Origin of the sequence: Leclercia sp. UBA1284, assembly GCF_002308415.1 — a bacterium.
In the GTDB taxonomy this organism is placed as follows: Bacteria; Pseudomonadota; Gammaproteobacteria; order Enterobacterales; family Enterobacteriaceae; genus Enterobacter; species Enterobacter pneumoniae.
This window is the reverse complement of the sequence record NZ_DBUS01000009.1, coordinates 114,220-170,305: the sequence shown is the minus strand read 5'-3', so window position 1 is coordinate 170,305 and position 56,086 is coordinate 114,220. Positions and strand designations below refer to the sequence as shown.

Annotated in this window: 58 protein-coding genes and 1 other RNA gene (2 of these 59 running past the window's edge); 29 read left to right on the top strand and 30 right to left on the bottom strand. The window is 56.3% G+C overall.

Features of this window, described 5'->3' with window-relative positions:
• The 6 genes in view from lsrG to lsrA are tightly spaced (at most 11 nt apart) and all read right to left on the bottom strand, a layout consistent with a single transcriptional unit that may run on beyond the window.
• On the bottom strand, positions 1-125 hold the start of the coding sequence (gene lsrG, locus B3511_RS19385; RefSeq protein WP_022649458.1) for a (4S)-4-hydroxy-5-phosphonooxypentane-2,3-dione isomerase. It extends 169 nt beyond the left edge of the window; the window shows 125 of its 294 coding nt (coding positions 1-125); it begins with the start codon at positions 123-125; its stop codon lies beyond the left edge, outside the window.
• Positions 122-1,009 (bottom strand): 3-hydroxy-5-phosphonooxypentane-2,4-dione thiolase, encoded by an 888-nt coding sequence (gene lsrF / locus B3511_RS19380; protein ID WP_286790086.1) that lies wholly within the window; start codon positions 1,007-1,009, stop codon positions 122-124. The genes lsrG and lsrF overlap by 4 nt, the downstream gene beginning before the upstream one ends.
• Before the next feature lie 11 nt (positions 1,010-1,020).
• Complete coding sequence (gene lsrB / locus B3511_RS19375) at positions 1,021-2,022, bottom strand: autoinducer 2 ABC transporter substrate-binding protein LsrB (RefSeq protein WP_040073947.1); 1,002 nt, start codon at positions 2,020-2,022, stop codon at positions 1,021-1,023.
• Positions 2,019-3,002 (bottom strand): autoinducer 2 ABC transporter permease LsrD, encoded by a 984-nt coding sequence (lsrD, locus tag B3511_RS19370; RefSeq protein WP_286790085.1) that lies wholly within the window; start codon positions 3,000-3,002, stop codon positions 2,019-2,021. Before lsrD ends, lsrB begins: the two co-directional genes overlap by 4 nt.
• Positions 3,003-4,034 (bottom strand): autoinducer 2 ABC transporter permease LsrC, encoded by a 1,032-nt coding sequence (gene lsrC / locus B3511_RS19365; RefSeq protein WP_286790084.1) that lies wholly within the window; start codon positions 4,032-4,034, stop codon positions 3,003-3,005. It lies immediately after the preceding gene.
• Positions 4,031-5,518 carry an autoinducer 2 ABC transporter ATP-binding protein LsrA gene (gene lsrA / locus B3511_RS19360; RefSeq protein ID WP_286790083.1) on the bottom strand — a complete coding sequence of 496 codons (1,488 nt, stop codon included), beginning with the start codon at positions 5,516-5,518 and terminating at the stop codon, positions 4,031-4,033. The genes lsrC and lsrA overlap by 4 nt, the downstream gene beginning before the upstream one ends.
• A gap of 215 nt (positions 5,519-5,733) precedes the next feature.
• On the opposite strand from lsrA, the gene lsrR reads away from it, so the two are divergent.
• The 3 genes from lsrR (at position 5,734) to B3511_RS19345 (ending at position 10,555) form a co-directional block, all read left to right on the top strand.
• On the top strand, positions 5,734-6,705 hold the full coding sequence (lsrR, locus tag B3511_RS19355) for a transcriptional regulator LsrR (protein WP_286790082.1): 972 nt from the start codon (positions 5,734-5,736) through the stop codon (positions 6,703-6,705).
• Positions 6,706-6,738: 33 nt separating this feature from the next.
• Positions 6,739-8,334 (top strand): autoinducer-2 kinase, encoded by a 1,596-nt coding sequence (gene lsrK / locus B3511_RS19350; RefSeq protein WP_286790081.1) that lies wholly within the window; start codon positions 6,739-6,741, stop codon positions 8,332-8,334.
• A gap of 199 nt (positions 8,335-8,533) precedes the next feature.
• Complete coding sequence (locus tag B3511_RS19345) at positions 8,534-10,555, top strand: NADPH-dependent 2,4-dienoyl-CoA reductase (RefSeq protein WP_286790080.1); 2,022 nt, start codon at positions 8,534-8,536, stop codon at positions 10,553-10,555.
• 84 nt (positions 10,556-10,639) lie between these two features.
• Here B3511_RS19345 and rlmG read toward each other — a convergent pair whose 3' ends face one another.
• Positions 10,640-11,776 (bottom strand): 23S rRNA (guanine(1835)-N(2))-methyltransferase RlmG, encoded by a 1,137-nt coding sequence (rlmG, locus tag B3511_RS19340; protein WP_286790079.1) that lies wholly within the window; start codon positions 11,774-11,776, stop codon positions 10,640-10,642.
• Between the two features lie 83 nt (positions 11,777-11,859).
• On the opposite strand from rlmG, the gene B3511_RS19335 reads away from it, so the two are divergent.
• The 4 genes from B3511_RS19335 (at position 11,860) to sstT (ending at position 16,157) form a co-directional block, all read left to right on the top strand.
• Entirely contained in the window at positions 11,860-12,363 is a 504-nt protein-coding gene (locus tag B3511_RS19335) for a YgjP-like metallopeptidase domain-containing protein (protein WP_046885815.1), read from the top strand.
• A 70-nt stretch (positions 12,364-12,433) separates the two neighbouring features.
• Complete coding sequence (locus tag B3511_RS19330; RefSeq protein WP_233800521.1) at positions 12,434-13,432, top strand: Gfo/Idh/MocA family protein; 999 nt, start codon at positions 12,434-12,436, stop codon at positions 13,430-13,432.
• 252 nt (positions 13,433-13,684) lie between these two features.
• Positions 13,685-14,653 carry a TerC family protein gene (locus B3511_RS19325; RefSeq protein ID WP_207292442.1) on the top strand — a complete coding sequence of 323 codons (969 nt, stop codon included), beginning with the start codon at positions 13,685-13,687 and terminating at the stop codon, positions 14,651-14,653.
• Positions 14,654-14,915: 262 nt separating this feature from the next.
• Positions 14,916-16,157: a serine/threonine transporter SstT gene (gene sstT, locus B3511_RS19320; protein ID WP_286790078.1), complete on the top strand. Its 1,242-nt coding sequence runs from the start codon at positions 14,916-14,918 to the stop codon at positions 16,155-16,157.
• Between the two features lie 16 nt (positions 16,158-16,173).
• Here sstT and B3511_RS19315 read toward each other — a convergent pair whose 3' ends face one another.
• The 3 genes from B3511_RS19315 to uxaC all read right to left on the bottom strand — a co-directional run bounded on the left by B3511_RS19315 (position 16,174) and on the right by uxaC (position 19,720).
• Positions 16,174-16,728: a YgjV family protein gene (locus tag B3511_RS19315; RefSeq protein ID WP_233800519.1), complete on the bottom strand. Its 555-nt coding sequence runs from the start codon at positions 16,726-16,728 to the stop codon at positions 16,174-16,176.
• Positions 16,729-16,802: 74 nt separating this feature from the next.
• Positions 16,803-18,290 carry a UxaA family hydrolase gene (locus B3511_RS19310; RefSeq protein WP_046885810.1) on the bottom strand — a complete coding sequence of 496 codons (1,488 nt, stop codon included), beginning with the start codon at positions 18,288-18,290 and terminating at the stop codon, positions 16,803-16,805.
• A gap of 17 nt (positions 18,291-18,307) precedes the next feature.
• Complete coding sequence (gene uxaC / locus B3511_RS19305) at positions 18,308-19,720, bottom strand: glucuronate isomerase (RefSeq protein WP_212476726.1); 1,413 nt, start codon at positions 19,718-19,720, stop codon at positions 18,308-18,310.
• A gap of 475 nt (positions 19,721-20,195) precedes the next feature.
• Between uxaC and B3511_RS19300 the strand changes: the two genes are divergently transcribed.
• The 11 genes from B3511_RS19300 to B3511_RS19250 all read left to right on the top strand — a co-directional run bounded on the left by B3511_RS19300 (position 20,196) and on the right by B3511_RS19250 (position 27,463).
• Entirely contained in the window at positions 20,196-21,494 is a 1,299-nt protein-coding gene (locus tag B3511_RS19300) for an MFS transporter (protein WP_046885808.1), read from the top strand.
• 120 nt (positions 21,495-21,614) lie between these two features.
• Positions 21,615-22,391 carry a transcriptional regulator ExuR gene (exuR, locus tag B3511_RS19295; protein ID WP_046885807.1) on the top strand — a complete coding sequence of 259 codons (777 nt, stop codon included), beginning with the start codon at positions 21,615-21,617 and terminating at the stop codon, positions 22,389-22,391.
• A gap of 348 nt (positions 22,392-22,739) precedes the next feature.
• Positions 22,740-23,402 carry a DedA family general envelope maintenance protein YqjA gene (gene yqjA, locus B3511_RS19290; protein ID WP_040073932.1) on the top strand — a complete coding sequence of 221 codons (663 nt, stop codon included), beginning with the start codon at positions 22,740-22,742 and terminating at the stop codon, positions 23,400-23,402.
• On the top strand, positions 23,386-23,778 hold the full coding sequence (gene mzrA, locus B3511_RS19285; RefSeq protein ID WP_040073931.1) for an EnvZ/OmpR regulon moderator MzrA: 393 nt from the start codon (positions 23,386-23,388) through the stop codon (positions 23,776-23,778). The genes yqjA and mzrA overlap by 17 nt, the downstream gene beginning before the upstream one ends.
• A gap of 154 nt (positions 23,779-23,932) precedes the next feature.
• Positions 23,933-24,301 carry a DUF1090 domain-containing protein gene (locus B3511_RS19280; protein ID WP_040073930.1) on the top strand — a complete coding sequence of 123 codons (369 nt, stop codon included), beginning with the start codon at positions 23,933-23,935 and terminating at the stop codon, positions 24,299-24,301.
• A gap of 29 nt (positions 24,302-24,330) precedes the next feature.
• Positions 24,331-24,636, top strand: a complete 306-nt coding sequence (locus B3511_RS19275) for a DUF883 family protein (protein ID WP_040073929.1) — start codon at positions 24,331-24,333, stop codon at positions 24,634-24,636.
• A gap of 2 nt (positions 24,637-24,638) precedes the next feature.
• Entirely contained in the window at positions 24,639-25,037 is a 399-nt protein-coding gene (locus B3511_RS19270; RefSeq protein WP_040073928.1) for a phage holin family protein, read from the top strand.
• Entirely contained in the window at positions 25,034-25,333 is a 300-nt protein-coding gene (locus B3511_RS19265; protein ID WP_046885805.1) for a YqjK-like family protein, read from the top strand. Before B3511_RS19270 ends, B3511_RS19265 begins: the two co-directional genes overlap by 4 nt.
• A gap of 210 nt (positions 25,334-25,543) precedes the next feature.
• A complete protein-coding gene (locus tag B3511_RS19260; RefSeq protein WP_040073926.1) occupies positions 25,544-25,936 on the top strand; it encodes a DoxX family protein in 393 nt (130 codons plus the stop codon).
• Positions 25,937-26,004: 68 nt separating this feature from the next.
• On the top strand, positions 26,005-26,991 hold the full coding sequence (locus tag B3511_RS19255; protein WP_233800515.1) for a glutathione S-transferase family protein: 987 nt from the start codon (positions 26,005-26,007) through the stop codon (positions 26,989-26,991).
• A gap of 106 nt (positions 26,992-27,097) precedes the next feature.
• Positions 27,098-27,463, top strand: a complete 366-nt coding sequence (locus B3511_RS19250) for a DUF805 domain-containing protein (RefSeq protein WP_046885802.1) — start codon at positions 27,098-27,100, stop codon at positions 27,461-27,463.
• Positions 27,464-27,500: 37 nt separating this feature from the next.
• On the opposite strand, the gene B3511_RS19245 is transcribed toward B3511_RS19250, so the two are convergent.
• Complete coding sequence (locus B3511_RS19245) at positions 27,501-28,397, bottom strand: LysR family transcriptional regulator (protein ID WP_040073923.1); 897 nt, start codon at positions 28,395-28,397, stop codon at positions 27,501-27,503.
• 105 nt (positions 28,398-28,502) lie between these two features.
• Between B3511_RS19245 and B3511_RS19240 the strand changes: the two genes are divergently transcribed.
• A complete protein-coding gene (locus B3511_RS19240; RefSeq protein ID WP_286790077.1) occupies positions 28,503-29,204 on the top strand; it encodes a pirin family protein in 702 nt (233 codons plus the stop codon).
• Between the two features lie 49 nt (positions 29,205-29,253).
• Here the strand turns inward: B3511_RS19240 and B3511_RS19235 are convergent, their stop codons facing one another.
• The 8 genes from B3511_RS19235 to garP form a co-directional block, all read right to left on the bottom strand.
• Positions 29,254-30,555 carry a serine dehydratase subunit alpha family protein gene (locus B3511_RS19235; protein ID WP_286790076.1) on the bottom strand — a complete coding sequence of 434 codons (1,302 nt, stop codon included), beginning with the start codon at positions 30,553-30,555 and terminating at the stop codon, positions 29,254-29,256.
• 20 nt (positions 30,556-30,575) lie between these two features.
• Positions 30,576-31,907: a hypothetical protein gene (locus B3511_RS19230; RefSeq protein WP_207292452.1), complete on the bottom strand. Its 1,332-nt coding sequence runs from the start codon at positions 31,905-31,907 to the stop codon at positions 30,576-30,578.
• A 143-nt stretch (positions 31,908-32,050) separates the two neighbouring features.
• A complete protein-coding gene (locus B3511_RS19225) occupies positions 32,051-32,299 on the bottom strand; it encodes a hypothetical protein (RefSeq protein WP_286790075.1) in 249 nt (82 codons plus the stop codon).
• A 49-nt stretch (positions 32,300-32,348) separates the two neighbouring features.
• An RNA gene (gene rnpB / locus B3511_RS19220) (RNase P RNA component class A) lies at positions 32,349-32,726 on the bottom strand.
• Between the two features lie 32 nt (positions 32,727-32,758).
• Positions 32,759-33,904, bottom strand: a complete 1,146-nt coding sequence (garK, locus tag B3511_RS19215) for a glycerate 2-kinase (RefSeq protein ID WP_212476736.1) — start codon at positions 33,902-33,904, stop codon at positions 32,759-32,761.
• A 60-nt stretch (positions 33,905-33,964) separates the two neighbouring features.
• Positions 33,965-34,855, bottom strand: coding sequence for a 2-hydroxy-3-oxopropionate reductase (garR, locus tag B3511_RS19210; protein WP_046885798.1), 891 nt, complete (start codon positions 34,853-34,855; stop codon positions 33,965-33,967).
• Positions 34,856-34,886: 31 nt separating this feature from the next.
• Positions 34,887-35,657: a 2-dehydro-3-deoxyglucarate aldolase gene (gene garL, locus B3511_RS19205; RefSeq protein ID WP_046885797.1), complete on the bottom strand. Its 771-nt coding sequence runs from the start codon at positions 35,655-35,657 to the stop codon at positions 34,887-34,889.
• A gap of 15 nt (positions 35,658-35,672) precedes the next feature.
• Complete coding sequence (gene garP / locus B3511_RS19200; protein ID WP_040073917.1) at positions 35,673-37,007, bottom strand: galactarate/glucarate/glycerate transporter GarP; 1,335 nt, start codon at positions 37,005-37,007, stop codon at positions 35,673-35,675.
• Positions 37,008-37,417: 410 nt separating this feature from the next.
• Between garP and garD the strand changes: the two genes are divergently transcribed.
• On the top strand, positions 37,418-38,989 hold the full coding sequence (gene garD, locus B3511_RS19195; protein ID WP_040073916.1) for a galactarate dehydratase: 1,572 nt from the start codon (positions 37,418-37,420) through the stop codon (positions 38,987-38,989).
• A gap of 143 nt (positions 38,990-39,132) precedes the next feature.
• Here garD and rsmI read toward each other — a convergent pair whose 3' ends face one another.
• Positions 39,133-39,996: a 16S rRNA (cytidine(1402)-2'-O)-methyltransferase gene (gene rsmI / locus B3511_RS19190; RefSeq protein WP_046885796.1), complete on the bottom strand. Its 864-nt coding sequence runs from the start codon at positions 39,994-39,996 to the stop codon at positions 39,133-39,135.
• A gap of 62 nt (positions 39,997-40,058) precedes the next feature.
• Between rsmI and B3511_RS19185 the strand changes: the two genes are divergently transcribed.
• The 4 genes from B3511_RS19185 to dolP are packed head-to-tail and all read left to right on the top strand — an operon-like array spanning position 40,059 to position 43,774.
• Complete coding sequence (locus B3511_RS19185) at positions 40,059-42,224, top strand: penicillin-binding protein activator (protein ID WP_286790074.1); 2,166 nt, start codon at positions 40,059-40,061, stop codon at positions 42,222-42,224.
• Positions 42,182-42,577 carry a YraN family protein gene (locus B3511_RS19180; protein WP_040073913.1) on the top strand — a complete coding sequence of 132 codons (396 nt, stop codon included), beginning with the start codon at positions 42,182-42,184 and terminating at the stop codon, positions 42,575-42,577. Before B3511_RS19185 ends, B3511_RS19180 begins: the two co-directional genes overlap by 43 nt.
• A 21-nt stretch (positions 42,578-42,598) precedes the next feature.
• A complete protein-coding gene (gene diaA / locus B3511_RS19175) occupies positions 42,599-43,189 on the top strand; it encodes a DnaA initiator-associating protein DiaA (protein ID WP_006178740.1) in 591 nt (196 codons plus the stop codon).
• 9 nt (positions 43,190-43,198) lie between these two features.
• Positions 43,199-43,774 (top strand): division/outer membrane stress-associated lipid-binding lipoprotein, encoded by a 576-nt coding sequence (dolP, locus tag B3511_RS19170; RefSeq protein WP_040073912.1) that lies wholly within the window; start codon positions 43,199-43,201, stop codon positions 43,772-43,774.
• A 62-nt stretch (positions 43,775-43,836) separates the two neighbouring features.
• On the opposite strand, the gene B3511_RS19165 is transcribed toward dolP, so the two are convergent.
• Together B3511_RS19165 and B3511_RS19160 are read right to left on the bottom strand one after the other, a co-directional pair.
• Entirely contained in the window at positions 43,837-44,874 is a 1,038-nt protein-coding gene (locus B3511_RS19165; RefSeq protein WP_286790073.1) for a permease, read from the bottom strand.
• A gap of 40 nt (positions 44,875-44,914) precedes the next feature.
• Positions 44,915-45,559 carry an NAD(P)H-binding protein gene (locus tag B3511_RS19160; protein ID WP_046885793.1) on the bottom strand — a complete coding sequence of 215 codons (645 nt, stop codon included), beginning with the start codon at positions 45,557-45,559 and terminating at the stop codon, positions 44,915-44,917.
• 127 nt (positions 45,560-45,686) lie between these two features.
• Here B3511_RS19160 and B3511_RS19155 point away from each other — a divergent pair, with 127 nt between their 5' ends.
• On the top strand, positions 45,687-46,205 hold the full coding sequence (locus B3511_RS19155; protein WP_040073909.1) for a type 1 glutamine amidotransferase domain-containing protein: 519 nt from the start codon (positions 45,687-45,689) through the stop codon (positions 46,203-46,205).
• Here B3511_RS19155 and B3511_RS19150 read toward each other — a convergent pair.
• On the bottom strand, positions 46,185-46,619 hold the full coding sequence (locus B3511_RS19150) for a YhbP family protein (protein ID WP_286790072.1): 435 nt from the start codon (positions 46,617-46,619) through the stop codon (positions 46,185-46,187). The two genes, B3511_RS19155 and B3511_RS19150, sit on opposite strands and share 21 nt — an antisense overlap.
• A gap of 53 nt (positions 46,620-46,672) precedes the next feature.
• Here B3511_RS19150 and B3511_RS19145 point away from each other — a divergent pair, with 53 nt between their 5' ends.
• Positions 46,673-46,957, top strand: coding sequence for a GIY-YIG nuclease family protein (locus B3511_RS19145; RefSeq protein WP_040073907.1), 285 nt, complete (start codon positions 46,673-46,675; stop codon positions 46,955-46,957).
• Between the two features lies 1 nt (position 46,958).
• Here the strand turns inward: B3511_RS19145 and B3511_RS19140 are convergent, their stop codons facing one another.
• Complete coding sequence (locus B3511_RS19140; protein WP_046885792.1) at positions 46,959-47,462, bottom strand: GNAT family N-acetyltransferase; 504 nt, start codon at positions 47,460-47,462, stop codon at positions 46,959-46,961.
• Entirely contained in the window at positions 47,456-47,980 is a 525-nt protein-coding gene (ubiT, locus tag B3511_RS19135; protein ID WP_046885791.1) for a ubiquinone anaerobic biosynthesis accessory factor UbiT, read from the bottom strand. Before ubiT ends, B3511_RS19140 begins: the two co-directional genes overlap by 7 nt.
• 219 nt (positions 47,981-48,199) lie before the next feature.
• Here ubiT and ubiU point away from each other — a divergent pair, with 219 nt between their 5' ends.
• From ubiU to B3511_RS19120, 3 genes are all read left to right on the top strand, one after another.
• The gene (ubiU, locus tag B3511_RS19130) at positions 48,200-49,195 is read left to right on the top strand and encodes a ubiquinone anaerobic biosynthesis protein UbiU (RefSeq protein WP_046885790.1); all 996 of its coding nucleotides are present in this window, start codon (positions 48,200-48,202) and stop codon (positions 49,193-49,195) included.
• Positions 49,196-49,202: 7 nt separating this feature from the next.
• The gene (locus tag B3511_RS19125) at positions 49,203-50,081 is read left to right on the top strand and encodes a U32 family peptidase (RefSeq protein ID WP_040073903.1); all 879 of its coding nucleotides are present in this window, start codon (positions 49,203-49,205) and stop codon (positions 50,079-50,081) included.
• 80 nt (positions 50,082-50,161) lie between these two features.
• Positions 50,162-51,169 carry a luciferase-like monooxygenase gene (locus B3511_RS19120; RefSeq protein WP_040073902.1) on the top strand — a complete coding sequence of 336 codons (1,008 nt, stop codon included), beginning with the start codon at positions 50,162-50,164 and terminating at the stop codon, positions 51,167-51,169.
• 46 nt (positions 51,170-51,215) lie between these two features.
• Here the strand turns inward: B3511_RS19120 and mtr are convergent, their stop codons facing one another.
• The 5 genes from mtr to pnp all read right to left on the bottom strand — a co-directional run.
• On the bottom strand, positions 51,216-52,460 hold the full coding sequence (mtr, locus tag B3511_RS19115) for a tryptophan permease (protein WP_286790071.1): 1,245 nt from the start codon (positions 52,458-52,460) through the stop codon (positions 51,216-51,218).
• A 143-nt stretch (positions 52,461-52,603) separates the two neighbouring features.
• Complete coding sequence (locus B3511_RS19110; protein WP_040073900.1) at positions 52,604-54,532, bottom strand: DEAD/DEAH family ATP-dependent RNA helicase; 1,929 nt, start codon at positions 54,530-54,532, stop codon at positions 52,604-52,606.
• Entirely contained in the window at positions 54,525-54,605 is an 81-nt protein-coding gene (gene yrbN / locus B3511_RS19105) for a protein YrbN (protein WP_097397692.1), read from the bottom strand. Before yrbN ends, B3511_RS19110 begins: the two co-directional genes overlap by 8 nt.
• Positions 54,606-54,712: 107 nt before the next feature.
• Positions 54,713-55,597 carry a lipoprotein NlpI gene (nlpI, locus tag B3511_RS19100; protein ID WP_040073899.1) on the bottom strand — a complete coding sequence of 295 codons (885 nt, stop codon included), beginning with the start codon at positions 55,595-55,597 and terminating at the stop codon, positions 54,713-54,715.
• A 110-nt stretch (positions 55,598-55,707) separates the two neighbouring features.
• Positions 55,708-56,086, bottom strand: the 3' end of a protein-coding gene (gene pnp / locus B3511_RS19095; RefSeq protein WP_040073898.1) for a polyribonucleotide nucleotidyltransferase. 1,757 nt of this gene lie beyond the right edge of the window; 379 of the gene's 2,136 nt are visible here — the last part of the coding sequence; the start codon falls outside the window, past its right edge; its stop codon occupies positions 55,708-55,710.

Here is a 56,086-nt window from a genome sequence, read left to right as displayed (position 1 = left end):
TGCAGTACATCAAAGCGCAGATTGCCCGGCTCCTGAATCGCCCCTTCATGATTGGCGCGAAACACCTCCAGAAACTCATCTACCCGTTCGGGTTTGATATTGATCTCTACCAGCGTCACATTCATTTTGCTTCTCCCTGTTTCTCTTCCTGCCAGAACTGGAACGCGTCCCGCGCGCGCATGTTCTCGTGGACCACTTTTTTCACCGCCTTCAGCATGGCGAGCGGCGCACTGGACTGGAAGATATTGCGCCCCATGTCCACGCCGGATGCCCCCTGGTCGATGGCGCGCCAGCACATCTCCAGCGCCTCGTTTTCCGGTAGCTTCTTGCCCCCGGCGATGACAATCGGCACCGGGCAACTGGCGGTCACTTTCTCAAAGCCCTCGTCGACATAATAGGTCTTAACGAACTGCGCCCCCATCTCGGCGGCGATGCGGCTGGCGAGCGAGAAATAGCGGGCGTCGCGCGTCATCTCTTTGCCCACCCCCGTTACCGCCAGCGTCGGCATGCCATAGCGCGCGCCCGCGTCCACCAGCTTGATGATGTTGTTGATGGACTGGTGCTCAAATTCACTGCCGATATAGACCTGCGCCGCTACCGCGCAGACGTTCAGGCGCAGCGCGTCCTCCATCGCGACCGCCACGCACTCGTTGGAAAGCTCGCCCAGAATCGAATTTCCCCCGGAGGCGCGCAGCACCACCGGTTTGTTGGTAGCCGCGGGCACCTGGCTTCGCAAAATGCCGCGAGTGCACATCAGCACGTCGGTCTCGCCAAACAGCGGGGCAATGGAGAGATCGATACGTTCAAGGCAGGTGGTTGGCCCCTGGAAGTAGCCGTGGTCAAAAGCCAGCATTACCGTGCGGTTGCTTTGCGGGTTGAAGATGCGTGAAAGCCGGGACTGCATGCCCCAGTCCAGCGAACCGCAGCCCTTCAGGGTGTAAGGTACGTTGACCTGCGGCGTACCGATACCAAAATCCTTGCCGTCTTTGATGTCGTCTAAATCAGCCATGTTCTCCCCCGTCAGAAGTCGTACTTATCAATGTTCTCTTTGGTGAACACCACCCGCTCCGGCAGCAGCACGATGCCATTGCCCTTCGCCTCATACTGGTAGCCCTGCACGCTGTTCGGCTCAACCTTCAGCGTCCCAATGTCTTTAATCTCTACGCTGTCGCCAACGTTAACATCGCCCTTTTTCAACATATGATCGGCGACGTTGACCGCAATTTTGCCCTGCTGCACCACATCCCACAGGCCAAAGGCTTTTACCGTGCCGCGCTCAACGTAGGGGCGCATTACGTTCGGCGTACTGAACCCGACGATCGCGACCCCTTCCCGCTTCAGGTTTTCTGCCGCCTGCGCTGCCGCCGGCAGGGCGTTAGCGTCCGGAGCGATGATCGCATCCAGATCCGGATAGGCTTTTAAAATCCCTTCGGCGGTTTGCAGGGATTTGGTGGCATCGTTATAGCCAAACTGGGTGGTGACGACCTGCCACTGGGGATGATCTTTCTCGATTTTGGCTTTCGCCTCTTTGACCCACTGGTTCTGGTCGGTGACGGTCGGGCTGGAGTAGAAGAAGGCGACTTTGGCATTCGGTTTGGTGACCTGCTTGCCGGCCATTTCTACCAGCAGGCCGCCCAGCTGTTCCGGTGTGCCCTGGTTGATGTAAATGCTGCGGCACTCCGGCTTGGTGTCGGAATCCCAGGTCAGCACCTTCACGCCGCGCTGCATCGCGCGCTTCAGCGCCGGGCAGAGACCGTCCGGCGACACGGCAGAGACGATAATGGCGTTGTAGCCCTGGTTGACGAAGTTGTTGATCAACTGCACCTGGCCGGAGACGCTCGGTTCGGTCGGGCCGTCGTAGGTCACATCTACGCCGAGATCTTTACCCGCCTCTTTCGCGCCGTTGCCGCCGCTGGTAAAGAAGCCGACACCCACCAGTTTCGGGATAAAGGCGATGCGGTCTGCCGCCTGCGCCGAGGCGAAGCTGAGGGCCATCGCCAGCACTATCAGTTTTGTTTTCATCGTACGCTCCGGGTAGTTTTCAGGAAGATATTGCGCACCCATTCACGGTGCAGACTCAGCGAACGTCCCATCACCACCACAACCAGTAGCGCCCCTGATAGCGCGCTCGACACCTGGTTGGGGATGCCGACCATCTGTAACCCCTGTTGCAGGTAGCCCACCAGCAACGCCGCCAGCGCCGTACCCACAATCGAACCTGACCCGCCGTAGATATTCGCCCCGCCGAGCACGGCGGCGGTGAGGGCCGGCATCAGTAAATCGCGCCCGAGATCCGAACGCGCCGAACCGAAATAAGAGACCATCACCAGGGCGGCAATCGCCGCAGCCACGCCCACCAGGCCATACAGCGCGTAAGGCATGCCGTTTACCGACAGCGCCGCATAGCGTGCCGCACGGGGGTTCTGGCCGATCAGGAACAGATGCCGGCCAAAGCGTCCGCGATGGGTAATCAGCCAGAAGAAAAGAGTTACGACGGCGAAGAGCACCAGCGGGATCGGCAGGCCGAAGAGCGTCAGGTTAGCGAAGGCGGTAAAGCTCTCCGGGAAGCCGCCAATCCCCTCATAGCCGGTCGCCCCCGCCATGCCAGAGAGCAGCAGCGCCCCGCCGCCGTAGAGGTAGAGCGTGCCGAGGGTAATGACCAGCGGGCTGATACCGGTGTAGTGAATCAGCGCGGCGTTGAGCAATCCGCACAGCAGACCGAGCAGCAGCGTCAACGGAATGGCCACGGCCATCGGCCACCCCGCCTGCGTCATCACCCCCAGCGCAATGGCGCACAGACCGATGGTCGACCCCAGCGAAATATCAATCCCACCGCTGATGATCACCAGCGTCAGCGGCAGCGCCACAATGCCGATGCAGATAAAGTCGCTGGTGCTGAACAGCAGCATGTTGATATCGAGCATCCGCGGGTTAATGGCGCCAAAGAGCAGGATCTCCAGCACCAGCAAGATCAGCAGCGCGCTTTCCCAGTTAAGCTTCATTTACGCCACCTCTTTTTTGCGTTTTGAAAAGGGGGTGACGTGTTTTCCCCCTTTGTTGCCCGGCTGGAAACGGCTGTATTTCAGCGCCCGCTGATGTCGTGCCAGCGCCTGACGCAAGCGCCCGTCGAGCACCAGCACCCCCAGCAGCACCAGCCCGGCGATAAAGTCGTTCCACCAGGCCGGGAGCCTGAACAGCACCAGCACGGTGTCGATTTGGGTCAGGAAGAAGGCGCCGAGCAGCGCACCAATCAGCGTGCCCGTCCCGCCCAGCAGCGAAATTCCGCCAAGTACGCAGGCGGCGATCGCTTTCATCTCCAGTCCGCTGCCGGTCTGGTTTGGCACAAAGCCGATCTGCGCGGCAAAGATAATGCCCGCACAGGCCGCCAGCATGCCGTTCAGAGTAAAAGCGAGCATGCGGGTGCGGTTTACCGCCACGCCCAGCTGGCGTGCGGCGGCGAGGTTGTCGCCCACCGCATAAAAATCACGCCCGAAAGCGGTGCGCGACAGGATCCACGCCCCCACGGCGGCGATAAACAGCACCACAAAGCCCAACGGTGAAATCCCGAGGGCGACCGGCGCTGAGAGGCCTTTCAGGGCTGGTGGCAGCCCTTCTATCCACTTTCCACCGGTCCAGAGCAGCATGCCACCGCGATAGAGCCCCAGCGTGCCGAGGGTGGCCACAATCGCCGGGATACGCAGTCCCACCACCAGCAGGCCATTAAACGCACCGGCCAGCGCGCCTATCATCAGTGCAAAGAGCATAGAGACCGGCAGGCTATAGCCGTTATTAAGCGCCACGCCTACGGCAATGGCGCAGAGGCCGACGGTCGATCCCACTGAAACATCAATATTACGGGTCAGCATCACCAGCGCCGCGCCGATCGCCAGCAGGATCAGGATCTGCGCGCTGGCGAAGATCATTCCCAGCGTCTGTAGGCTCAAATAGCCTGGATTCAGCGCCACCAGCACGGCAAACAGAGCGAGGATCGCCAGTAAAGCGCTCAGCTCACGGTTCTTTAATAAGGTCTTCATGCCTGGCCTCCGAACGCCAATGCCATCATGCGATCGAGGCTGACCGCCTGGCGGGGCAACTCGCCGCTGAGCCTCCCCTGGTGCATCACCAGCACGCGATCCGCCAGACCGGGAAATTCATCAAGATCGCTTGAGATCATTAGCACCGCCACGTTTTGCGCCGCCACGCTCTTAAGCAGCTGATAGATATCGGCGCGCGCCGAGACGTCCACACCGCGCGTCGGTTCATCGACGATCAACAGCAGTGGGTTGGCCTCCAGACAGCGTGCCAGCAGGACCTTCTGTTGATTACCGCCGGAGAGGGTGCGCACGGTTTGATCCGCATGGTTGAGTTTGATCCCCAGCGCCCGGTGATAACGCTCCACCACCGCAGATTCCCGCTTGCGCTGTTGCCAGACAGAGGGCTCGTTCAGCGCCACGGTGTTCCAGCGGATCGGCGCATCCAGGAACAGACCCGATACCTGCCTGTCTTCCGGCAGGTAGACCAGCCCCTTCCCGAGGCGGGCCGAAACGGTATCGTGGCCGATCTCCTGATTCTCCAGCCAGACGCGCCCTCCGCGTGCCGGACGCAGGCCATAGAGGGTTTCCGCAAACTCCGTGCGCCCGGATCCCACCAGCCCGGCGAGGCCGACAATCTCGCCGGCGTAAATTTCCAGGCTGAGATCGATAAACCCCTCCCCGGTGAGATCGTCCACCCGCAGGACCGGGAAATCCTGCGCCTGGGTACGGCGGTTTCCCGGCAGGGCCAGCCACAGTTTTTGTGTATCGCTTAAGCTGCGATCCCGGCTGACCGGGGTCATGGCAGCGATCAGCGCATTGTCATCCAGCTGCGCGGTTTCGCCGCTGAGTACCACCGCGCCGTCACGCATCACCGACACGTGGCTGGCGAGCGCGCGGATCTCCGGCAGTTTATGAGAGATAAAAACAATGCCGACCCCCAGCGCCTGGAGCGCGCGGATCTGGCGGAACAGGCGCTCGGTTTCTCCGGGCGTGAGCGATGCGGTAGGTTCATCAAGGATCAGGATCTGCGCCTCGCGCATTAACCCGCGCAGGATCTCCACCATCTGCTGATCTGCCACTTCCAAAGTGCTGGCGGCCGCGTCGAGATTTAGCTGGCACTGCAACTGCTGGAGCTTATCGGTCAGGCGCGTATTAAGGTTGTTGCCGCGCGGCAGGCGGAAAAGAATGTTTTCGCGCACCGTGAGATTGGGAAACAGCATCGGCTCCTGCGGCACCAGATAGATGCCAAGCCCGTGCGCCTGGCCAGGCTTAAGGCGCGCAAATGCGTGACCGGCCACAGAGAGTTCACCGCGATCGGGCGTCTCAACCCCGGCAATGATCTTCATTAGCGTCGATTTTCCCGCGCCATTACCGCCCATTAACGCATGCACCTGGCCTGACAGCAGTGTGAAATCAATGCCTTTCAACACCGGAACGCCAGAGAACTGCTTATGGATATCGCGTGCCTCTAAGAGTGTTTTCATCTTCACGCCGCCATTGAACAAAAGATTTTTAGATTTAATAATGTTCAAAAGCGTAGACCCTGAACTATATTTACAACCGTGCAGGGATCACAGTTTTATGGTTTGAGATCCAGAGATTACCCAAACACATTAAAAGATCCGTTTTGTCGCGTGGCTCACATTTTCGCGGCGCAACATCACGAACATATGATCTAAATTTTTATAAGAGTTCATCTATGAGCGAGAAACGCATTGTCGAAGAGAGCCGGTTTGCCGGACTGGCGCTGTCAGAGGAAGAGCTGGTGGCTCGCGTGGCCTGGTGTTACTACCACGACGGCCTGACCCAGAACGACATAGGCGAACGGTTAGGCCTGCCGCGCCTGAAGATCTCCCGCCTGCTGGAGAAGGGGCGTCAGTCGGGGGTGATCCGCGTACAGATTAACTCGCGCTACGAGGGGTGCCTGGCTCTGGAAACCGAGCTGCAACAGCGTTTTGGCCTGAAGCTGGCCCGCGTGTTACCGGCCCTGAATACCCCAGCGATGAGCATACGCCTGGGCATTGGTGCCGCCCAGTCGTTAATGGGCGTACTGGAACCCGGGCAGCTGCTGGCAGTGGGATTTGGTGAAACCACCATGAGCTGCATCCAGCACTTAAGCGGTTTTATTGGTTCACAGCAGGTGCGGCTGGTGACCCTTTCGGGCGGCGTCGGGCCCTATATGACCGGTATTAGCCAGCTGGATGCGGCCTGTAGCGTAAGTATGATCCCCGCCCCGCTGCGCGTGTCGTCAGCATCCGTTGCCGGGATCTTAAAGCGTGAAGCCAGCGTAAGGGATGTGATCCTCGCCGCCACGGCCGCCGATGCAGCCGTAGTCGGTATCGGATCGGTGAACCAGCGTCGCGATGCCACGATTTTACGCTCCGGCTACATCAGCGAGGGAGAACAGTTGATGTTCGCCCGTAAGGGCGCCGTGGGGGACATTCTCGGTTACTTCCTTAACGCCGGCGGCGAGCGGGTTGAGGATCTGGAGATTCATCAGGAGTTACTCGGCGTGACCCTCGAAGAGCTGGCGCAACTGCCCACTATCGTTGGTGTGGCCGGTGGCGAAGAGAAAGCCGATGCGATTTATGCCGCACTGAAAGGTCGCCGTATCAATGGCCTGGTGACGGAAGAGACCACAGCCCGCGCGGTGCTGGCCCTGGCAAAATAAGGGCGTAGCTCGTGCAAACCACGAGGCATGCTCATGAGTTACCTTTTAGCGTTAGATGCAGGGACAGGCAGCGTTCGCGCCGTGATTTTCGATCTACAAGGCAACCAGATTGCCGTCGGCCAGGCCGAGTGGAAACACCTGAGCGTGGAGAATGTGCCTGGGTCGATGGAGTTTGACCTCGATACCAACTGGCGGCTGGCCTGCCAGTGCATTCAGCAGGCGCTGACGCGCGCGCACCTGAACGCGGCGGATATTCAGTCCGTCGCCTGCTGCTCGATGCGCGAAGGGATTGTGCTGTATGACCGCAACGGCGAGGCCATCTGGGCCTGTGCCAACGTCGATGCCCGCGCCAGCCGCGAGGTAGCCGAACTCAAAGAGATCCACGATTACCGTTTCGAATCCGAGGTGTATGACGTTTCCGGCCAGACCCTGGCCCTCAGCGCCATGCCGCGCCTGCTGTGGCTGGCGCACCATCGCCCGGATATCTATCGCAAAGCCGCCACCATCACCATGATCAGCGACTGGCTGGCGGCAAAACTCTCCGGCGAGCTGGCGGTCGATCCGTCCAACGCGGGGACCACGGGCATGTTAGATCTCTTCTCCCGCGACTGGCGTCCGGCGCTGCTCGACATGGCCGGGCTGCGCGCCGATATTCTCTCTCCGGTGAAAGAGACGGGGACCGTGCTGGGGGCCATCACCCGCGAAGCCGCGCAACAGAGCGGCCTGCGCGAAGGCACGCCGGTAGTGATGGGCGGCGGCGACGTACAGCTGGGTTGCCTGGGATTAGGGGTGGTGCGCGCCGGGCAAACGGCGGTATTAGGCGGCACCTTCTGGCAGCAGGTGGTAAACCTGCCGCAAGTGCGAACCGATCCTGATATGAATATTCGCGTTAACCCGCACGTCATCCCCAGTATGGCCCAGGCGGAGTCGATCAGCTTCTTTACCGGGCTGACCATGCGCTGGTTCCGCGATGCCTTTTGCGCGGAAGAGAAGCTCATTGCCGAGCGGATGGGGGTAGATACCTACAGCCTGCTGGAAGAGATGGCGAGCCGCGTGCCGGCGGGATCCCACGGTGTGATGCCGATATTTTCTGATGCGATGCACTTTAAGCAGTGGTATCACGCAGCACCGTCGTTTATCAATCTCTCCATCGACCCGGAAAAGTGCAACAAAGCCACGCTATTCCGCGCGCTGGAAGAGAACGCGGCGATTGTCTCCGCCTGCAACCTGACGCAAATTTCGCACTTTTCCGGGGTGACGTTTGAGAGCCTGGTCTTTGCGGGCGGCGGGGCGAAAGGCGCCTTATGGAGCCAGATTTTAAGTGACGTCACTGGCCTGCCGGTGCGCGTGCCCGAGGTAAAAGAGGCGACGGCGCTCGGCTGTGCAATTGCGGCGGGTACTGGTGCCGGGCTGTTTGCGGATATGGCCTCAACGGGGGAGCGGCTGGTGAAATGGAGCCGCGAATTTACGCCGAACCCGGAACACCGGGAGCTGTACGACGGCATGATGCAGAAATGGCAGGCGGTGTACGCCGATCAGCTTGGGCTGGTGGATAGCGGGTTGACCACGTCAATGTGGCAGGCGCCTGGGCTGGTGCGGGTATCCCCCTCACCCCGGCCCTCTCCCTGAGGGAGAGGGAGTAAAAGTCCCCCGCACTGGGTGTGTAAGTCCCCTCTCCCCGTGGGAGAGGGTTAGGGTGAGGGCATCAGGCCGCACAATATTTGAATCCCATCACAATCACCGCATTCCCCTTTTCCCTTTTACTCTCCGCTGGCTAAATTAGTAACTCATCCGACCACATAACAATAAATTAACACTGGAAGAGAGTATGAGCCGCTACCCGTCGTTATTCGCCCCGCTCGACCTGGGGTTCACCACCCTCAAAAACCGTGTACTGATGGGATCGATGCACACCGGTCTGGAGGAGCGTCCGGACGGCGCTGAGCGCCTGGCGGCTTTCTACGCCGAGCGCGCCCGCCATGGCGTGGCGCTGATTGTGACCGGCGGCGTGGCCCCCGCCCTTTCTGGCGTTACGATGGAGGGCGGCGCGGTACTGAATGACGCCAGCCAGCTTCCCCATCACCGCCTCGTGACCGACGCCGTCCATCGTGAGGGGGGCAAAATCGCGCTGCAGATCCTGCATACCGGCCGTTACAGCTATCAGCCGCATCTGGTGGCGCCCTCTGCCATTCAGGCACCGATTAACCGCTTCAAACCGCAGGCGCTCAGCCACGACCAGATCCTGGCGCTAATTGACGACTTCGCCCGTTGCGCCGCACTGGCGCGGGAAGCAGGATATGATGGCGTAGAGGTCATGGGGTCGGAAGGCTACCTGATTAACGAGTTTCTCGCCGCCCGCACCAACCAGCGCGACGACGAATGGGGCGGCGATTATGCCCGCCGCATGCGTTTTGCCGTCGAGGTGGTGCGCGCCGTACGGGAACGGGCGGGTGCGGATTTTATCATCGTCTACCGTCTCTCGATGCTCGACCTGGTGGAGGGCGGCGGCACCTTCGACGAAACCGTCCAACTGGCCCAGGCAATAGAAGCCGCCGGAGCCACGATCATCAACACCGGCATCGGCTGGCACGAGGCGCGCATCCCGACCATCGCTACCCCGGTACCGCGCGCCGCGTTCAGTTGGGTGACGCGTAAGCTGAAAGGCAAAGTCTCTATTCCGCTGGTGACCACCAACCGTATTAACGATCCGCAGGTGGCGGACGATGTGCTTTCACGCGATGATGCCGATATGGTCTCCATGGCGCGCCCGTTCCTCGCCGATGCGGAGATCCTTTCTAAAGCGCAGAGCGGGCGCGCAGATGAGATCAACACCTGCATCGGCTGTAACCAGGCCTGTCTGGATCAGATCTTTGTCGGCAAAGTCACCTCCTGCCTGGTCAACCCACGCGCCTGCCACGAAACCAAACTGCCGGTGATCCCAGCGATCGTTAAAAAGCGTCTCGCCGTGGTCGGTGCAGGCCCGGCAGGGTTAGCATTTGCGGTAAATGCCGCCGCTCGAGGGCACAGCGTCACGCTGTTTGACGCGGCTGCCGAGATTGGCGGGCAGTTTAATATCGCCAAACAGATCCCCGGCAAAGAGGAGTTTTACGAGACGCTGCGCTACTACCGCCGGATGATCGAGGTCACGGGCGTCGATCTGCAGCTCAACCAGAGAGTGAATGCGCCCGATCTGATCGGTTTCGACGAGGTGATCCTCGCCAGCGGGATTGCCCCGCGTACCCCGGCGATCGCGGGTATCGATCATCCGAAGGTGCTGAGCTATCTCGACGTGCTACGCGATAAAGTGCCGGTGGGCGAAAAGGTGGCGATTATCGGCTGCGGCGGAATCGGCTTTGATACCGCCATGTACCTGAGCCAGCCAGGAGAGGCCACCAGCCAGAACATTGCCGAATTTTGTGTGGAATGGGGAATCGATACCAGCCTGAACCAGTCCGGTGGGTTACGCCCCGAAGGGCCGCAACTGCCGGCCAGCCCGCGCCAGATTGTGATGCTGCAGCGTAAAGCCAGCAAACCGGGCGAAGGGCTGGGTAAAACCACGGGCTGGATCCACCGCGCCACCCTGCTCTCACGGGGGGTGAAGATGATCCCGGCGGTGAGCTACCAGAAGATCGACGACGACGGTCTGCATGTGACGATCGGCGGAGAGTCGCAGCTGCTGGCGGTGGATCAGGTGATTTTATGTGCCGGGCAGGAGCCGAAACGCGATCTGGCAGATCCGCTGCGCGATGCCGGCAAAACGGTGCATCTGATTGGTGGGTGTGATGTGGCGATGGAGCTGGATGCCCGACGGGCGATTGCGCAGGGGACGATGCTGGCATTAAGCATTTAATTTTTCCCCTCACCCCGGCCCTCTCCCCACAGGGGCGAGGTTGTATTCGTCCCCTCTCCCCCGTGGGGGGAGGGGGTAATCCTCTTACCGACGACGTCCCAGCTTAACCGCTTTCAGCACCACAAACTTATTGTTCGTCGCGATGGTGACGCAGTTACCGAAAATCTTCTTCAGCTTGTGGAAGTAGTCCAGGTGGCGGTTCGCCACGATGTACAGCTCGCCGTTAATTTTCAGGCAGCGGCGGGCATGGTGGAACATCTCCCATGCAACGTTATCCGTCAGGGCGTGCTTCTGGTGGAACGGCGGGTTACAGAAGACGGCGTTGAAGCGGAAAGGCTCCACGCCCGACAGCGCGTTGTTGATCATAAACTCGCAGCGATCCAGCGCGTCCGGCATGTTGGTTTCGACGTTCAGACGGCTTGATGCCACCGCCATTGGCGACTCATCGCTAAACACCACGCTGGCGTCCGGGTTCTTCGCCAACAGCTTCAGGCCAATCACGCCGTTACCACAGCCCAGGTCTACAATCTCCCCTTCGAGGTTCTCCGGCAGATGCTCCATAAAGAAACGCGCCCCAATATCCAGCCCGGTGCGGGAGAAGACGTTCGCATGGTTGTGGATGGTCCAGTCGGTACCCTCCAGCTTCCAGCTCAGGGTTTCGGGTGCGTCAGCCAGTTCCGGTGCGCTGAAGGTACAGTTGATCAGGCGCGCTTTTTTCCAGGCCAGCGTGGTGGTGGTGGGGCCGAGCACTTTCTCGAACAGTTCCAGCGTCGAGGTGTGGATATCGCGCGCCTTGGCACCGGCGATGATACGCGTTTGCGGGGTAACCACCTTACGCAGCGCGCGCAGTTGCTGCTCCAGCAGCGCCATGGTTTTTGGCACTTTAATCAGCACCACGCCCGGCGCCTGCGGGTAGTCCGCGGTGCTGTCGAGGAACTTCACGCTGCCTTCATCGATATCGTTATGGCGCAGGTTCTCACGCGTTGCCAGCTCGCTCAGGTAAGAGTCGCCGATGCTGTAGGGCGTGTGCTCTGCCAGCGCGCAGGCCAGCGCGCCAAAGGCGTCATTCAGGATCAGAACCGGGCCGCTGATTTCAGTGTCATCCAACTGCTGCAGCAGATAGTCATCCGCCGCTTCCCACGCCTGAAGCGGGTTAACGTCATCCGTTTCCGGGAAACGTTTAAGGTTGAGTGAACGGAAACCGTTGTCTAAGTGGCTCATCGGCCCTCCTGAATGGTAAAATTTGGCGTATCCCTGAAAAGGGTGCGTGAGTATACCCGTTTTATTGTCGATTTGGGGCGTTGATGAACCAACTTACTTATCTCCAGGGCTACCCGGAGAACTTACTGACTCAGGTTCGCAGCCTGATTGCCGAGCAAAAGCTGGGCGCGGTGCTGGAAAAACGCTACCCCGGCACGCACGATTTCGCGACCGATAAGGCGCTCTGGCAGTATACGCAGGATCTGAAAAACCGGTATCTGAAGAGCGCGCCGCCGATCAATAAGGTGATGTACGACAACAAGATCCACGTACTGAAAAATGCTCTCGGCCTGCATACCGCCATCTCCCGCGTGCAGGGCGGCAAGCTAAAAGCCAAAGCCGAGATCCGCGTAGCGACGGTGTTTCGCAACGCCCCCGAGGCGTTTTTGCGAATGATCGTGGTGCATGAGCTGGCGCACCTGAAAGAGAAAGAGCACGACAAAGCGTTCTACTCCCTGTGCTGCCATATGGAACCGCAATACCACCAGCTGGAGTTTGATACCCGGTTATGGCTTACGCATTTATCGTTAAAAGGTAATGCGGAATAGCGCACTCATTTTGTCACGCGGCCGTGCTACAGTGGCTAAAGGTTCCCAGCTACGGAGTACGTAAACGTTTATGATACGTTTCGCAGTCATTGGAACGAACTGGATCACCCGCCAGTTCGTTGACGCCGCCCACGAGACCGGCAAATTCAAACTCACCGCAGTCTTTTCCCGTAGCCTTGAACAGGCCCAGACTTTTGCCGGTGATTATCTCGTCGAAAACCTGTTTACCTCTCTGGAAGAGATGGCTCAAAGCGATGCCATTGATGCTGTCTATATCGCCAGCCCAAACTCTCTGCACTTTACGCAAACTGCACTGTTCCTCAGCCATAAAAAACATGTGATTTGCGAAAAGCCGCTGGCCTCAAATATTCAGGAAGTAGAAGCCGCCATTGCGCTTGCCCGCGAAAACCAGGTGGTGCTGTTCGAAGCCTTCAAAACCGCCAGCCTGCCAAACTTCCTGCTGTTGCAGCAGTCCCTGCCGAAAATTGGCAAGGTGCGTAAAGCCTTTATCAACTACTGCCAGTATTCGTCGCGCTATCAGCGCTATCTTGACGGCGAAAACCCAAACACCTTTAATCCGGCTTTCTCTAACGGCTCGATTATGGATATTGGGTTCTACTGCCTCGCCAGTGCCGTGGCGCTATGGGGCGAACCGCACGGTGTAACCGCCACCGCCAGTCTGCTGGAGAGCGGCGTGGATGCCCACGGGCTAGTAGTACTGGATTACGGTGATTTCAGCGTCACGCTGCAACACTCCAAAGTGAGTGATTCGGTGCTGCCAAGCGAAATTCAGGGCGAAAACGGCTCGCTGGTGATTGAAAAAATCTCTGAGTGCCAGAAACTGAGCTTCGTGCCGCGCGGCGGCAAAGCGCAGGAGCTGACGCAGCCTCAGCATATTAACACTATGCTTTATGAGGCAGAGGTATTCGCGCGACTGGTTGAAGACAACGAAGTGAATCACCCGGGCCTCGCGGTCAGCCGCACCACGGCGAAACTGCAGACGGAAATCCGCCGTCAGACCGGTGTGGTCTTCCCCGCTGACGGTCTGAGCGCTGAAGTCACCGCGTAAAGCTATGTAATAAAGTCTGGCAGGAGATTGACGAAATCATTGACCTGACATATTTTGTTACGTGCAAAGGGGAGTAACTTCCTTGCCGGTGGATCGTCATTACGATGTGTGTAAAACCGCATCCGGTCGCCGGGCAACCTTCATGGTTGTAAGTGAGACCTTGCCGAAAGGCGAGGTCTATGCATAAAAAGCTAACGGCTATCGTCTTTCGACCATAGCCGTTTTTGTTTTTTATGTGCGAGGAAAAAAATTATGCACTCTGTCGGCACTCCAATGTTGTGGGGCGGATTCGCGGTTGTCGTGCTCATCATGCTGGCGATAGACCTCTTTTTGCAGGGTCGTCGCGGCGAACACGGCATGACCATGAAGCAAGCCGCCGCCTGGTCCCTGGTGTGGGTCACCCTCTCTCTGCTCTTCTGCGCCGCTTTCTGGTGGTACCTGGCGACGACCCAGGGCCGCGCTGTCGCCGATCCGCAGGCGCTCGCCTTCCTCACCGGCTATCTGATTGAAAAAGCGCTGGCGGTGGATAACGTCTTCGTCTGGCTGATGCTGTTCAGTTACTTCGCGGTACCGGCGGCGTTGCAGCGCCGGGTGCTGGTTTATGGGGTACTGGGTGCCATTGTCCTGCGTACCATCATGATCTTCGCCGGTAGCTGGCTGATTACGCAGTTCGAATGGCTGCTGTATGTCTTTGGCGCGTTCCTGCTCTTCACCGGGGTCAAAATGGCGCTGGCGAAAGAGGACGAAACCGGCATCGGCGAAAAGCCGATGGTCAAGTGGCTTCGCGGCCATCTGCGCATGACCGATACCATCGAGAGCGAGCACTTCTTTGTGCGCAAAAATGGCCTGCTGTTTGCCACGCCGCTGCTTCTGGTGCTGATTCTGGTTGAGCTAAGTGATGTGATCTTCGCGGTGGACAGCATTCCGGCGATCTTCGCGGTGACCACCGACCCGTTCATCGTCCTGACCTCAAACCTGTTTGCGATTCTGGGCCTGCGTGCCATGTACTTCCTGCTGGCGGGCGTCGCGGAGCGCTTCTCAATGCTGAAGTATGGCCTGTCGGTTATCCTGGTCTTTATCGGTATTAAGATGCTGATTGTCGACTTCTATCATATTCCGATCGCCATCTCGCTGGGCATAGTATTTGGCATTCTGGCGCTGACCTTAATTATCAACGCCTGGGTGAACCATCAGAACGATAAAAAGCAGCAGACGCAGTAAGGTCGGATATCACCTCCTGACGCGTTAAATTCCACTGAAAACGGTAACCTCCGAGTTGCCGTTTTTTTGGATATTGCTCTGCTCCGCAAAAATGTAAATATACAGTTAAAAAACATGACGCAGTACGTAAAACCCAGCATTTTACGCTTCCCACGCGCCACGCTTTCCTTATACTCATTTAGGCAAACATTTACTTACATCCAGTCATAATGTGACACAGAGCACATCACGGATGGAACACAGTTTCACTTAAGGAATCCTCATGACGATGCAATCTTCTGGCTTGTTCCGGCGCATATCCGGCGGCAGTCTTGTTAAGCAAATACTGGTCGGTCTGGTGCTGGGCGTGGCGCTGGCCCTTATCTCTAAACCCGCCGCTGAAGCGACAGGGCTGCTCGGCACGCTGTTCGTCGGCGCTCTGAAAGCCGTGGCACCGGTCCTGGTGCTGACGCTGGTGATGGCATCGATTGCCAACCATCAGCAGGGGCAAAAAACCAATATCCGCCCTATTCTCTGGATGTACCTGATTGGTACCTTCACCGCCGCCCTGACGGCGGTAGTGGTAAGTTTTATCTTCCCCTCCACATTACAGCTGACCACTGGCGCAACCGATATCACCCCGCCTGCGGGTATTGTTGAGGTCATGCACGGACTGCTGATGAGTATTGTCGCCAACCCGATCCACGCTCTGATTAACGCAAACTACATTGGCATTCTGGTATGGGCGGTAGGTCTTGGCTTTGCCCTCCGTCACAGCAAAGACACTACCAAAAATCTGATTACTGACGTTTCTAATGCCGTGACCTTCATCGTTACCGTGGTGATCCGCTTTGCACCGATCGGTATTTTTGGTCTGGTAGCCTCAACATTGGCCACCACCGGTTTTGGCGCCCTGTGGGGTTATGCCCAGTTGCTACTTGTATTGATTGGCTGTATGGCAATTGTGGCGCTAGTGATTAACCCGCTGCTGGTTTTCATCCAGACCCGCCGCAATCCGTATCCGCTGGTGTTGATGTGCCTGCGTGAAAGCGGAGTCACCGCCTTCTTCACCCGCAGTTCGGCCGCCAACATTCCGGTTAACATGTCGCTTTGCGAGAAGCTGAATCTGGATCGTGATACCTATTCGGTCTCCATTCCATTGGGCGCAACCGTCAATATGGCGGGTGCGGCGATCACCATCACCGTGCTAACCCTGGCGGCGGTACATACTTTGGGTATCCCGGTGGATCTGCCAACGGCGCTGCTGCTGAGCGTGGTGGCCGCACTCTGCGCCTGTGGCGCATCCGGCGTGGCGGGCGGGTCTCTGCTGCTGATCCCGCTGGCGTGCAACATGTTCGGCATCCCGAACGAGATTGCCATGCAGGTGGTGGCGGTGGGCTTCATTATCGGCGTATTGCAGGACTCCTGCGAAACGGCCATCAACTCCTCTACGGACGTGATGTTTACCGCAGCCGTGTGCCAGGCAGAAGATGCGCGTCTGGCGAAAAACGCCCTGCGTAGTTAACACTCAAGCCCTTCCGTCAACGGACGGAGGGGCGCTCTTCCCGCAAGTCTTTCTCTACTTTAAACGGATCGATCCCCCTGCGCTGCATGCGCCAGAAACGGATGATGTTCAGCCCGTTCATGACCAGAAAACTCCCTTCGATTAAGGTCCCGCCAATCGATCCCAACCAGAAGTTATGAATCACCCAACAGAGCGTGGAGCACCAGATAATGCAGCGCATCGTCAGCCCTTTGCTGCGAAACAGCGCCCAGGTGCTAACGATGGTACTGGCAACCGGCAGCAACTCCATGGGGTGATGGAATTTAGCCAGCCCGATGCCGCCCGTCAGGACAATAAACACCGTCATCACCCACAGACTGCGGGTGCGCAGGGTAATAAGCGTGCGCACGGTATTGAGCATGGCGCTGGAGCCAGCCGGAAAGGCTCCCATCAGAAAGAAATGGATGCCAATAACGGCGCTGTAGAGGGAGAGCTGGATTTTGAATTTCCGCTCGTCGCGGTTGAGGAAGGTGGTAATGCCGATCAGAAAGGCGAAGACACCAACGCCCTGGGCAAGCCAATACGCGGTCATGAAAGTTTCCTGTGGTCAGGCAAAAAGAAACGGCGCTTCCTTAAGAAACGCCGCTTTAATTCGATCCCTGTGACTTACAACGTCACGCCGCTTTTGAAGATCGCCAGCTCACGGAAGTCGTTTTTCTCGTTACAGGTAGATTTGCCGTTTGCAATATCAACAATCAGATCAACAAACTCATCCAGCACCTGAGGCATCCCTTTGCCGTGGATCAACTGGCCTGCGTCGAAATCGATCCAGTGCTTCTTCTTCGCCGCCAGCTCGCTGTTGGTGGCAATTTTCACCGTAGGGACAAAGCCGCCGTACGGCGTACCGCGCCCGGTACTGAACAGCACCATATGACAGCCTGCTCCCGCCAGGGCGCTGGTGGCGACCGCGTCGTTGCCCGGCGCGCTCAGCAAGTTCAGGCCGTGCGTCTTCAGGCGTTCGCCGTAGCGCAGCACATCAACCACCTGGCTGGCCCCCGCTTTCTGCGTACAGCCGAGGGATTTCTCCTCCAGAGTGGTGATCCCGCCCGCTTTGTTGCCCGGCGACGGGTTTTCATAGATGGGCTGGTTGTGGGCGATAAAGTACTGTTTGAAGTCGTTGACCATGGTCACGGTCTTTTCAAAGGTCGCTTCATCGCGGCAGTGGCTCATCAGAATACGCTCTGCGCCGAACATCTCCGGCACTTCAGTCAGCACGGTGGTGCCGCCGTTGCCAATCACGTAATCAGAGAAACGTCCCAGCATCGGGTTAGCGGTGATGCCGGACAGACCGTCAGAACCGCCGCACTCGAGGCCGAATTTTAGCTCGCTCAGCTTACCTGGCTCGCGTTTATCGTGGCGCATCGCCTCATACAGCTGGTGCAGCTGCTCAAGCCCCGCTTCCACTTCATCGTCCTGATGCTGACAGACCATAAAGTGCACGCGATCGGGATCATACTCCCCCAGGGTCTCGCGGAAGGCATCCACCTGATTGTTTTCACAACCGAGCCCCACCACCAGCACTGCACCGGCATTCGGGTGACGCACCATATTTTGCAGCATGGTACGGGTATTAATGTGGTCGTCGCCCAGCTGCGAGCAGCCGTAGGTATGGCTAAACAGGTGAACGCCGTCGATACCTTCGGCGTTGTTCGTCTCTTTCAGGAAACGGTTCTGCATCTGACGGGCCATGGCGTTCACGCAGCCGACGGTCGGCAGGATCCACAGCTCGTTGCGGATCCCCACCTCACCGCTGGCGCGGCGGTAGATCTCCACGTCGCGATCCGCGGCCTGCTGCTCCCCGGCCTGGAAATCGGGTTGATAGCTGTACTCGTCCAGATCGCTCAGATTGGTGCGGGTATTGTGGGAGTGAATGAATTCACCCGGCGCAATGTCTGCCAGCGCATGGCCGATAGGCAGGCCGTATTTGACGACATTCTCCCCTTTGGCAATCAGGCGCAGGGCAAACTTATGCCCGCGCGAAACAGCCTGACGAAGCGTGACGCTCTGGTTATCAAAAGTCACTTCCGTGCCTTCGGCCAGATCCGCCAGCGCTACCGCAACGTTATCCAGCGAATGGATCTTGATGTATTGCATATCAACCCCTAACGGCCTTAGTTCAGTTCAATGGCGAAGTAGTCACGCGCATTGTTAAAGCAGATATTTTTCACCATTTCGCCCAGCAGCTGGATATCTGCCGGTGCTTCGCCCGCGGCGACCCAGCGGCCGATCATCTGGCAGAGAATGCGGCGGAAATATTCATGGCGTGTATAAGACAGGAAGCTACGGCTATCGGTCAGCATCCCGACGAAGCGGCTTAACAGACCCAGCTGCGCCAGCTGCGTCATCTGACGCTCCATGCCGTCTTTCTGATCGTTGAACCACCAGCCGGAGCCAAACTGCATCTTGCCTGGCATCCCTTCGCCCTGGAAGTTACCGATCATGGTGCCCAGCACTTCGTTATCGCGCGGGTTCAGGCAGTAGAGGATGGTTTTTGGCAGCAGGTTCTCTTCGTTTTGCTTGCTCAGCAGTTTAGAGAGCTCTTCCGCCAGCGGGCGGTCGTTAATGGAGTCAAAGCCCACGTCCGGCCCCAGCAGTTTGAACTGACGCAGGTTGTTATTACGCAGCGCGCCAATGTGGTACTGCTGAACCCAGCCGCGACGCGCATATTCCGCGCCCAGCCAGACCAGTACGGCGGTTTTAAACTGCGCCACTTCGTGTTCGCTTAAGGTTTCACCTGCCAGGCGACGGGCCAGAATGCTGTCCAGCTCGGCTTCACTGGAATCGGCAAACAGCACCACGTCCAGCGCATGGTCAGACACTTTACAGCCGTGCGCCGCGAAGTGATCCAGACGTTTTGTCAGAGCTGTTTGCAGGTCGGTAAAGCGACGAATCTCGGTATCAGAGACGTCGCCAAGCTTCGCCATGTAATCGTTAAAGGTGGCCAGTTCAATATTGAAGGCTTTATCTGGGCGCCAGCTTGGCAGCACTTTCACATCAAAGCTGCTGTCTTGTGCAACGATGGCGTGGTGCTCCAGTGAGTCAATCGGATCGTCGGTGGTGCCGACCATCTTCACGTTCATCTGCTTCATGATGCCGCGGGCAGAGAATTTGTCCTGCGCCAGCAGCGCGTTGCACTCATCCCAGATCTCGTCTGCCGTGGTCGGGGACAGCAGTTTGCCCGTGATACCAAACGGACGACGCAATTCCAGGTGCGTCCAGTGGTACAGCGGGTTACCGATGGTGTGCGGCACGGTTGCCGCCCAGGCATCAAATTTCTCGCGGTCTGACGCATCACCGGTGCAGAGGCGCTCGGCCACACCGTTGGTGCGCATGGCACGCCACTTGTAATGGTCACCTTTCAGCCAGATGTCATACAGGTTTTTAAAGCGATAATTTTCGGCAACCTGCTGCGGCGGCAGATGGCAGTGGTAGTCAAAAATCGGCTGGTCTTTTGCATAGTCATGATACAGGCGGCGGGCAAATTCAGTATCTAACAGGAAATCGTCGGTCATAAACGCGGTCATATCGTCATCCTCATTACGAGTGCGTCAGAAAGCTTATGTTCAGATGCTGCAAAGTTATCACACCAATTTCCAGAGCCAGAAGATTTTTTCGTGAGTTAGATCAATAAACGCCCACAAAAAAATTACCTCCAAAGGGGCAGAGGCCGCTGGAAGCCGCGCCAGCACTGGCTTAGCTCGCCGCAAATAATGACCTTACAAAGATTCACACTTTTGTGATGTCACTCACCTTTTAAAGTTGTATGACAAGTTATCTTCTCGCCGTCGCAATTTATAAGCCGACGGAATGATTTACCGGTTTCTATCACAACCGGAATACACGGTACGGATACCGACTTATGCACGATTCACTTATGGCAAGGTTCGGGCCGTTCCGGGAGACACTCCCGGTTACGCCCTCCCGTTAAAGAAGCCGCTCAGGTTTACCGAGAGAGGCGCTGCGCCAGAGCGCAGATATAACATAACGATGAGGTTTTACATGCGTAAAATTAAAGGGTTACGTTGGTACATGATCGCACTGGTGACGCTTGGCACCGTGCTGGGCTACCTGACGCGTAACACTGTGGCGGCTGCGGCGCCAACGTTAATGGAAGAGCTGCACATTTCGACCCAGCAATACTCTTACATCATCGCCGCTTACTCTGCGGCATACACCATCATGCAGCCCGTTGCCGGCTATGTGCTGGATATTCTCGGCACCAAAATTGGCTACGCCTTCTTCGCCGTCACCTGGGCAGTATTCTGCGGCGCGACCGCGCTGGCGGGCAGCTGGGGTGGACTGGCACTGGCACGTGGCGCAGTAGGTGCTGCAGAAGCCGCTATGATCCCGGCCGGCCTGAAAGCCAGCTCTGAATGGTTCCCGGCGAAAGAGCGCTCCATCGCCGTTGGCTATTTCAACGTGGGTTCTTCTATTGGTGCGATGATTGCCCCGCCGCTGGTGGTATGGGCTATCGTGATGCACAGCTGGCAGATGGCATTCATCATCTCTGGCGTGCTGAGTTTTGCATGGGCAATGGCGTGGCTGGTCTTCTATAAACACCCGCGCGATCAGAAAAAACTTTCTGAAGAAGAACGTGAATACATCATTGGTGGTCAGGAAGCACAGCACCAGACCAACAACGGTAAAAAGATGTCTGTCTGGCAGATTCTGGGTACCCGTCAATTCTGGGGTATCGCCCTGCCACGCTTCCTGGCAGAACCGGCCTGGGGTACCTTCAACGCCTGGATCCCGCTGTTCATGTTTAAAGTTTACGGCTTTAACCTGAAAGAGATCGCCATGTTTGCCTGGATGCCAATGCTGTTTGCTGACCTGGGCTGCATCGTGGGGGGTTACCTGCCGCCACTGTTCCAGCGCTGGTTTGGTGTTAACCTGATTGTGTCACGTAAGATGGTTGTGACCATGGGCGCACTGCTGATGATTGGCCCAGGCATGATCGGCCTCTTCACCAGCCCGTACGTGGCGATTGGCCTGCTGTGCATCGGTGGTTTTGCTCACCAGTCTCTGTCTGGCGCGCTGATTACCCTCTCTTCCGACGTCTTTGGGCGTAACGAAGTGGCAACCGCCAACGGCCTGACCGGTATGGCAGCCTGGACCGCCAGCACCCTGTTTGCACTGGTTGTGGGCGCACTGGCAGATACTATCGGCTTTAGCCCGCTGTTCGCGGTACTGGCGGTGTTCGACGTGCTGGGAGCCATTGTTATCTGGACGGTACTGAAAAACCAGTCAGCCGAGGAGCTGGCAAAGAGCACCATAGGCGGCCCCGCCGCCCAGAGTTAGCGAAGAAAAGTGTGAACTAAAGCCGCCTGTCAGGGCGGCTTTTTTGATGGCGAAATCTGGTGGGGGTTTAGCAAAAGTGGTATAACAAATATCATCTGCCGTACCCTGCCTGGAGCGCATATGGAAATCAACGAACCCCGTCGTCTTTATCAGCAACTTGCTGCCGAGCTGAAAGATCGCATCGAGCAAGGCGTCTATCTGGTGGGCGATAAACTGCCTGCGGAGCGTTTCATTGCCGATGAGAAGAGCGTCAGCCGCACCGTGGTTCGTGAAGCTATCATTATGCTGGAGGTCGAAGGTTACGTCGAAGTGCGTAAAGGTTCCGGCATTCATGTTATCTCCAGCCAGGCAAAACACTCCCCGGCACCGGACGAAAGTCTGGAATTTGCCAGTTACGGCCCCTTTGAGCTTCTGCAGGCGCGTCAGCTTATTGAAAGTAATATCGCCGAGTTTGCCGCCACCCAGGTGACCAAACAGGACATCATGAAGCTGATGGAGATCCAGGATAAAGCGCGACAGGAAAAATGTTTCCGCGATTCCGAATGGGATTTGCAATTCCATGTCCAGGTGGCGCTCGCAACGCAAAACACGGCACTGGCGGCGATTGTTGAAAAAATGTGGACTCAGCGCGTTCATAACCCGTACTGGAAAAAACTGCACGATCATATCGATTTACGCACCGTCGATAACTGGTGTGACGATCATGACCAGATCCTTAAAGCATTGATTCGAAAAGATCCGCATGCGGCGAAGCTGGCCATGTGGCAGCACCTGGAGAACACTAAACAAATGCTGTTTAACGAAACGAGTGATGACTTCGAATTTAACGCTGACCGTTACCTTTTTGCCGAAAATCCGGTTGTTCACCTTGATACTGCCGCAAGCGGCACAAAATAGTTTTCTTCTCTGCTGGCGGGCGCATCATTGCGCCTTCTGGCGTCTGTGGGTAAGCAAACCTCTATAGTGTCAGCCTTTGTAAATACCCTCGCGTCCCCTCCCTGGGTTAAGCCAAAATCACATCATTATCCTCGTGAAATTCTGTGACGCAGAACCGCGGGGTTTGTTACAATTAGATGCAATTTGCATTTCTGTAAGTTAGTGCTTGCTTACCCAGCCATTTAACAGGGAACAGTTCTGGCCACACAATGTGTCCGCGAGCGATCATAATGTCTTTATAAAAACTATCGCCGTGCTGTTTTGACCCGGTTGACGGGCATGACGTTAACCGATTTCCAGGAACACTGAATGGAACTTTTTACCCAATTACTTAATGCCTTATGGGCCCAGGATTTCGAAACCCTGGCCAATCCTTCCATGATTGGCATGCTCTATTTTGTCCTGTTTATGATTCTGTTTCTTGAAAACGGCCTGCTGCCCGCCGCGTTTTTGCCGGGCGATAGCTTGCTGGTGCTGGTAGGGGTGCTCTGCGCAAAGGGGGCGATGGCCTTCCCGCAAACGGTAGTGTTACTGACCATTGCCGCCAGCCTGGGCTGTTGGGTGAGCTACATTCAGGGGCGATGGCTGGGCAATACGCGTATTGTGCAGAACTGGCTTTCGCATCTTCCGGCGCACTACCATCAGCGTGCGCACCATCTGTTCCATAAGCATGGTCTTTCCGCCCTGCTGCTTGGCCGTTTCATCGCGTTCGTCCGTACCCTTTTACCTACCATAGCCGGCCTCTCCGGCCTGAACAGCGCCCGTTTTCAGTTCTTCAACTGGATGAGCGGCCTGCTGTGGGTACTGATTCTGACCACCCTGGGCTACGCGCTGGGCAAGACGCCGGTGTTCCTTAAATATGAAGACGCGCTAATGTCGTGCCTGATGTTGCTTCCGGTGGTGCTGCTGGTGTTTGGCCTGATTGGCTCGCTGGTTGTTTTGTGGAAGAAAAAACATGGGAGTCGAGGTTAACGTGCGCCTCTCAATGCGACAGTTTACTTACGCCATGGTGGCGCTGTGTATGCTCAGCGCCATGCTGCTGGTCTGGAAAGCGCTCCAGACCCACGAGTCTACGCTGGCGATTCGCCCGGTGATTCAGGGTTCGAGCGTGCCAGATGGCTTTTCCATCTGGCACCATCTGGATGCTAATGGCATTCGCTTTAAAAGCATTACGCCTCAGAATGACGTGCTGTTAATCACCTTTGACTCCAGCGCCCAAAGCGCTGAAGCGAAAAAGGTGCTCGACCGTACGCTGCCGCAGGGTTATATCATCGCGCAACAGGATGATCCTAACCAGGCTGCACTCTGGCTAACTCGCCTGCGTGATACCTCTCGCCTGGCGGGCTAAACTTCCAGGATTCTGAATCTTTTCACCCACTTTGGTGATATCGCCGTTTACTTACTATGCTTAAGTACGCGGAGCACCTCTCGATGTACTCCGCAGCACTCTGGAAAATCGGCATTTCGTTAGGATTTGCCGTTAACAATGGAAGGTTTCAATCATGAATTACCGCATCGTTCTGGGTCTTGCCCTTTTTTCAATTAGCACAGCGTCTTTCGCCACTTCCCTGTGTCAGGAGAAGGAACAGGATATCAAGCGTGAGATCAGTTACGCCGAAAAGCATAACAATCAGAGCCGCATCAGTGGTCTGAAAAAAGCGCTGAGTGAAGTACAGGCGAACTGTACGGACAGTAAGCTGCGTGCTGAACACCAGAAAGATATTGCTGAGCAGAAAGAAGAGATTGCCGAACGCCGTCAGGATCTGGTGGAAGCAAAAGCGAAAGGCGATGCGGATAAGATCGAAAAGCGTGAAAAGAAACTGAAAGAAGCGCAGGAAGAGCTGCATGCGCTGGAGTCTCGCGATTATTAAGCCAACGGAAGTCTTAACAGGAGAGAATCATGTCCAAAGATACCACATCGGAACATCTGCGCGCTGAACTGAAATCCCTGGCGGATACCCTGGAAGAGGTGCTGAATACCTCTTCAGACAAATCAAAGGAAGAGCTGAGCAAACTGCGCAGTAAAGCCGAAAGCGCCCTGAAAGACAGCCGTTATCGCCTGGGTGAGACAGGTGACGCGCTGGCCAAACAGACCCGTGAAGCAGCCGCTCGCGCGGATGAATATGTACGTGACAACCCGTGGACCGGAGTGGGCATTGGCGCCGCTATCGGTGTCGTTCTGGGTGTCCTGCTGACGCGTCGTTGATTATGGAAGATCCTCGTCAAGCACAAGGCCCTGCAAAAAACGTCCTCGGCATTGGGCAGCGTATTTTAACCACTCTGGTTGGCATCGTGGAGACACGCGTCAGGCTGGCTGTGGTTGAACTTGAAGAGGAGAAGGCCAACCTCTTCCAGATGCTGCTTATGCTGGGGCTGACCATGCTCTTCGCCGCCTTTGGCCTGATGAGCCTGATGGTGCTGATTATCTGGGCGATTGATCCGCAGTATCGTCTGAACGCCATGATCGCGACTACCGTAGTATTGCTGGTGGCAGCCCTGATTGGCGGGATTTGGACGATGCGCAAAGCGCGTCAGTCAAGCCTGCTCCGTCATACTCGTCATGAACTGGCCAACGACCGGTCTCTGCTGGAGGATGACAAGTCGTGAGTGACAAATCAGATCGTCAACAGCGAAAGGCGTTTCTGCTGAGCCAGATCCAACAGCAGCGGTTGGATCTGTCCGCCAGCCGTCGCGACTGGCTAGCCGTAACGCGTTCGTACGATCGCGGCTGGAATACCTTTCTGAGCTTACGCTCATGGGCGCTGGTTGGCAGCAGCGTGATGGCTATCTGGACGGTACGCCATCCCAATCTTCTGGTTCGCTGGGCACGTCGCGGTTTTGGCGCATGGACCGCATGGCGACTGGTTAAGTCGACCCTTCGCCAGCAACAGCTGGGTAATTAGCCCCACTCCGCAGGCCGGGTTAGTCCTCTTCCGGCCTGCGCACCCCTTTCTGATTGCTCAATATCTTTGATTAAGATTGACAGTTTTCCTTGCTAACAATTGCCAATCGCCCCGTTTAATATCCTCTCCATCGACAGCAAATGCGCGGCAGGTGCCCGGATTTGCGGAAAAATAAAAATCAGCAGCCCTTGTGGTTTCGTGGAGAGTAAAATGAAAAAATTAGAAGATGTTGGTGTACTGGTTGCGCGTATTTTGATGCCGATTCTGTTTATTACAGCAGGCTGGGGCAAAATCACTGGTTACGCAGGAACGCAACAGTATATGGAAGCCATGGGCGTACCGGGGTTCCTGCTGCCTCTGACCATCCTGCTTGAGTTTGGCGGCGGTCTGGCAATTCTGTTCGGTTTCCTGACCCGTACCACCGCGCTGTTCACCGCAGGCTTTACTCTGCTGACGGCATTCATCTTCCACAGTAATTTTGCAGAAGGCGTGAACTCTCTGATGTTCATGAAAAACCTGACTATCGCAGGCGGTTTCCTGCTGCTGGGTATCACCGGTCCAGGCGCATTCAGCATCGACCGTGTGCTGAATAAAAAGTGGTAAGCCGATTACCCGAGTAAACTTGAAGCGAGGAGATATCTCCTCGCTTTGGCTATCTGAAGGAGGAAAAAATGGGACAACTTGTTGACGGCGTCTGGCAGGATACCTGGTACGACACCAAATCTACCGGAGGACGTTTTAAGCGTTCTGTTTCTGCCTTCCGCAACTGGCTCACCGCCGACGGCTCCGCCGGCCCGAGCGGTGAAGGCGGCTTCGCGGCGGAGAAAGACCGTTATCATCTCTACGTTTCACTCGCCTGTCCGTGGGCGCATCGCACACTGATTGTCCGCACGCTGAAAGGGCTGGAATCGCTGATCCCCGTTTCGGTCGTTAACCCGCTGATGCTGGAAAACGGCTGGACCTTCGACAAGGATTTCCCGGCCGCCACGGGCGATGACCTCTATCACCACGATTTTCTCTATCAGCTCTATCTGCGTGCCGATCCACATTACACTGGACGCGTCACCGTTCCGGTACTGTGGGATAAGAAAAACCAGACCATCGTCAGCAATGAATCGGCTGAAATTATCCGCATGTTCAATACCGCTTTTGATGCTCACGGCGCGCGGGCGGGCGATTATTATCCCACTGAACTGCGGGAAAAAATTGATGAGCTGAATAGCTGGATTTACGACAACGTCAATAACGGTGTTTACAAGGCCGGGTTTGCCACCAGCCAGGAAGCTTACGACGAGGCGGTCGAGAAAGTCTTTGAGTCGCTGGAGCGCATTGAGCAGATCCTTGGCCAGCATCGCTACCTCACCGGCGATCGACTGACAGAAGCCGATATTCGTCTGTGGACAACGCTGGTACGTTTCGATCCGGTCTATGTCACCCACTTTAAATGCGATAAGCATCGCATCAGCGATTATATGAACCTGTATGGTTTCCTGCGCGACATCTACCAGATGCCGGGGATTGCCGAAACGGTCGATTTTGACCACATCCGCACCCACTATTACCGCAGCCATAAAACCATCAACCCAACGGGTATTATCTCCATTGGTCCATGGCAGGATCTGAACGAACCGCATGGCCGTGACGTCCGTTTCGGCTAAATATTCAGGGCATCAATTGATGCCCTTTTTTTATTCACAATCTCCGTCTATTCTTACCTCGATCGCTTAGAAAACAAGTGATTGACTGATTATTGAGGCAAGATATATGGACTGGTATCTCAAAGTACTGCGCAACTACATTGGATTTGGTGGCCGCGCCCGCCGCAAAGAGTACTGGATGTTTGTTCTGGTGAACTTCATCCTTATCCTCGTGCTGGGCATCCTCGATAAAATGCTCGGCTGGGAGCGCGCCGGGGGCGAAGGGGTGCTGACGACGATTTATGGTCTGCTGGTTCTGCTGCCGTCCTGGGCTGTTCTGTTCCGGCGCCTGCACGACACTGACCGTTCGGCGTGGTGGCTGTTGCTGGTGCTTATTCCCATCGTCGGCTGGCTAATTATTCTGATCTTCAACTGCCAGGCTGGCACGCCGGGTGAAAACCGCTTCGGGCCGGATCCTAAACGGCAAGCCTGATACCTTGCCCGGCGGCATTGCGCCACCGGGCATGCACTTATTTGACGGTAAACAGCTTCTGGATCTCGCGCAGGCACCAGGATTTGGCCTCGCCCATGCTGTCCCGACGCCACGCCATAATGATATCCACTTCGCTAGTGTACTCCGGGCTGACCACGCGCAGGCGCCCTTCAGCAATATCTTTTTCCACAAACGGATAAGGCATAGTGGCGACGCCCAGCCCGGCCAACAGCGCCTGGCGTTTATCTTCCAGCGTACTGACGGTGAGACGCGGCTGCTTATCCAGCAGCTGCACGGTCAGTACCGGACGTTCGCGGGCGGTATCGGCCACCGCCACACCCCGGTACTTCACGCGGGTAACTTCAGAGAGCGGCTCGGGCTCGTCATGAATCGGATGATCCGGGGCAGCAACATAGACATTCATTACGCTATAGAGCTTACGGGAGTTGATCTCAGACGAGGATCGGAAGTGCATATCCGGCGCAATGACAATATCCGCCCTGCCCGTTTCAAGACGCTCCCACGCCCCTGCCAGCACCTCGGTGATGATCGACAGCTGCGTATTGGCTTTATCCGCCAGTCTTTCTACCAGCGGGAAGAGCGCGTGCGTCGGGACAAGCGCTTCTGTTACCAGAGTGAGATGGGTCTCCCAGCCGCGGGCCAGAGCCTCTGCATCGGTAGTGAGTTTATCAGCCGCCTCCAGCAGTACACGCCCGCGCTCAAGCAACATGCGGCCAACATTGGTGAATTTTGTTCGATGACCGGAGCGGTCAAATAACACCACATCCAGCTCTTCTTCCAGCTTCTGCATGGTGTAACTCAGGGCTGACGGCACGCGCCCCAGCTCGTCTGCAGCCGCAGCAAAGCTGCCACGTCTGTCAATCGCGTCCATGACGCGCAGCGCTTCAAGCGTCAGTGCTCTCTCTTTAGCCATAACGTTATCATTCAGGAAATTTGAACATAGTGGGCAGAATATCTGGCTAACAATGCAGCGTCCATACCTTTACCATTGTTTTAGTGTAAAGAGAGGTCAAGCATTATGATTACTACAAGAACTGCAAAGCAGTGTGGACAAGCCGACTTCGGTTGGTTACAGGCCCGCTATACCTTTTCCTTTGGACACTACTTTGACCCGAAACTGTTGGGCTACGCCTCACTGCGCGTGCTGAATCAGGAAGTGCTTGCACCAGGCGCCTCCTTCCAGCCACGTACCTATCCTAAAGTGGATATCCTTAATGTGATTCTGGAAGGCGAAGCCGAGTACCGCGACAGCGAAGGCAATCATGTCCAGGCGAAGGCCGGTGAAGCGCTGTTGATTGCCACCCAACCAGGCACAAGTTATAGCGAGCATAATCTCAGCAAAGACAAAACGCTGACCCGCCTGCAGCTGTGGCTGGACGCATGCCCGGAGCGTGAAAATGCACCGGTTCAGAAGATGATATTGCAGGACGGTAAGCAGCAACTGCTCGCTTCGCCGGACGGCAGCCAGGGTAGCCTGCAACTGCGCCAGCAGATTTGGCTGCATCATATTGAGCTGAAGAAAGGCGAGGAGCTTAGCTTCCAGCTGCATGGCCCGCGCGCCTATCTGCAGTCGATTCACGGCACGGTACATGCCGTCACGCATGCGCAAGGGAAAGAAGCGCTAACCTGTGGTGACGGGGCGTTTATTCGTGATGAAGCGAATATTACCCTGGTCGCCGATTCACCGCTGCGGGCATTGCTGATTGATTTGCCGGTGTGACGATAATCCCTGCTGACCCTCTCAGAAAGAGAGGGTCAGGGGAAAGGCGTTACACTTTGCTCATCATAATCTCAATGATCTGCTTATCCGTGGCCTGCATTGAGCGGCATGCCAGTGCGCACAGATTTGCGATCGACTGTTCCACATCCTGCGCAACTATCCCTTCATTGCCCGTCACGGCAGACTCCTCCAGTGCCATCATCACCGCTTTCCAGGCACTGGATACGCTGGTAGAGACCTTCATGGCGCAGCTGTTTGCCGCCCCGTCACAGATGATGCCACTGACATCCCCGATCATACTGCCGATCGCCATCGCCATCGTCTGGTAGTTACCGCCCATTAGCCAGGCCATGCCTGCTGCTGCCCCCATTGCTGCCGTCGTGGCGGCACACAGTGCCGACAATCGCGGAAGCTGGTTATGGATGTAGATGGCCACCAGGTGAGACAGCATTAACGCCCGTGCCAGCATGTTCTCGTCGGCCTGCACATACTCTGCAACGACCACGACCGGCATAGTGGCAGCGATCCCCTGGTTGCCAGAGCCTGAGTTACTCATCGCCGGCAGTGTCGCTCCGCCCATGCGTGCGTCCGAGGCGGCGCTGGTGCGAATAACAATCTCCGACGCAAGATCCTGCGCCATCCAGCCACGCTCGCGCTGTTTTTGCAGCGTAGCGCCGATATGGAGACCCCATTTCCCGCTCAGCCCCTCGCGGGAAAGCGCATCGTTGAGCCGGGCGGCCTCCAGGATGAAGCGGATATCCGCAAAGGGAACGTGCCCGGCAAACTCAAAGATCTGCGACAGCGTAGCCGTGGAAAGTACAGCCAGGGGATCATCGTCGTTGTGCTCTACCTTCTCATTGCGATGAAAACATGTTTTTCCGCCGCAGGTAATCTCGATCACACGCGTATGTTCACCGGCAATGGTCACCGAGGCTGACTCATCCTCTGCATAGACGCAGGCGCGGGAATAGAGGATCTCATCGCACGGCACCTGCAAGTTTATCTGCACTTTACCGGCATCCAGCAACGCTTTAGCCCTGGTGAGCGCCTCGGCTGAGGCCTCTTTGAGCACTTCCAGCCCGCCCTGCGGATTGCCCCCCAGCGCCCCCAGCGCCGCGGCAACAGGCAGCCCGACCATCCCGGTTCCTGGTACCGTTACCCCCAGCCCGTTTTTCATCAGATTTGGCGATACCCACGCTTCAATGTGCGTTACCGGCTTCGCGAGTTGCCCGGCGGCAATCGCACAGGCCAGCGCCAGAGAGATGGGTTCGGTACATCCAAGGGCAGGTTTTACTTCCGCCCGGACAGCGCGAATAAAAGGGTTCCATAAAGGATTCGTGAACTCAGACATCTTAACCACCTAAATGATCCTCAGGAGAAGGCGAGGAAAGGAGAAACGCAAAGCAGCACGCCGGTGATAATAATGATCATCAGCGATACGCCTTTGTATTTATGCAGTGCGGGGACTTTATAGACCAGCCAGGCGGGAATTAAGCACCCCACCATGCCAAAGATAGGACTGCAAATAGAGGTGAAGCTCAGTACCGGCGCATTCAAGACAATGGCGCTCCAGGCCAGTAAAATGGCGAAAAGCATGATGCCGCGCTGTACCAGGGATTCATTGATTTTTTCTGCCGGCATCCTGCGGCGCAGAATATTCATCACGATGCCCTGTGTGGCTTCGCGAAAGCCGAGATACACACCGAAGAACGCGGTCATAACGGCAAAAATATTGAGGATTACGCTGACAATTTTGACCCAGCCCGCCCCTTCGCCGCTAATAAATTGTGCCGCAATCGCCAGTGCGGAAATATTCTGTTCATACGCTTTTACCGCATCGTCATGCCCCATCGCCAGCGTGAAAGAGACCGCGTAAAAGAAGACCGTGACAAACAGAATGCCGAAGGCGATATTCATCGCCCGCAGCGCTTTATAGCGCGCGACTTCTACCGACTTTTCTCGCGAGCGATAAGAGATCACCATCGGGCTTAACGTCTGAATAAAAAGAATCGAAGTGAGCGTAAAGGGCAGCGTAATAATGGCGTTTTTAATCAGCAGTCCGACGGGCGGCAGCATACCCACGTTGGCTAAGTGCCAGAGCCCAATCATCGACAGCCCCAGCGCCGCGACGACAAACAGCTTTGTAAGCACCATCAGGCTTGAAACCTTAAATAAGAGCTTTTCACCGCGCGATGAGATCGCCACCAAAATACAGATCAGCAGCAAGCCGTAGAAGGGATTTTCCGAAAGCAGGCCATCGGTAATGCCAAAGGTGTGTAAATAAGAGGCGCTGTCATTGGTGATCGCGGTGGAGTAGACAAACATCCAGATCACCAGCATCACGAAATAGAGCGCGCCCAATAAAATCCCCCAGTTCTTGCCCAGGTAGCCGCTAATAACGCTCGGATAATCTTTGCATTCTGGTGATTCCGCCAGCGTATTTATAAAGAGACGCTGGAAGAGATACATCGCCGGATAACCGATTATCGAGGAGAGCAGGAATACCCACAGGCCCATTAATCCCACCTGGACCGGGAGAAAAACAATTCCCGCACCTATCGCCATGCCGATACTCATAATGATCCAACCGGTATCGGTACTGTCGAATTTAATGGCTTCTTGCCATTCACTTTCACGCATTCCCGCTCGCATTGCCGCAGGGGAATCCGTGACCATCACGCTGCTATTTTTCGCCGTATCCATAAGGCTCTCGCTTATTGTGTAGGGTATAGAGTTCTCATTTTTGGGTCTGTGCTCATCAGCGATAATGAGCCAGAGATGTGCAGGCGCGAATTATTGGAATGGGGAAAATCATACCCGCAGGTGAAGAGAAAAAAGTCACAATATTAATAAGGCTTTTCGAAAATTAGAGCAAAAATTGCTCCTAATTGTGTGCCTAAAGGAATGATTTTCTTGGTATTAGCGTTGCACGTTAAAAAACATGCCAAAGCAAAAACCCCGCCGAGGCGGGGTTTTCTTGAAGTAAAAAGCAAAAAACCCCGCCGTAGCGGGGTTTTCTTTAAGAAGTTGAAGCTGACCGATAAGCCGCTTTCTTTTGGGTATAGCGTCGTTGGACAGTCATTCATCGCCATCATTACGGGTGGCCATAAGCAAAAACCCCGCCGAGGCGGGGTTTTATTGAAGAGTTGAAGCTGACCGATAAGCCGGGTTCTGTCGTTGGACAGTCATTCATCTAGGCCAGCAATCGCTCACTGGCTCAAGCAGCCTACCCGGGTTCAGTACGGGCCGTACCATGTGAACCCCTATTTGGCCTTGCTCCGGGTGGAGTTTACCGTGCCACGGACTGTTACCAGCCGCGCGGTGCGCTCTTACCGCACCCTTTCACCCTTACCTGATCCCACTTGCGCGGGCCATCGGCGGTTTGCTCTCTGTTGCACTGGTCGTGGGTTTCCCCCCCAGGCGTTACCTGGCACCCTGCCCTATGGAGCCCGGACTTTCCTCCCCTCCGCCCGTCTCCCCCGAAAGGGACGACGACGAAGCGGCGACTGTCTGGTCAGCTTCGGCGCGAAGTATAGAGGGTTTGCGCCCCGCTGTCACCCTCGCGTGTGCATCCCCACCCTTAAGGTGGCGGCAACATTGCGCGAAGCGCGATAAATATTATCCGATGCGTTACGGAAGGCCTCTTCCAGCGTCCCAATACTGTTCAGCACGCTGAATACGGCATCGATACCATACTGATGCACCACCGCGACGTCGCGGGTCAGACTGCCGGCGATACCAATCACCGGTTTATGATATTTTTTGGCTACGCTTGCCACGCCCACCGGCACTTTGCCGTGAATACTCTGGCTGTCGAGGCGTCCTTCCCCTGTGACTACCAGCGTACAATCGTGGATATGTTCTTCCAGATGCAGGGCCTGGGTGACAATTTCGATACCGCTACGCAGTTCCGCACCAAGGAAGGCGGTCAGCGCCGCGCCCATACCGCCTGCCGCGCCGGCACCCGGCATATTTTTCACGTCGATACGCAGCGATGCTTTAATCACGTCGGCGAAGTGCCCAAGATTGGTATCCAGCTCGACAATCATCGCCTCCGTCGCCCCTTTCTGTGGGCCGAAAATCCTCGAGGCGCCCGTCTCCCCCACCAGCGGGTTGGTCACGTCACAGGCCACGCGAATAGCGCAATGCTTAAGGCGCGGGTCGAGGCCGCTGGTATCAATATGATTCAGCGCCACCAGGCTTCCGCCGCCATAACCAATATCGGTGCCATTAGCATCCACCAGCCGGGCCCCCAGTGCCTGGACCATGCCCGCGCCGCCGTCGTTAGTGGCGCTGCCACCGATGCCAATAATGATATTACGCGCCCCTTTATCCAGCGCAGCGAGGATCAGCTCCCCGGTGCCGCGAGAGGTGGTGGTTAAGGGGTTACGTTGTGCCGGAGGCACCAGCGCCAGGCCGCTGGCCGCCGCCATTTCGATAAAAGCCGTGGTGCCATCGCCAGAGATACCCCAGCAGGCATTCACCGTTTCACCCAGTGGCCCGGTGACGGCAGCGTGCTGTAGCGCGCCGTTTGTGGCGGCGATCATCGCTTCGACCGTGCCTTCGCCGCCGTCGGCGACCGGAACAGAGACATATTCTGCGTCGGGGAAAATTTCCCGAAATCCTTTTTCTATTGCCTGCGCTACCTCGGTAGCGGAGAGACTTTCTTTGTAAGAGTCAGGGGCAATTACGATTTTCATAGTTATAGCCTGTTACCGCTCGAGGCAGAAATACCGGGCGCGTCCCCACGCCCTTCTTCGTTAGCGCGTGATTTCCACTTTCGCCAGTTTTTCGTAATAGCATGCGATTGCGCTGTGATCCGCCGTGCCCAGTCCATCTGCACGCAGCGCCTGCATCATCTCCATAACCGCTGCGGTGAGCGGCAGCTGCGCCCCTACGCCGTGAGAGGTATCCAGCGCGTTCGCCAGATCTTTGATATGCAGATCGATACGGAAGCCAGGCTTGAAGTTACGATCCATCACCATAGGTGCCTTCGCATCCAGCACGGTACTGCCCGCCAGGCCGCCACGAATAGCCTGATACACTAGGTCCGGGTTAACTCCTGCTTTGGTTGCCAGGCTCAGCGCTTCGGACATCGCGGCGATGTTCAGCGCGACGATCACCTGGTTCGCCAGCTTGGTCACGTTACCGGCACCGATTTCGCCGGTATGAACCACGGAGCCTGCCATCGCTTTCATCAGGTCATAATATTTGTCAAAAATCGCTTTATCGCCGCCTACCATCACGGACAGGGTGCCGTCGATCGCTTTCGGTTCACCGCCGCTGACCGGCGCATCCAGCATATCTACGCCTTTCGCCTTCAGCGCTTCGCTGATTTCGCGGCTCGCCAGCGGGGCGATAGAACTCATATCAATGACCACCAGGCCCGGCTTCGCCCCTTCAATAATGCCGCCTTCACCCAGCGCCACCTCTTTTACGTGCGGGGAGTTTGGCAGCATCGTGATAATCACATCGCACTGCTCTGCAATGGCTTTCGCAGAGGCGGCTGTTTCTGCCCCGGCGGCAATCACATCCGCAATAGCGTCGGGATTACGGTCAGCAACCACCAGTGAGTAACCTGCTTTGATGAGGTTTTTACTCATTGGTTTACCCATGATACCCAGGCCAATAAAACCAACTTTCATCGTCATAATTGCGTCTCTCTCTTTCTCTCAGTGGTGATTATTTTTTAAAGGAATCCGCTAATTTCTGCGTGGCGGAACGGAATACGCCCAGGTCACTGCCTACGGCGACGAAGGTTGCGCCCCACTCCAGATAACGACGGGCATCAGCCTCAACCGGCGCCAAAATGCCGCACGGCTTACCGTGTGCCTTGGCGCGGGCAAAAATATGCTGAATAGCACGCTGTACGTCCGGGTGGTTGGCATTACCCAGGTGACCAAAAGCGGCAGCCAGATCGCTTGGCCCGACAAAGATACCGTCTACACCGTCGGTGGCGGCGATAGCGTCCAGGTTATCCACCCCCTGCTGGCTTTCAATCTGTACCAGGATGGTGATGTTTTTGTTGGACTGCGCTAAGTAGTCCGGCACGGTGCCAAACATGTTGGCGCGATGAGAAACCGATACGCCACGGATCCCTTCCGGCGGGTAACGGGTAGAGGCCACCGCCTGCACCGCCTCTTCTTCGCTCTCCACAAACGGAATCAGGAAGTTGTAAAACCCGATATCCAGTAGGCGCTTGATGATCACAGGCTCGTTGGTCGGCACGCGCACGACCGGTGCACTGTGGCTCCCCTTCAGCGCCATCAGCTGAGGAATAAAGGTGGTGACATCGTTCGGGGCATGTTCGCCGTCCAGTACCAGCCAGTCGAAACCTGCCAGGCCCAGCACTTCGGTGCTGATGGGGCTCGCCAGAGCAGACCAGCAGCCGATTTGGATCTCTTTTGCCGCCAGCGCAGCTTTGAATTTGTTCGGGAAGATATCGTTACTCATCGCTTATACCTTTGCTTATTTCTGCAATTCCATACGTTTGATGTCGCCTACCACGAACAGGTAGCAGACCATCGCCATCAGCGCCGAACAGCCTACGAAGACCAGCGCCGCGTTAAACGAATGCAGCTCACTTACCAGATAGCCAATCACCAGCGGAGTGACGATTGACGCTACGTTACCGAATACGTTGAATACCCCACCGCACAGGCCAACAATCTCTTTCGGCGCGGTATCGGAGATAACGGGCCAGCCCAGCGCGCCAAAGCCTTTTCCAAAGAATGCCAGCGCCATCAGCATCACCACCAGCGTGGTGTTATTGGTGTAGTTACACAGAATGATGGTCGAGGCCAGCAGCATCCCGAGCACGATAGGTAATTTACGTGCCAGCGTCAGTGACATACCGCGTTTAATCAGGTGATCCGAGAACACACCGCCCAGCACACCACCGGCAAAACCACACAGCGCGGGGATGGAGGCGACCAGGCCCACCTTCAGAATCGACATCCCCTTCTCCTGCACCAGGTAGATAGGGAACCAGGTGAGGAAGAACCAGGTAATGGTGTTGATAAAGTATTGACCAAAAAAGACGCCCAGCATCATGCGGTTAGTCAATAACTGTTTGATATAATGCAGCTTTGGACCATTCGCTGCTTTGTCGCCGGGCTTTTTGTGATCCATATCGACCACAGCGCCATTCTCAGAGATGAATTTCAGCTCTTCAGCAGACATGCGCGGATGGTCGGTCGGGTTGTGAATGAACTTCACCCACATGCCGGTCAGCACAAAGCCAATGACACCCATAACGGTAAAGACATGTTCCCAGCCCCAGGCAAAGGTCAACCAGCCCAGCAGCGGCGAGAACAGCGCCAGCGAGAAGTACTGTGCAGAGTTAAAGATCGCCGATGCGGTGCCACGCTCTTTGGTCGGGAACCAGGCAGCCACGATACGGGCGTTTGCCGGGAAGGAGGGCGCTTCCGAGAAGCCGAGCATAAAGCGCATGAAGAACATCGACACACCGGCCCAGGCCAGCGGGAACATATCGACAAAGCCCTGCAGGAAGGTAAACAGGGACCAGAAGAACAGACTGTAGGTATAGACTTTTTTGGAGCCAAACTTATCCAGCAGCCAGCCGCCCGGGATCTGCATCAGCAGATAAGCCCAGCCGAATGCGGAGAAGATGTATCCCATCGACACAGCACTTAACTGCAGCTCCTTTGCCACTTCCGTCCCGGCAATCGATAAGGTCGCGCGGTCAGCGTAGTTAACCGCAGTCACAATAAAAATAATCAGCAATATTAAATGACGGGTATGAATACCCTTTTTCGTTTCTACAGCAGTATCCAGGCTCATATATAATTCCTCGGGCACATCGCTATACTTTTTATTATTTTAAGAAGAAGTTTCCCTGGTTATTTTAGACAGCAGGTAATATCAATTAATTAACCAGATACAATGAAATCGAGAATAAGTATAAACATCAGACTCAACCTGCACATTGTGTTAAAGCTCAATTATCACGCCAATAACGAATAATATCTTGAGCATATGCACAACATCCTGGGCGCTGATGCACAGATTTACGCATAAGCCGCCAGTCGCGGTGCCCTCTCTCCCCGATGAGTGATCATGATCACATTTTTATTCCCGGAGTCCTGACATTCTTTATTCAACAAGACCGAGACTTTATTTCTGACAATAAGAAAATAAGCATCCTCTTATCGACTTTTAATATCTAAAACTTCGCTGGAGAATACTGAACAATGGCCGACATCGAAATTCGTCAAGAGTCGCCGACGGCGTTTTATATAAAGGTGCATGACACCGATAACGTGGCGATTATTGTTAACGATTATGGGTTAAAAGCAGGAACCCGCTTCCCGGACGGACTGGAGCTGATTGAGCATATCCCGCAGGGACATAAGGTGGCGCTGGTGGATATCCCGGCGAAAGGCGAAATTGTTCGTTACGGTGAAGTTATTGGCTACGCGGTGCGTGCTATTCCACAGGGCAGCTGGATCGATGAATCACTGGTCGAACTGCCAAAAGCTCCACCGCTGAATACCCTGCCGCTGGCGACCCGCGTGCCGGAGCCGCTGCCGCCGCTCGAAGGCTACACCTTTGAAGGCTACCGCAACGCAGACGGCAGCGTAGGTACAAAAAATCTGCTCGGCATTAGCACCAGCGTACACTGCGTGGCAGGCGTGGTGGATTATGTGGTGAAAATCATTGAGCGTGATCTCCTGCCTAAATACCCGAACGTCGACGGCGTGGTAGGACTTAACCACCTGTACGGCTGCGGCGTGGCGATCAACGCCCCGGCGGCCATCGTCCCCATCCGGACGATTCATAACATCGCTCTGAACCCCAACTTCGGCGGCGAGGTGATGGTCATCGGGCTCGGCTGTGAAAAACTGCAGCCAGAAAAACTGCTGATGGGCACCGAAGATGTACAGGCTATTCCGGTGGATGACGCCAGTATCGTGCGTCTGCAGGACGAGCAGCACGTAGGCTTCCGTTCGATGGTCGACGACATTTTACAGGTGGCCGAACGCCATCTGGCGAAACTTAATCAACGCCAGCGTGAAACCTGTCCGGCTTCCGAGCTGGTTGTGGGTACCCAGTGCGGCGGCAGCGATGCGTTTTCAGGCGTGACCGCGAACCCGGCGGTCGGCTACGCCTCGGACCTGTTTGTACGCTGCGGCGCCACGGTAATGTTCTCTGAGGTCACGGAAGTGCGTGACGCAATCCATCTGCTGACCCCGCGCGCCGTCAATGAAGAGGTGGGTAAACGTCTGCTGGAAGAGATGGCCTGGTACGACAACTATCTTGATATGGGTAAAACCGACCGCAGCGCTAACCCCTCTCCGGGCAACAAAAAAGGCGGCCTGGCAAACGTGGTGGAGAAAGCCCTCGGCTCGATTGCCAAATCTGGCCAGAGCGCCATCGTGGAAGTGTTGTCCCCGGGTCAGCGCCCAACCAAACGCGGTCTGATCTACGCGGCGACCCCGGCGAGCGACTTCGTCTGCGGCACCCAGCAGGTGGCCTCCGGTATCACCGTACAGGTGTTCACCACCGGACGCGGCACCCCGTACGGCCTGATGGCGGTTCCGGTGATCAAGATGGCCACCCGCACCGAGTTAGCAAACCGCTGGTTTGACTTAATGGATATCAACGCTGGCACCATCGCCACCGGAGAAGAGAGCATTGAGGATGTGGGCTGGAAGCTGTTCCACTTTATTCTTGATGTGGCGAGCGGCCGTAAGAAAACCTTCTCTGACCAGTGGGGCTTGCACAATCAACTGGCGGTGTTTAACCCGGCGCCGGTTACCTGAGTTGGCAGTAAACCTTGCTTAGCATGGCTTCGGCCATGCTTTTTTTATTCTGCATTCAGCGCAGGATGCCGGCCGAAGGTGTCTGCCGTTAAGCGATCTCAACGGCCAGATTGAGGCTGGCCGGTGTGATACCGGCTCACCGCTTACTCCCCTTGCTGCTCCAGGGCGTATTTATACAGCGCATTCTTTTTCACACCGTGGATTTCGGCTGCCAGCGCGGCGGCTTTCTTCAGAGGAAGCTCGGCCTGCAACAGCGCCAGGGTGCGCAGCGCATCGGCAGGCAGCGCGTCCTCTTCGGCTTTGTGGCCTTCCACAATCAGCACCATCTCGCCCTTACGACGGTTCTCGTCCGCTTTAACCCACGCCAGCAGATCGCCGACGGGCAAGCCATGGATCGTCTCCCAGGTTTTGGTGAGCTCACGTGCCAGCACCACGTAGCGCGACGTTCCCCAGACGGCGACCATATCTTCTAAGCTCTCCAGCAGGCGGTGGGTGGATTCATAGAAAATAAGCGTGCGCGGCTCGGCTTCCAGCGCTTTAAGTACGTCGCGGCGGCCTTTGGATTTTGCCGGTAAGAAACCTTCATAGCAGAAACGATCGGAAGGCAGACCCGCAGCGCTTAAGGCCGCGATGGCGGCACAGGGGCCAGGTAGTGGCACGACGCGGATGCCCGCTTCCCGGCAGGTACGCACCAGGTGGTATCCAGGATCGTTGATGAGCGGCGTGCCGGCATCTGATACCAGGGCAATGTTCTGCCCCTCTTTCAGCTTCGCGACCAGCGTCTCTGCCTTTTGCTGCTCATTATGGTCGTGCAGCGCGAACAACCGCGCGCTGATAGCGAAATGCTGTAGCAGTAATCCCGTATGGCGAGTGTCTTCAGCGGCAATTAAATCAACGCTTTGCAATACGGTGAGTGCACGTTGGGTAATATCAGACAAATTCCCGATGGGAGTAGGTACAATATACAGTTGACCCTGAGAATTATCTGCCGTTTCGTGTTGTTTCATTGTTTCATCCGTATTGCCGATTTAATATTGAGCATGCGTAAAAAAATATCACTGGATACAGTATGGTACCCTTAACGTTTCTTCGTAACAAAGTCACGCGCAGCCTTCCCCTTGTGGTTGCCGCGCTGATTTTTGCAGGCTGTGGCACCCAGGCGCCCGATCAGACGACTCCTCACATGGAGGGCACTGCTCAGGCTGATTCCGGCTATTATCTGCACCAGATGGAGCAGAGCTCGAATGATACCAGGATCAACTGGCAATTACTTGCCATTCGTGCACTGCTGAAAGAAGGCCAAACCCAGCGGGCAAGCGAACTGTTTAACCAGTTGCCGCAGGATCTCACCGACAGCCAGCGTCGCGAGCAGCAGCTTCTTGCCGCTGAGCTGAAAGTGGCACAGAACGACGCTGCTGGCGCGAAAAAGATCCTTGCCGATATTGACGTCAATGCACTGGAAAACAACCAGCAGGCACGTTACTGGCAGGCCGTCATTACCACCGAGCAAGGCCGCCCTTCCCTGACGCTTCTCCGTGCTCTGATTGCGCAAGAGCCTTTGCTGGCAGGAGATCTGAAGCAAAAGAATATTGATGCCACCTGGCAGGCGCTGTCGTCCATGACGCAGGATCAAGCTAGTAAGCTGGTGATCAACGCCGATGAAAACATTCTGCAGGGCTGGCTGGATCTCCAGCGCGTCTGGTTTGATAACCGCAATGATCCCACGATGTTGAAAGCGGGTATTACCGACTGGCAGACCCGTTATCCCAACAACCCTGGTGCTAAAATGCTGCCAACGCAGCTGGTGAACGTGCAGAATTTCAAACCTGCCTCCACCAGCAAAATTGCGCTGCTGCTGCCTTTAAATGGCCAGGCAGCCGTATTTGGACGCACCATCCAGCAAGGCTTTGAAGCCGCGAAAAACGGCACCACGGCGGTGACGGGGAGCGCAGTACCGGCGCAGACAGCTCAGGCTGCAAACGTGAATGACGTTGTTAGCCCTTCTGCGGCAGAGACCAGCGATCTGACGGCGACCCAGCCGCAGGGCACGATGCAGAACCCGGTTACCGCCCCTACCACCCCATCCGCAGCCCCGGCGACCCAGCAAGCTCCGCAATCGCAGGCCACCCCGGCGACGAATGCGGCAGCCACGGAGCAGCCGCAGACCACGGAGCCACAACAACAGGCGGCACAACCGCAGATTACTGAGCCACAACAACCGGCTGCGCAACCGCAGGCCGTAGCAGCGACCACGGCGAACCCGGGCGCTGAGCTGAAGATTTATGACACCAGCGCACAACCTTTGGATCAGGTGCTGGCTCAGGTTCAACAGGATGGCGCCAGCATCGTGGTCGGGCCGCTGTTGAAAAACAACGTAGAGGAGCTGATGAAGAGCAACACCACGTTAAACGTGCTGGCGCTTAATCAGCCAGAGCAGGTACAGAACCGCGCCAATATCTGCTATTTCGCCCTCTCTCCGGAAGACGAAGCCCGCGACGCCGCGCGTCATATCCATGAGCAAGGTAAGCAGGCGCCCCTGTTGCTGACCCCACGCTCTACGCTGGGCGATCGCGTCGCGAATGCCTTTGCCCAGGAGTGGCAACAGCTGGGTGGCGGCATCGTGCTGCAGCAGAAATTCGGCTCAAGCTCAGAGCTGCGCGCCGGGATTAACGGCGGCGCAGGTATCGCGCTGAGTGGCAGCCCGGTCACCGCCAGTCTGCCGCAGCAGCAGGGTGTGACCATCGGCGGCCTGAACATACCGGCTCCGCCAACGGATGCGCAAATCTCGGGTGGCGGTAAGGTCGATTCAGCGTACATTGTGGCCACGCCGGAGGAGATCGCCTTCATCAAACCGATGATTGCCATGCGCAATGGTAGCCAGAGCGGCGTGACGCTGTATGCCAGCTCCCGCAGCGCGCAGGGCACCTCTGGCCCTGACTTCCGTCTGGAGATGGAAGGTCTGCAGTACAGTGAGATCCCCATGCTCGCCGGCAGTAACCCGGCGCTGATGCAGCAAGCGCTCGGCAGCGTACGTAACGACTACTCGCTGGCCCGCCTGTACGCCATGGGCGTTGATGCCTGGGCGCTGGCAAACCACTTCACTCAGATGCGTCAGGTACCCGGCTTTGAAATTAGCGGCAACACTGGCGATCTGACCGCGACTCAGGACTGCGTGATTAACAGGAAGTTATCATGGCTCAAATACCAGCAGGGGCAGATCGTCCCGGCCAGTTAAGCCGTAAACAGACCGGCGACGCATGGGAATTACAGGCGCGTCGCTGGCTGGAAAGCAAGGGACTGCGCTTTATCGCCGCGAACGTCCGCGCGCGCGGCGGTGAAATTGACCTCATCATGAAAGAGGGCCAGGTGACGGTGTTTGTCGAGGTTCGCTATCGACAAACATCCCACTTTGGCGGTGCCGCCGCCAGCGTGACCCGGGCCAAGCAACAAAAATTATTACAGACCGCCCGCGTGTGGCTTGCCCGCCATAATGGGAGTTTTGATACTGTGGATTGCCGGTTCGATGTGGTAGCCTTCACCGGAAACGCCATCGAATGGCTTAAAAACGCCTTCGGCGAAGACGCGTAAACCAGATCGTTAAGGGATATTGTGCTCGATAGAATTAAGGTGTGCTTCACAGAAAGCATTCAGACTCAGATAGCCGCGGCAGAAGCGCTGCCGGATGCCATCTCACGCGCCGCGATGACGCTGGTGCAGTCCCTGCTCAATGGCAACAAAATTCTGTGCTGCGGTAATGGTACCTCGGCCGCCAACGCCCAACATTTCGCCGCCAGCATGATCAACCGGTTCGAAACGGAGCGTCCGAGTTTACCCGCCATTGCACTTAATACCGATAACGTGGTCTTAACAGCGATTGCTAACGATCGTCTTCACGATGAAATCTATGCCAAGCAAGTCCGTGCGTTAGGGCATGCCGGTGATGTGCTGCTGGCTATCTCTACGCGCGGTAACAGCCGCGACATCGTCAAAGCCGTAGAAGCGGCCGTCACCCGCGATATGACTATCGTAGCGCTGACGGGATACGACGGTGGCGAGCTGGCCGGGCTTTTGGGTCCGCAGGATGTGGAAATTCGCATTCCCTCTCACCGCAGTGCACGCATCCAGGAGATGCACATGCTGACGGTGAACTGTTTATGCGATCTGATCGATAACACGCTTTTCCCTCACCAGGATGATTAAGGAGTCAACATGAAGGCATTTTCGCCCCTCGCAGTCCTTATTTCTGCGCTGCTGCTTCAGGGATGTGTCGCCGCAGCGGTCGTGGGTACTGCCGCAGTGAGCACCAAAGCCGCAACCGACCCACGCTCCGTGGGCACGCAGGTAGATGACGGCACCCTTGAGTTGCGTGTAAACAGCGCGTTGTCCAAAGACGAACAGATTAAGAAAGAAGCGCGCATCAACGTTACCGCTTATCAGGGCAAAGTTCTGCTGGCAGGCCAGGCGCCCACCACCGAACTGGCATCCCGTGCGAAGCAGATCGCCATGGGCGTTGAAGGTGCGACAGAGGTGTTCAACGAAGTACGTCAGGGGCAGCCAATCGGTCTGACCACTGCGTCATCGGATACCTGGATCACCACCAAAGTGCGTTCGCAGCTGTTGGGTAGCGATCAGGTGAAATCTTCCAACGTAAAAGTGACCACCGAGAACGGTGAAGTCTTCCTGCTCGGTCTGGTTACCGATCGTGAAGGCAAAGCGGCAGCGGATATCGCCAGCCGGGTGAGCGGCGTGAAGCACGTCACTACCGCCTTTACCTTCATCAAATAACCTTCTTGCCCTCAAGAAGGTCTTACAACAGGCCGGATGCGCTTAACGCCATCCGGCTTTTTTTATACCAGCGCAATGCTTCCCACAATGATTCCACTCAGCGCAACCAGCATCCCTGTCAGCCACAGCGCTTTTGCCGGGAATGATTTACGCAGCATGATAAGCGATGGCAGGCTAACCGCCGGAAGCGTGATGAGTAGTGCCAGCGCCGGGGCGACGCCCATACCCGCCAGCATCATGGTTTGCACAATCGGGATCTCGGCGGCAGTAGGAATTACAAATAACATACCGGCCACGGCCAACGCGATCACCCACAGCAGCGAGTTTTCAACGGCACCGTCCGCATGCGGGAAGAGCCAGACGCGGGCTGCGCCAAGGACTAGCACCGCAAGGATATAGACCGGGATCGTGCTCCAGAAGAGCTGCCAGAGCGCTTTACCCCAGCGCGACAGGAAACTGCCCTGCGGCTCCGGGAGTTCGACCTGCAGCGGCGCAGGGGTCACGGCGGTCTCTTTCACCAGTCTCTGCACGAGGGTTGCCACCACCAGCACGGTCAACAGACCCGCGACCAGACGAATAATGGCAAAATGCCAGCCAAGCACGAAGCCCATAAACACCAGCGTGGCGGGGTTGAGCAGCGGGTTGCCCATCCAGAATGCCAGCGCCCCGCCCATCGACACTTGCTGGCGACGCATCCCGGCGGCCACCGGCGCGGCACAGCACGTGCACATCATGCCCGGCAATGAGAAGAGCGTACCCAGCAGCGTCCCCTGAAAACGGGGTTTCCCTAAGGTTCGCAGCAGCCAGTTACGTGGGATCAGCACCTGGATCAGCGAGCCAAGTAATACCCCTAGCACCGCAGCTTTCCATACGGCCAGGAAGTAGACCAGCGCATAGTCCCACGCCGCCTGCAGCGGGCTGCTGTTGGCGTTAGCGAGAATTGATTTACCGATCGAGTGGGTATCGGCGGCAGTAAAGGCTTTGCCGTAATAGGGCTGCCACTTCACATACCAGAGCCCAATAATAACAACGAGAAAAAAGAGAGCGGGCTTCCACCACTGCAGTGGTGTTGCCGCCTGAGATGAAGACTGACCAGTCATAGCATTCCCCGGGGAGTGTTTTTAATTTTGCCCGGGGATATTACGCCTCGCCTTTTGAAATTTCATGCAGTTTTGCTGAAGGGATAATATTTACCCCCTCTCTGGAGGGGGAAAGTCCCTCGCTCAGCATCGCTCTGGCCACTTCGCGTCCGTCGATTGATTTCCAGTTGCCCGGTAGCAGTGAGAAGAGAGGGGCAAACAGGGACTCGCTAAAACGGTGCTTTTCACGCTCACCCAGGAGCATGGAAGGGCGAACGATGGTCAGCCGTTCCCACTTCTGCGCGATTAGCGCCTCCTCCATCTTCCCCTTCACTTTGTTGTAAAAGAAGGGAGAGCGGGCGCTGGCCCCCATTGCGCTGACCACCAGGAAGTGTTTAGCGCCCAGCTTTTTCGCCGTCAGGGCGGTATCCACGACCAGGGTGTAGTCCGCATGGATAAAAGCCTCTTTGCTGCCCGCTTCGCGCCGGGTGGTTCCCAGACAGCAAAAAGCGATATCAATCGGGTCCTGGACCTGCGCCAGCGCATCGCTCAACTGCGGATCGTGAGGGTTAAAAACGCCCGAAATATCCGCCAGCGGACGACGCGTGGGGGCGGCGATATAATTTACCCGCCGATCCTGAATTAACATTCGCAGTAGATGCCCGCCCACCAGTCCGGTGGCGCCGGTAATTAGCACCTGACTCATTTTTTTCCCCTTTGCAGAATAGTCCGTAGGCGATTTTGCCCTGCTCGACCACACTTAAAAGTCTGTGAGGTAAGTATTTACCACAAACGTAGAAAAATCTGTCTGAAGCCAAAACAACGGAGGAAACATGAGCAAGAAAATTGCGGTCCTGATTACCGACGAGTTTGAAGATTCAGAATTCACCTCACCCGCTGAGGCGTTCCGCAAAGCGGGACATGAGGTCATCACCATTGAGAAAGAGACCGGCAAAACCGTCACGGGGCATAAAGGCGAGGCGAAAGTGACCATCGATAAAAACATTGATGAGGTCAGCCCGTCAGATTTCGACGCCCTGCTGTTGCCGGGTGGCCACTCCCCTGACTCGCTGCGCGGAGATGACCGTTTCGTTACCTTTACGCGCGATTTCGTTGCCAGCGGGAAACCGGTGTTCGCCATTTGCCATGGCCCCCAACTGCTGATCAGCGCGGATGTGGTGCGCGGACGTAAGCTGACCGCGGTTAAACCGATCGTCATTGATCTGAAAAATGCCGGGGCAGATTTTTACGACCAGGAAGTGGTGGTCGATAAAGACCAGTTGGTCACCAGCCGTACGCCAGACGATCTGCCTGCCTTCAACCGGGAAGCGCTACGCCTGCTCGGCGCGTAACCAGTGCAGTTTTTTACCAAAGCCCAGCGTGTTATCGGTGAACTTCAGTTCATCGAGCCGGATCTCCCATACCGGCGCTAACATCGCTGCGGCAATTGGGAAGCGGCGGATGTAATGCTTACGCATCGCGTCGCTTTCCTCTCCCTCCAGGCGGCGAATCTCCCCTTTAAACTGCACACCGCGGATCAGCGCCACGCTTTTTGGCTGGCCATTGACAGTGCCTGCTACTTTCGCCTGTTGCCCGGTCATTTGTGCGTGACGCGTCTTATCTTCGCTTAAGACATAGAAAGCCACAGCCTGTGGATCGTAATAATAGAAGGCATTCGCACACCACATTTCGCCCTCGTGATGTACGCACCAGGTCACGACGTGCTGCTTTGCCAGCCAGCGGTTAATGGTGGGCAGTGTTTCCATTTTGCGTCTCTCTTGCTAAGGTGCGTTCACCTTAACATAACGAATTGATAGCCGTGTGCTGGTTTCTCTATCTTATCCGTACCGCTGATAATGCACTCTACACGGGGATCACCACCGATGTGGCGCGGCGTTTCTTGCAACATCAAACCGGAAAAGGGGCAAAAGCCTTGCGGGGAAAAGGTGAGCTGCAGCTGGCGTTTGCCGCACCGGTGGGTGAGCGCTCGCTGGCGCTGCGGCTGGAATACAGGATCAAGCAGCTTACGAAGCGCCAGAAAGAGCGCCTCGTCGCCGGGGATGGATCGTTCGAGGCGCTACGCGAGAGCCTGCTAACGCCGTGAGTTAAAAACGGTTAAAGTGGTCGTGATACTCAACCAGGCCGCTTACCCCCTGCAGCGCGTCATCAGCCAGACGATGCACCTGGAACGCAGATTCCGTACCCGGCCAGCGGCAATGCAGATCGTAATGGGCTGCCTTTTCAAAGCCTAGCTTGCTGTAAAAGGCAGGGTCGCCCAGAGTGACCACGGCGGCATAGCCAAACTCGTTCAGGGAGTCCAGCCCTTCATAAACCAGCTGGCGTGCCAGCCCCTGGCCACGATAACTTTCGTCCACCGCCAGCGGAGCCATACCGACCCACTGCAGCTCTTCACCCTGTACGGAAACCGGGCTGAACGCGACGTAACCAACGACCTGCCCCTCATCATCGGTCGCCACCAGCCCAAGGGTGATCAGGCCATCTTCACGAAGATTATGTACCAGCTGCGCTTCACCCTCACCTTCGAAAGCACGACGTAATAAGGCATCGATGCCGGGGGCATCAATCCCAATTTCAACTCGAATCAGCATGGCTCACCTACTGAAGTGTGTTTACTTTCCGGCGGGCTTTTCAGACCTGCCTCGACAAAATCGGCCATTTGCAGCAAGGCCATGCGTAACGCTTTTGGCATCTGCTCCAGCTCAATGGCATCCATCAGGTTTTTCACATACAGACCTAACTCGGTATCCCCTTCAATCACCAGACGGCGTTGGAAAAAGAGCGTGTCCGGATCCTGTTTACGCGCTGCGATCATCAAGAGATCGCTGGCATCTGCGCTGAAACTGACATCGGCTTCGGCATATTCACGAACGACCAGCCGACCCTTTTCAACAGAGGTAAACCAGCAAAGACCGATATCACGAACGGTGATGCTTAACCAGCGCCCTTCCAGAAATTCCAGCTCGCCCTCTTCCAGCGCCTGGCGGAATTGCCAGCTTAGCAGTTGTTCCAGCACCTGGCGCTTCAGTGCAAAGGGGGTGAGCTTCACCGGCAAACTTAACAGTGACGGGCCTGCCTGTACGAGTCGTGAACGCAGTTTTTCCAGCACGAACTTTTCTCCCTGATATCTATAGTCCCGATATATTGCCATATCCAGTCGCCGGTATAGCGGCGTAAATCAACAAACCAGCGACCTTCATCAGCCATTATTGGTCCCATCAATACGCGATTAACTGCCTCAAATCAAAATTTGTCCCCAGGGGGTTCATTAAAATCCCTGTTTTATAACATTTTTGCATCCCCTGGGCTGCGAACGTCAGGATACATTATGGAACTGCTCTGTCCTGCCGGAAATCTTCCGGCGCTTAAGGCGGCTATCGAAAATGGCGCCGATGCGGTTTACATCGGTTTGAAAGATGACACTAACGCCCGCCACTTCGCAGGCCTCAATTTTACCGAGAAAAAGCTGCAGGAAGCCGCCCGTTTTGTGCACCAGCATCGCCGTAAACTGCATATTGCGATTAACACCTTCGCCCACCCGGATGGCTATTCCCGCTGGGAGCGCGCGGTGGATATGGCAGCTCAGTCAGGTGCCGATGCGCTGATCCTGGCCGATCTCGCTATGCTGGAGTATGCCGCAGAACGCTATCCTCATATTGAGCGCCATGTCTCGGTACAGGCCTCGGCGACCAATGAAGAAGCGATCCGTTTTTATCATCGTCACTTCGATGTTGCCCGCGTCGTATTGCCGCGGGTGCTCTCTATTCATCAGGTTAAGCAACTGGCGCGCGTCACGCCAGTTCCGCTGGAAGTTTTTGCGTTCGGCAGCCTGTGCATCATGGCCGAAGGGCGCTGCTACCTCTCCTCGTATTTAACCGGGGAATCGCCCAATACCGTTGGCGCATGTTCCCCTGCCCGCTTTGTGCGCTGGCAGCAGACACCGCAAGGGCTGGAGTCTCGCCTGAACGATGTGTTGATCGACCGCTACCAGGAGGGGGAAAACGCAGGCTACCCAACGCTGTGTAAAGGGCGCTACCTGGTGGACGGCGAGCGCTATCACGCTCTTGAAGAGCCCACCAGCCTTAACACGCTGTCGCTATTACCAGAGCTGCTGGCTGCGAATATCGCCTCGGTGAAAATTGAAGGCCGCCAGCGTAGCCCGGCCTACGTTAGCCAGGTGGCAAAAGTGTGGCGTCAGGCGATAGATCGCTGTATGGCCGATCCACAAAACTATGCGCCACAGCCCGCCTGGATGGAGACGCTCGGCGCCATGTCCGAAGGCACCCAAACTACGCTTGGCGCGTATCACCGTAAATGGCAGTGAGATAACCATGAAATATTCCTTAGGGCCGGTACTTTACTACTGGCCGAAAGAGACGCTGGAAGCGTTCTATCAGCAGGCGGCCACCAGCAGCGCCGATGTGATCTATCTCGGCGAAGCGGTGTGCAGTAAACGCCGCGCCACAAAAGTGGGTGACTGGCTGGAGATGGCAAAAAATCTGGCGGGCAGCGGCAAACAGGTGGTGCTTTCAACGCTTGCGCTGGTGCAAGCCTCCTCTGAGCTGGGCGAAATAAAACGATACGTCGATAACGGTGAGTTTTTACTCGAGGCCAGCGACCTGGGGGTGGTGAACCTGTGCGCCGAGCGCAAACTGCCGTTTGTCGCAGGCCATGCGCTGAACTGCTATAACGCCGTAACCTTGCGTCTGCTGCTTAAACAGGGGATGACCCGCTGGTGTATGCCGGTTGAGCTGTCGCGTGACTGGCTGGTCAATTTGCTAGACCAGTGCGAAACGCTGGGGATCCGCAATCAGTTTGAAGTGGAGGTGCTGAGCTATGGTCATCTGCCGCTGGCTTACTCCGCCCGCTGCTTTACCGCCCGCTCGGAAGACCGTCCGAAGGACGAATGCGAAACCTGCTGCATCAAGTACCCGAACGGGCGCAGCATGCTGTCGCAGGAAAATCAGCAGGTTTTCGTCCTCAACGGTATTCAGACCATGAGCGGCTATGTCTACAATCTCGGTAACGAGCTGACGTCGATGGACGGGCTGGTGGATATGGTGCGCTTGTCCCCACTGGATACTAACGTTTTCGCCATGCTCGATGCGTTTCGCGCCAATCAACACGGCGAAGCTCCCCTGCCGCTGACTGCCAACAGTGACTGCAACGGCTACTGGAAACGCCTTGCCGGGCTGGAGCTGCAGGGCTGACGTAATAGCTCACTTTGTTAACAACTTTAGCTAATCTTTAATGCAGTATGGAAAGATTAACCGGAACAAAGTGAGTTCTTATGACTGATAAAACCATTCCGTTTTCGGTGCTGGATCTGGCACCGATCCCTGAAGGCTCCTCTGCCCGAGAGGCTTTTTCACACTCCCTGGATCTCGCGCGTCAGGCTGAACAGCGTGGCTATCATCGCTACTGGCTGGCGGAACATCACAATATGGTGGGCATCGCCAGTGCGGCAACCTCCGTGCTGCTGGGCTATCTGGCCGCGAATACCACCACGCTGCACCTGGGCTCAGGTGGCGTCATGCTGCCGAACCACTCACCGCTGGTCATCGCCGAGCAGTTCGGGACCTTAAATACCCTCTACCCGGGGCGCATCGATTTAGGTCTGGGCCGTGCGCCTGGTAGCGATCAGCCCACGATGCGCGCGCTGCGCCGCCATATGAGCGGCGATGTGGACAATTTCCCCCGCGATGTGCTTGAGCTCGTCGAGTGGTTCGACGCTCGCGACCCGAATCCTCATGTCCGCCCGGTGCCGGGCTATGGCGAGAAGATCCCCGTCTGGCTGCTGGGCTCTAGCCTTTATAGCGCCCAGCTCGCAGCCCAGCTTGGCCTGCCTTTTGCCTTCGCGTCGCACTTCGCGCCAGATATGCTGCACCAGGCGCTGCATCTCTATCGTACCCAGTTCAAGCCGTCTGCGCGCCTTGAGAAGCCGTATGCGATGGTCTGCATTAACATTGTTGCTGCCGATAGCAACCGCGATGCAGAGTTCCTCTTTACCTCTATGCAGCAGGCGTTTATGAAGTTGCGTCGCGGCGAAAGCGGGCAGTTACCGCCGCCGGTCGATAATATCCATCAGCTGTGGTCGGCCTCCGAGCAGTACGGGGTTCAGCAGGCGCTGAGTATGTCGCTGGTGGGCGATAAAGCGAAAGTACGCCACGGGCTGGAAGCGGTTCTGCGTGAAACCCAGGCCGACGAGATTATGGTCAACGGCCAGATTTTCGATCATCAGGCTCGTTTACACTCGTTTGATCTGGCGATGCAGGTGAAAGAGGAATTGGTGGGTTAGTTGTGATTCTGCCCTCTCCCGTGGGGAGAGGGCAAGGGAACCCGATTTACGGATATACCGGCAACAGATTAAAGCTCGACAGGATGTGCACCAGGGCGTTGCCCACCCCGAAGACCAGAATCAGGGCAATCATCGGCTTGCCACCCCAGACGCGGAATGTTGGACTGCCGAAGCGTTGACGTGATTTACGCGCGAGCAGCGCAGGAACAATTGCCGCCCAGATGGTGGCCGCCAGCCCCGCATAGCCGATAGCATACAGGAAACCATTCGGCCACATCAGACCACCCACAATCGGGGGCAGGAAGGTCAGCAGCGCGGTTTTGAAGCGCCCCGGCGCGGAATCATCAAAGCCAAACAGATCCGCCAGGTAATCAAACAGGCCCAGCGTCACGCCGAGGAAGGAACTTGCCACCGCGAAGTTCGAGAAGATAACCAGCAGCAGATCCAGACTGCGGCTGTTCAGTACACCGCTTAACGCCTGCACCAGCACATCGATGTTTCCGCCCTTCTGCGCAATGCCGATAAATTCCGGACGCGGGATGTTACCCATCGTCCCCAGCAGCCAGATGACATACAGCCCCAGCGCCAGCAGCGTGCCGTACACCAGGCACTTCACGATGGTGCGCGGATCTTTGCCGTAATACTTCATCAGGCTCGGCACGTTGCCGTGATAACCGAACGACGCCAGACAGAACGGTAAGGTCATCAGCAGGTACGGCGTGTAGCTGGCATGACTTTCCGCCACGTTAAACAGCGTTGCTGGCGTCACATGCCCCAGCAGGCTGCCAAAAGTGAGGAAGAAAGTGATGACTTTGGCGCCCAGTACAATGGCCGTCATGCGGCTGACGGCCTTTGTGCTCAGCCAGACGATAAAGGCCACCGCCAGCGCAAAGCACAACCCCGCCAGACGCGCCGGCACGTCTAATGACATTTCCGAAAAGGTGTGATGCAGAATCGAACCGCTCGCAGAAATGTAGGCGTACGTCAGGATATAAAGCACGAAGGCGATGGAGAGACCGTTTACCAGATTCCAGCCTTTGCCCAGCAAGTCTTTCGTAATGGTGTCGAAGCTGGAACCTATGCGGTAGTTCAGGTTCGCTTCCAGGATCATCAGCCCGGAATGCAACATACAAAACCAGGTGAAGACCAGCGCTGCCAGTGACCAGAAGAACCACGCCCCGGACATGACCACCGGCAAGGAGAACATCCCCGCGCCGATAATGGTGCCGCCGATGATCACCACGCCGCCGAGCAGCGAAGGTGACGTTTGGGTGGTGGTTAGTGTCGCCATACAGCCAGATCTCCAGTCATAAATTTGGTACAGCATATCAATGCGCTGCACTGTACCAGTACAAGAGTACAAAAGGAATAAAAAAAGCCCCGATAGTGATTACCGGGGCTGTATAGATTACTTTACGCTAGTTAACGCAGGGGTTACGCATCGCCACCGAAACGGCGACGGCTGGTGCCTTCGTCACGACGTGGACCACGGTTTTCGCGACGTTCACCGCTGAAGCGACCCGCGCCTGGCGCAGCGCCTTCACGACGAGGACCACGACCGCCTTCACGACGCTCACCGCCGCCGAAGCTACGACCACCTTCACGACGCTCACCACCGCCACGACGTTCGCCGCCACGGTCAGGACGCGGCTGAGCATCGCCCAGCAACTGCATGTTCATCGGTTTGTTCAGAATGCGGGTGCGAGTAAAGTGCTGCAGAACTTCGCCCGGCATACCTTTCGGCAGTTCGATAGTAGAGTGGGTACCGAACAGCTTGATGTTACCGATGTAACGGCTGCTGATGTCGCCTTCGTTAGCGATAGCGCCAACGATATGACGAACTTCAACACCATCATCACGGCCAACTTCAATACGGTACAGTTCCATATCGCCAGCGTCACGACGCTCACGACGTGGACGGTCTTCACCACCACGCTCTGGACGATCGCCACGTGGGCCACGGTCGTTACGATCACCACGACGCTCGAAACGGTCGTCACGGTCACGGAACTCACGCTTAGGACGCATTGGCGCATCTGGCGGAACGATCAGGGTACGTTCGCCCTGAGCCATTTTCAGCAGTGCCGCAGCCAGAGCTTCCATATCCAGCTCTTCGCCTTCTTCCACTGGCTGAATCTTCGCCAGCAGACCACGGTACTGATCCAGATCGCTGCTTTCCAGCTGCTGCTGAACTTTGGCGGCGAATTTTTCCAGACGGCGTTTGCCCAGCAGCTCTGCGTTTGGCAGGTCTGCTTCTGGAATGGTCAGTTTCATGGTGCGTTCGATGTTGCGCAGCAGACGACGCTCGCGGTTCTCAACGAACAGCAGCGCACGGCCAGCACGACCCGCACGACCGGTACGACCGATACGGTGAACGTAAGACTCGGAGTCCATTGGAATGTCGTAGTTAACAACCAGGCTGATACGCTCAACGTCCAGACCACGTGCTGCCACGTCGGTTGCAATCAGGATATCCAGACGACCGTCTTTCAGACGTTCCAGCGTCTGCTCACGCAGAGCCTGGTTCATATCACCATTCAGCGCTGCGCTGTTATAGCCGTTACGCTCCAGCGCTTCAGCCACTTCCAGGGTCGCGTTTTTGGTACGCACGAAGATAATCGCCGCATCAAAATCTTCCGCTTCCAGGAAGCGTACCAGCGCTTCATTTTTACGCATGCCGTACACAGACCAGTAGCTCTGGCTGATGTCTGGACGCGTGGTCACGCTGGACTGAATACGTACTTCCTGCGGCTCTTTCATGAAGCGGCGGGTAATACGACGGATAGCTTCTGGCATGGTTGCAGAGAACAGAGCGGTCTGATGACCTTCCGGGATCTGCGCCATAATGGTTTCTACGTCTTCGATGAAGCCCATACGCAGCATTTCATCTGCTTCATCCAGTACCAGACCGCTCAGTTTAGAGAGATCAAGGGTACCGCGCTTCAGGTGATCCAGCAGACGGCCCGGCGTACCGACGACAATCTGTGGGCCCTGGCGCAGGGCGCGTAACTGCACGTCATAACGCTGGCCGCCGTACAGAGCTACCACGTTTACGCCGCGCATATGTTTAGAGAATTCAGTCATTGCTTCTGCAACCTGAACAGCCAGTTCACGGGTTGGAGCAAGAACGAGGATCTGCGGTGCACGCAGGTCCGGATCGATGTTGTTCAGCAGCGGCAGCGAGAACGCCGCAGTTTTACCGCTACCCGTCTGGGCCATGCCCAGCACGTCACGACCAGAGAGCAGATGTGGGATACACTCTGCCTGGATCGGAGATGGTTTTTCGTAACCCAGATCGTTAAGGGCTTCAAGGATAGGAGCCTTCAGGCCCAGATCTGCAAAAGTGGTTTCGAATTCAGCCATGTAGTACAAGTGCCTCGATATTAATGGCGGCCAGTCTACTTAGCTCATCGTGAAAATGATTAGCAATTTTCATTGAAAAGTGTGAACCGGCTCAAAGTAGGTGTATTGACGAACAACAACGCCCTCACCAGTGAAGGTGATGGCAATCAAAAGATTACGGGCTGATGTTTATGTCGTCAGCTATTGCTGGTCCGATTCTGCCAGGTCGTCATGCTCCTGGCCCAAGAGCGATAATTCCAACAATGCATAACGGTGCTCAACATAGTTGTGTACGTTGTTAGCAACCGCTAATTTGAACAGTGCCGTAGCGCTGTCCATATCCCCCAGACTTAGGTAGTACTTACCTAAATAGAAGTTGGTTTCACTGAGATGTTCAGCGAGCGAGGTGTTATCCGTTGCGTCCGCCTTGAGCCGTTCCATTAGCGTTGCTTCGCTAATGTTGCCCAGGTAGAACTCGACAATATTCCATCCCCATTGTTCCTTGTCCGATTTGTCGAAGCGCTGTTTCAGTGCTTCTTTGGCCTGCTTCGCATCAAGCTTCTGCTCAACGATGTAAAGCCACAGGCTACGGAAAGGATCGTTCGGATCGTCTTGATAAAACGCCAGCAGATCATCTTGCGCTAACTTGTCACGACCGCCGTAATACAGGGCGATACCGCGATTCAAGTGCGCGTAGTTGTAAGTTGGATCAAGCTCAAGTACAGAATCAAACGCTTCATAGGCAGCATCAAAATTGCCTGCCTGCGTTAAATAAATGCCTAAGTAATTGAATACTTCAGGCATATCGGGTCGGATGGCTAACGCTTGTGAAAAATCATTTCGCGCCAGTGCCCTCAGACCGAGACTATCATACAACACTCCGCGCTCATATAAAAGCTGTGCGCGTTCGTCATCGGTTAAAGCCCGACTGGCAAGAATTTGTTCCATGCGAGCCAGAATCACTTCTTGCTGCAAAGTCGGTTGCAATGGTACCGCGAGGACTTCACTTTTACGCCAGGCAGAGTTGCTGCATCCTGCCAGCGTTAAAGCTGTCGCAACGAAACACCAGCGCAGAAAAGGCTTCATTTCCCACTCCCGAAGACAACAATTGGATGAACGTCCTGTCCCCCGGCGGCTCAACAAGGCGTCCTGCCTGATAATAAGCCCTCCGCCTGAGCGGAGGGCAAATGGCAACCTTACTCGCCTTGTTCCGCTGCCGGAGCTTCCGGCGCGGCGGCAGGCTGTGACTGCTCGGTCGCTTCTTTAATGCTCAGACGGATACGGCCCTGACGGTCAACTTCCAGAACCTTAACCGGTACTTCCTGACCCATCTGCAGGTAATCGGTCACTTTCTCAACGCGCTTGTCGGCGATCTGAGAGATGTGAACCAGACCTTCTTTACCGCCACCGATGGCAACAAATGCGCCAAAGTCAACGATACGGGTCACTTTACCATTGTAGATGCGGCCCACTTCGATTTCCGCAGTAATTTCTTCGATGCGACGGATTGCGTATTTTGCTTTCTCGCCGTCGGTTGCTGCGATCTTCACAGTACCGTCATCTTCGATTTCGATA

Coding starts and splice junctions, on each gene's coding strand:
- B3511_RS19110 (WP_040073900.1), bottom strand. CDS start 54,532: ATGGCTGAATTCGAAACCACTTTTGCAGATCTGGGCCTGAAGGCTCCT.
- B3511_RS19235 (WP_286790076.1), bottom strand. CDS start 30,555: ATGTCTGAGTTCACGAATCCTTTATGGAACCCTTTTATTCGCGCTGTC.
- B3511_RS19165 (WP_286790073.1), bottom strand. CDS start 44,874: ATGACTGGTCAGTCTTCATCTCAGGCGGCAACACCACTGCAGTGGTGG.
- B3511_RS19180 (WP_040073913.1), top strand. CDS start 42,182: ATGGCTCAAATACCAGCAGGGGCAGATCGTCCCGGCCAGTTAAGCCGT.
- B3511_RS19160 (WP_046885793.1), bottom strand. CDS start 45,559: ATGAGTCAGGTGCTAATTACCGGCGCCACCGGACTGGTGGGCGGGCAT.
- yqjA (WP_040073932.1), top strand. CDS start 22,740: ATGGAACTTTTTACCCAATTACTTAATGCCTTATGGGCCCAGGATTTC.
- sstT (WP_286790078.1), top strand. CDS start 14,916: ATGACGATGCAATCTTCTGGCTTGTTCCGGCGCATATCCGGCGGCAGT.
- B3511_RS19250 (WP_046885802.1), top strand. CDS start 27,098: ATGGACTGGTATCTCAAAGTACTGCGCAACTACATTGGATTTGGTGGC.
- B3511_RS19325 (WP_207292442.1), top strand. CDS start 13,685: ATGCACTCTGTCGGCACTCCAATGTTGTGGGGCGGATTCGCGGTTGTC.
- lsrB (WP_040073947.1), bottom strand. CDS start 2,022: ATGAAAACAAAACTGATAGTGCTGGCGATGGCCCTCAGCTTCGCCTCG.
- B3511_RS19150 (WP_286790072.1), bottom strand. CDS start 46,619: ATGGAAACACTGCCCACCATTAACCGCTGGCTGGCAAAGCAGCACGTC.
- B3511_RS19185 (WP_286790074.1), top strand. CDS start 40,059: ATGGTACCCTTAACGTTTCTTCGTAACAAAGTCACGCGCAGCCTTCCC.
- B3511_RS19240 (WP_286790077.1), top strand. CDS start 28,503: ATGATTACTACAAGAACTGCAAAGCAGTGTGGACAAGCCGACTTCGGT.
- dolP (WP_040073912.1), top strand. CDS start 43,199: ATGAAGGCATTTTCGCCCCTCGCAGTCCTTATTTCTGCGCTGCTGCTT.
- mtr (WP_286790071.1), bottom strand. CDS start 52,460: ATGGCGACACTAACCACCACCCAAACGTCACCTTCGCTGCTCGGCGGC.
- B3511_RS19315 (WP_233800519.1), bottom strand. CDS start 16,728: ATGACCGCGTATTGGCTTGCCCAGGGCGTTGGTGTCTTCGCCTTTCTG.
- lsrC (WP_286790084.1), bottom strand. CDS start 4,034: ATGAAGACCTTATTAAAGAACCGTGAGCTGAGCGCTTTACTGGCGATC.
- exuR (WP_046885807.1), top strand. CDS start 21,615: ATGGAAATCAACGAACCCCGTCGTCTTTATCAGCAACTTGCTGCCGAG.
- lsrF (WP_286790086.1), bottom strand. CDS start 1,009: ATGGCTGATTTAGACGACATCAAAGACGGCAAGGATTTTGGTATCGGT.
- ubiU (WP_046885790.1), top strand. CDS start 48,200: ATGGAACTGCTCTGTCCTGCCGGAAATCTTCCGGCGCTTAAGGCGGCT.
- mzrA (WP_040073931.1), top strand. CDS start 23,386: ATGGGAGTCGAGGTTAACGTGCGCCTCTCAATGCGACAGTTTACTTAC.
- B3511_RS19270 (WP_040073928.1), top strand. CDS start 24,639: ATGGAAGATCCTCGTCAAGCACAAGGCCCTGCAAAAAACGTCCTCGGC.
- B3511_RS19125 (WP_040073903.1), top strand. CDS start 49,203: ATGAAATATTCCTTAGGGCCGGTACTTTACTACTGGCCGAAAGAGACG.
- garK (WP_212476736.1), bottom strand. CDS start 33,904: ATGAAAATCGTAATTGCCCCTGACTCTTACAAAGAAAGTCTCTCCGCT.
- lsrA (WP_286790083.1), bottom strand. CDS start 5,518: ATGAAAACACTCTTAGAGGCACGCGATATCCATAAGCAGTTCTCTGGC.
- lsrR (WP_286790082.1), top strand. CDS start 5,734: ATGAGCGAGAAACGCATTGTCGAAGAGAGCCGGTTTGCCGGACTGGCG.
- B3511_RS19155 (WP_040073909.1), top strand. CDS start 45,687: ATGAGCAAGAAAATTGCGGTCCTGATTACCGACGAGTTTGAAGATTCA.
- garP (WP_040073917.1), bottom strand. CDS start 37,007: ATGAGCCTGGATACTGCTGTAGAAACGAAAAAGGGTATTCATACCCGT.
- lsrD (WP_286790085.1), bottom strand. CDS start 3,002: ATGAAGCTTAACTGGGAAAGCGCGCTGCTGATCTTGCTGGTGCTGGAG.
- B3511_RS19140 (WP_046885792.1), bottom strand. CDS start 47,462: ATGCTGATTCGAGTTGAAATTGGGATTGATGCCCCCGGCATCGATGCC.
- garR (WP_046885798.1), bottom strand. CDS start 34,855: ATGACGATGAAAGTTGGTTTTATTGGCCTGGGTATCATGGGTAAACCA.
- B3511_RS19300 (WP_046885808.1), top strand. CDS start 20,196: ATGCGTAAAATTAAAGGGTTACGTTGGTACATGATCGCACTGGTGACG.
- rsmI (WP_046885796.1), bottom strand. CDS start 39,996: ATGAAACAACACGAAACGGCAGATAATTCTCAGGGTCAACTGTATATT.
- garD (WP_040073916.1), top strand. CDS start 37,418: ATGGCCGACATCGAAATTCGTCAAGAGTCGCCGACGGCGTTTTATATA.
- yrbN (WP_097397692.1), bottom strand. CDS start 54,605: ATGAAAATTGCTAATCATTTTCACGATGAGCTAAGTAGACTGGCCGCC.
- garL (WP_046885797.1), bottom strand. CDS start 35,657: ATGAGTAACGATATCTTCCCGAACAAATTCAAAGCTGCGCTGGCGGCA.
- B3511_RS19225 (WP_286790075.1), bottom strand. CDS start 32,299: ATGATGGCGATGAATGACTGTCCAACGACGCTATACCCAAAAGAAAGC.
- B3511_RS19255 (WP_233800515.1), top strand. CDS start 26,005: ATGGGACAACTTGTTGACGGCGTCTGGCAGGATACCTGGTACGACACC.
- B3511_RS19280 (WP_040073930.1), top strand. CDS start 23,933: ATGAATTACCGCATCGTTCTGGGTCTTGCCCTTTTTTCAATTAGCACA.
- B3511_RS19245 (WP_040073923.1), bottom strand. CDS start 28,397: ATGGCTAAAGAGAGAGCACTGACGCTTGAAGCGCTGCGCGTCATGGAC.
- B3511_RS19345 (WP_286790080.1), top strand. CDS start 8,534: ATGAGCCGCTACCCGTCGTTATTCGCCCCGCTCGACCTGGGGTTCACC.
- uxaC (WP_212476726.1), bottom strand. CDS start 19,720: ATGACCGCGTTTATGACCGACGATTTCCTGTTAGATACTGAATTTGCC.
- B3511_RS19310 (WP_046885810.1), bottom strand. CDS start 18,290: ATGCAATACATCAAGATCCATTCGCTGGATAACGTTGCGGTAGCGCTG.
- B3511_RS19260 (WP_040073926.1), top strand. CDS start 25,544: ATGAAAAAATTAGAAGATGTTGGTGTACTGGTTGCGCGTATTTTGATG.
- rlmG (WP_286790079.1), bottom strand. CDS start 11,776: ATGAGCCACTTAGACAACGGTTTCCGTTCACTCAACCTTAAACGTTTC.
- B3511_RS19330 (WP_233800521.1), top strand. CDS start 12,434: ATGATACGTTTCGCAGTCATTGGAACGAACTGGATCACCCGCCAGTTC.
- B3511_RS19230 (WP_207292452.1), bottom strand. CDS start 31,907: ATGGATACGGCGAAAAATAGCAGCGTGATGGTCACGGATTCCCCTGCG.
- lsrK (WP_286790081.1), top strand. CDS start 6,739: ATGAGTTACCTTTTAGCGTTAGATGCAGGGACAGGCAGCGTTCGCGCC.
- nlpI (WP_040073899.1), bottom strand. CDS start 55,597: ATGAAGCCTTTTCTGCGCTGGTGTTTCGTTGCGACAGCTTTAACGCTG.
- B3511_RS19335 (WP_046885815.1), top strand. CDS start 11,860: ATGAACCAACTTACTTATCTCCAGGGCTACCCGGAGAACTTACTGACT.
- B3511_RS19120 (WP_040073902.1), top strand. CDS start 50,162: ATGACTGATAAAACCATTCCGTTTTCGGTGCTGGATCTGGCACCGATC.
- B3511_RS19275 (WP_040073929.1), top strand. CDS start 24,331: ATGTCCAAAGATACCACATCGGAACATCTGCGCGCTGAACTGAAATCC.